Genomic DNA, 57,671 nt, shown 5'->3' with positions numbered 1-57,671 from the left:
ATGAAATAACGAATGGCTCGACCATCATCGTAACTCGCCTCGTAGATGGACAGTGGCAGCTTTTCTGTTTCGATTCTAAACAGCATGCGTAACAAATCACGCGCTTGCGTCTCTGTTTGCGCTACCCACTTCTCACCTGTTCCAGTCACATGGATAGTCTGAGACGGGGTGGTTGTCGCTTGGGTATTCTTTGTTACCAATCGTTTGCCACTGAAGGCATCCAATGCACTACCTGTATGTTGTTGTGTTATGATTCCATTTTTCAGGACATAAGCGAGCTTTGCTTCTACCTGATCGCTTTGATTACGAATGGGCAATAAATAAACGAGTTCCAATGGCCGGCTTTCTTGCCACTTTCGTACAGCTTGTTCGGAGGAGATGACGCGCTGCGGAGATGGGAGTGAAGAGGGACTTACTTTTTCGTATAATCTGCCATCAAACGTAGAAAACCAAACGATTCTTCCCGCTGCATCAAAACTGACGAGACAATCATAGTCGTCATCGAGCACCACATTATTCAGGACTCGTACCAGTCGAACCGTCAATAGGTCCTTATTTTTATAAACCTCTCTCGTTTGATAGGTGTTACCTGTTCCCTGCAAACCAGCGACAAAAGCCAGCGCACGTGTTTTAGCCTGCTGCTCAGTCGGGTAGGCAGGCTTTGTTGCTGCTTTTGGAGTCAGATTCAGTCTGAGCAACTCCCCTGTCTGTCCGTCAAAAATTGCATCATCCATGGACGATTCAGCCTCAGCAGCAGACTGTGCAAACGTGACTACCACCCCGCTAACACCGGGTCCATCCACATCCCCACCGTAAACGACATAGCGCGAAGACAGCTCCGGTAAAAGCTTGACTAGCTTTTGGACACCTTTCGTCACATGCATCGGCACTGCCACAACCGATTGAGCCTGCGCTACATTCACAGGACTCGTTGCGACTGCTCCTGATAAGGGGCCGGCAAAAACTGTGGCGGCAGCTAATGTACCCGACAAAAACCACGAGACCGTTCTTTTTACTTTGAACACCGAACCCACTCCCCCTTATTTCCTCCTCCATTGAGACGCAACAGCCACCAGTAAGTTACCGAATAGACAAGCCTTTCTCGAAAAAAAGAAGGTATGCACTTTTGTCTGCATACCTTCTCCCCTACTATCCTTATGCTCCCACATTCAGCTTCTCCAGCTTTTGCTTGATCAGCTCGACTACACTGGCGCGTTTCAAATCAACAAATGCACGGGTATTTGCATCCGGAACCACAATGATCCCCAGTTGGTGATGATTGCCCGCATAGACCGCACACTGTACGAACTTCAGCTCGCCTTCACGCGTGAGTACTTCCATTTTGCAAAAGGCAGGATTGGCTTGTAGTGCTGGATATAAATCTTCTTTTTCCCGCACTGAAATGCCATTTACTTTCACGATAATCTCACCGGGCGTGATGCCGATCTCCTCTGCTCTCGTACCCGGAATGACACCCATTACTTTTACACCACGCGAAGACTGAATGAAATAAGGCGAACGCTTTCTTTCTTGATACTGACTCCAGAAAAACAACGCCTCATGACCGAATAGCGCAAAAATCGCAGCCAGCAAGACCAACGGATAAAACCATACAGTCAGAGCGCACAAACCCAACAACCCGATCGCATACAGCGTCAAATTTTTCGCAACCTGCGTTGCTTTTCTATAAGGTGTCATCGTTTGCGTCATATCGGAGAATCCGGTCACCGTCGGCAAAAGCATCAGTCCAAATGAAGCCGCTTCCGGCGAAAAGAACGGCCACCCTGGATACAACGCACCACTGATAGCACCTGGCTCCATCTGTACGAACAGCACGGCTGGTGTCAGCCAAAAAGAATGAAGCAAATAGGCACCGACGATCCGACCACGCTGCCCTTCCACAAACAGCGGAGAAGCGTCCCGCCCGCCATTCCAGCGTACGAGCATCGCTTCAATCAGATGCATGACCGCAACTAACGCAAGCAACGGCAAAGGTTTCGCCTGACGAATCATTTCCCAGACATAGCTCAATCCAGGAACATCCGTAACCGGTGGAATGACCTGTGTGATCGCGTGTAAAATCGCCAAAATCCCTGCAGCATATGCGAAACAGAGAAACCGTAAACGAATCAGCGCCAAGATGAGCGCCAATCCCCATAGTATCCACAAATCCTGTGCTTGCACGACCACGCCGAGACCTGCACTAAGAAGAGAGATAAGCAAGCCTCCCACCAAGCCCATTCCTACAGTCCGTATCGTCGAGAGCAAGGGGGACTGAATGCGTGCAGCAAAAAGCTGTCTTTCCAGATTCATCTGTCTGCGATAATGCAAATAAATAAATACCAGAAAGAGATAGAAGACAGGATTGATAAAAAATGCGGCAAAGCCATATGCAATGGTAAGCATATCTGCCTGTATCGCCAATTGCCTCACCTCAACTAAAAGAAAGAAAAACCACGGCATTTGATTTGCCGTGGTTATCATTTCTACGGATAGAAGGTAATTACCTGCTTCCATTTTCTTGATTATTCATTACTTGCCCGTGACGACATCCAGAGCTTTTTGCAATTGCAGGTCATTCTCTGGCTTCGTCATCGTTTTACGGAGACTTTCTTCCAGCGAAGAGCGTGTCTTCGCGTCTACTTTGCCAGTTACCTCCAGTTTGTTGGAGGATTGGAACTGCTTGATTGCGTCCTCTGTCTTTTCATCAAAATAGCCATCTTCTCGTCCTGGGGACAGATTCAAGCCCTTTAAGATGAGCTGCAGGTTTTTCACGTCAGTGCCAGCCATATCGCGCTGCAATACTTTGTCTGCCGGCAACAGAGTCGCGTTGAAATAGTCTGGTTGCTTGACTGCAAAGTCTGGCGTAATGCCTTTTTTATGGACCCATTCACCCTTCGGCGTGACCCACTTGGCAATCGTCAGCTTCAATTGGCTCTTGTCGTTCATTTCCATTGTACTCTGAACGGTTCCTTTACCAAAGGTCTTCTCACCGACCAGCTTGTAGTTGCCGCTATCCCGCAGAGCACCTGCGAGAATCTCCGAAGCACTGGCGCTTCCGCCATTAATCAGTACCGAGATTGGGTAAGGCTTCGCAGCTTCTGTAGTCGAGAAATACTCTTCTTTTTGCTGTCCGCCATTTCCATACTCGATTTGCACGATCTTGCCTTTATTCGGTACGAGGATTTCTCCGATTTCTTTCACAGCCAGCAAATACCCGCCCGGATTGCCCCGAACGTCAATAACCAGACCACCAATCCCCTTCTGCTCGAGAGCAGCCAGCTGTTCTTTGAAGTGCTTAGCTGTGTCTGTCGAGAATTGGGTAAGGTTGATCACACCTACTTTAACACCGTTCTTCTCGATGATCTGACTGTTCACCGTCTCAATCGGAATATCGTCACGTACACACACGATAGTAAGAGGCTCTGGCACTCCGGCCCTCACTACTTTGAGAACCGCCTTCGTTCCTTTTGGACCACGAATCTTCGTCACTGCCTGATGCAGATCCAATCCTTCAAGGGATTCATCATTTACACTCAAAATTTGGTCGTTTGGCCGTAGCCCTGCACGCTCAGCTGGAGAGTTTTTGAATGGCGAAACAACCGTTACCCGACCATTTTGCATCGTTACCTCTGTCCCGATCCCTTGGAAAGTCGAGTGTAGGGTAGATGTGAACTCCTCAGCAGAACGAGGGTCCATGTAATCACTGTACGGATCTTCGAGCGACCCGACCATTCCGCCAATTGCACCCTCTACTAACTGCTCATTGGTGACATTTTGGATGTAATCTTTCTTGATTGCTGAAAACGCCTCGTACAGCTTCTGGAACTCTTTCGGATAATCTCCGCTCCCAGAAAACAGCGCCATGCTGGATGCTGTTAAAGCCCCACCTTGACTTGAACTAGCGCTAGCCGATGTCTTCATGATTGCCATCGTAACAAAACTGCTGGCTACCATCGAGATGAGTACAAGCGCGATTACGGTACGTCCTTTCCATCTCACTGTTACGTCACCATCCTTTGTGCTACCGGAAAAAGATATGCTGCTAGTGTATGCATGTTCCGTTAACAATATTTGTCTGGTCGCACGAGGGTCTACTTCAAGTACGGCATTGGGTTGACCTCAACATCGTTTTTATAGACGGTAAAATGCAAGTGATTCCCAGTTGAGCGACCGGTAGAGCCTACCTCCGCTATCTTTTGACCCCTCGATACGGACTGGCCAGCAGACACCTTGATTCCGCCCTCGCGAATATGACCGTACAGGGTGGTATATTCCGAGTTATGCTTGATCATTACAGTATTCCCGTAGCCGTTGGAATATCCGGCATAGATCACTATTCCGTCAGCCGCTGCCATGATTGGAGTTCCTTTTCGTGCTGCCATATCTAAACCATTATGCCCAGCAGATCTCCCTGTAAACGGGTCCTTTCGTACACCAAAACCAGAAGTGAAGCGAAACTGACCACTCGCTACTGGTAAAGCAAACTTTCCGCCCTTGTAGGCTGTACTGGAAGAACTCATTGCTCGTACCCGCTCGGCGTATTTAGCTGATTCCATTTTAGTGATCGTCAAAAGCTCCTGTCCATACTGAACAAAATCTTCTTGAAGGGCGGATTCTTTCTTTTCCAATTCAGCCTTGACCACCATACTTTGCTTGTACTGCCTGTCCAATTCGACTTTGAGCTCCTCAGCCTCATCGAACATCCCGGCGTACACAGTCAGCTGATGATCAATTTCTTTCTTTTTGGTCTCAATAGTTTCCTTATCACGAATGTTATCCTCTAAAATACGCGTGTCCTGCTCCAAAATAAGCTGCAAGGCCTGCATACGCGTCAAAAAGTCCCCAAAGTCAGAGGAACCGAGAAGTACATCCAAATAGGAGATCGTACCGCGTTCATACATGGAAGTCACGCGTGTTCTGAGCAAGGCATCCCTTTTCGCCACGCGGTCTTTTGCCTCATCCAGCTGATCCTGCGCGTGTGCTGCTTTTTCCTTGGTATCATCCATTTGCTGCTCAAGCTTGTCCAGCTTTCTCTGTGTATCGTTGCGACGCAAATCGATTTGCATCAATTGCGTTTCCAAGCCCTTTTTCTCTTTTTGCACGACATTGATCTGTTGTTCGGTCTTCTTCAATTGCTGCTGCTGGCTTTTCTTCTTCTTTTGGATTTCTTTTAGCTCTCGATTAATCTTGTCCAAAGAAGCCTTACTAGGCGCTGCCAAGCTCACATTCGTCGGGATCACAGTACCGACTACAAGCCCAGTGATTACGAGTGCTAGCAGGATTCTCTTTCTCATGATACTCCTCCCACGCTCTTCAAATTATTAAACTCGCAAGAAGCGACGTACGGACACCAAACTTCCCCAAATCCCGATGAATGCACCAATCGCCAGCAAAGCCAACGCAACTTGATACACGAGCGGGAATAGCGGCAACAGTTTAAACAGTTGGGAAGCTTCAAAGCTGGAGTGAATGGCATCCAGGAGGTAGTAATATCCAACCGTTAACATAATGGTCGGAATCAATGCTCCTGCCACACCCATCATGAGCCCTTCCACAAAGAATGGCCAACGGATAAACCAGTTCGTGGCACCAACCAGCTTCATGATTTCAATCTCTCTGCGACGTGCCACAATTGTCAGCTTAATCGTGTTGGCAATCAAGAACATCGCTGTAAAGCCAAGTCCAATAATAAAGGCAATCCCGACATTACGGACTGCTCCTGTCAAGGAAAACAGCTTTTCCACAGTGCCTTCCCCGTAGGTCAGGCTTTTGACATACTGAAGATTTTTAATTTGAGCGGCAACAGCAGCAGTGTCTTGCGGTTGCTTCGTTTTCACGACAAACGCATCCGGCAGAGGATTGCTTTCCTCCAATCCTTCAAACAAGTACGCTTTTTCACCAAGACTCTCTTTAAACTGCTTCAGCCCCTCGTCTTTCGGTATAAATGAAACGGACTCCACTTGCGGAAGCTTCTTGATGTTATTCTCAACCTGCGTGATGTTTTCTTTCGTCGCCAGCAAGTCCATAAAGACGCGAATTTCTACTTGTTTTTCTACGGTTTGCGCAAAGTAATTGACGTTCATCGCCAGGATGAGGAAAACGCCCAAAATAAAGAGAGTAATGGTCACGGCGCTAATAGAAGCGAACGACATCCAGCCGTTCCGCCCGAGGTTTTTGACCCCTTCACGGACATGGCGTCCCAGCGTTCTAATCTTCATAACCGTATTCCCCTCTCTGCTCATCACGGGCAATTTGGCCTGCTTCGATCGCAATCACCCGTTTTCTCATGGTGTTGACAATTTCTCTATTGTGGGTAGCCATGACGACTGTCGTGCCACGCTGATTGATTTCTTCAAACAGCTTCATGATTTCCCAAGAGGTCTCAGGGTCCAAGTTCCCCGTCGGCTCGTCCGCGATAATAATTCCCGGACTATTCACCAGTGCACGCGCCAAGGCAACACGTTGCTGCTCACCACCGGACAACTCGCTTGGCAGCATTTTTGCTTTATGCTTGAGCTTTACCAGTCCCAAAACATCCATCACGCGCGGCTTGATTTGTTTCGGGTTGCTCTCGATTACTTCCATCGCAAATGCGACGTTTTCGAAAACAGTCAACGTCGGCAGCAGCTTGAAGTCCTGGAACACGACACCGATACTGCGGCGGACCAATGGAATTTGTCGCTCTTTGATTCTGCTGACATTGAAGCCACCCAAAAAAATTTGTCCTTTCGTCGGCTTCTCTTCACGGTACATCAATTTGATAAACGTAGATTTACCCGCACCACTGGGGCCTACTACGTACACAAATTCACCTTTCTCAATCCGAATGTTGATACCTTTCAAAGCATTCGTTCCATTCGGGTATGTTTTCCACACATCGAACATTTCGATCAAGCCAATCACATCCTACTTCGTCAGATCCTTGTCTATGTATCTTGATCCTGAATTTTAAAGTAAAAATCGACAAAACCCCTCTACCCACTAGCAACCGCTGCCATACCTTGTTGAAAAACAGCGGGAATTCCCATCTTATCCATTATACCATCACGATTCACGGATGGTATCCACTAAATCTCTCATTTCTTGTCGAAACAGCTTCGATTGTTAACAACTGTCACGAATTAGGGAGAAAATAAGATTGCACATTCCCGCCTAGCATCATGGAAAACAGTTGGCTACAATGAGTGTGACAAGACGTCATCATGGAAAAGGAGCTGGTTATAACGTGGAAAATTTTGTTTACCATAACCCGACACAGCTGATTTTTGGACGGGGTCAATTGGCCCAGCTCGAGGAAAAAGCAAGACAGCTAGGTCCCACTGTTCTTTTGGTATATGGTGGTGGCAGTATAAAGCGAACCGGACTCTACGACAAAGTGATTTCCCTCCTCCAGTCTGCGGGCTGTAGCGTGCATGAGTTGGCAGGAGTCGAGCCAAATCCACGTCTGAGTACCGTGAACAAAGGAATTGAGCTATGCCGTCAAGAGGGCGTCAATTGGATACTCGCTGTTGGTGGTGGCAGTGTAATTGACGCGGCCAAAGCAGTCGCGATTGGTGTGCCTTATGAGGGAGATGTATGGGATTTTTATACCCGTAAAGCGGTCGCACAAGAGGCTCTGCCCCTCGGTACCGTCCTGACGCTTGCTGCTACTGGTTCGGAAATGAATCGGGGAAGTGTCGTCACGAACTGGGAGACACAAGAAAAGCATGGAGCTGGAACGACGTTTCCGGCGTTTTCGATTCTGGACCCAGAGCATACGTTTAGCGTACCTCGCGACCAAACGATCTACGGAATCAGCGACATTTTGTCCCATGTATTCGAGCAATATTTCACGCATACAACCGAAATCCCATTACAAACACGTTTTGCCGAGTCAATCATGAAGACCGTCATCGAAAATGCAGAACGCGTCCTTACCAATCCGGAAGACTACGATGCCCGCGCCAACATCCTGTACTGCGGAACAATGGCATTGAACGGCACTCTCCCGGTTGGCGTCACAACAGACTGGGCAACCCACTCCATTGAGCATGCTGTCAGTGCGGTTTACGACATCCCGCACGGCGGCGGTCTGGCGATCATCTTCCCGAAATGGATGCGCTATGTGTACCGTGAAAACGTCGCTCGCTTCGTGCGCTTCGCAACAGAGGTATGGAATGTCGATCCTTCCGGCAAGACAGATGATGAGATCGCCTTGGAAGGGATTGCCGCTACAGAAGCTTTCTTTGCGCGTATCGGTGCCCCTACTCGCTTGGCTGATTACGGTATCACCGACGAGCATTTGCAGCTCATGGCCGAAAAAGCTACTCCGTTTGGCCCGATCGGCCAATTCAAAACGTTGACGAGTGATGATGTGGCACAGATTCTTCGCATGTCTTTGTAAGCACAAACAAACGCCGCCTTCCAGAAATGGGAGTACGGCGTTTGTTACTTTCGTCAGTTTTGATTCAGCCATTTTTTCCGAATTAGATTTCCGCATAACAGCACCAACGGTACACCGATGCTATAGGTAAAATCATAGAATGGCCAGTACTTCGCAATGATGCCGCCATAGACGACAATATTGGGCGAGAAAATTGTAGACATTACCATGAGCAAAATGATGTACGGAAAGATTAGAACCTTGAAGTTGTCGATTCGAAAGACGTGACGAATCCCCAAATGAAAAAACAAGCAATACAGTGTAATTTTGACGCTCACCGCGATAAACCAGATCACCGCGATAATCGCCTCTAGCCGCTGAATGAAATCCCCGAGCTTCAGCTGTTTGATGAGGACGTAGGTCGGATAAAAATGCCGCGCAGTCTGATCTGCCCCCAAAACAAGGATGCACATCACCATGATGATAAACAGCACAATTCCCCCAAGCAATGTCCCCATAAAAAAAGATCTCATCCGTTTTTGGATGGGCGAGACAAACGGAAGAACCGCCATAAAAATGACGAGCTCTGAAAAAGGAAAGGCAATTGCCGCTGTAGATCCCTGCAAAATAGGCTTCCACCCGTTTTCAAATACAGGTTGAATTCTCGACATTTCCGCCTGTGGAAATAGAGTAATCATGAGTAAACCAAAAAAGAAAAAGAACCAGACAAAATAGATTTCTGCCGATTCTGCGACTGTTTGCAGCCCCAATCTCACACCAAACATAATCACAATGACAAACAATAGCTGTATCGCGAATCTTGGAGTCGAGATCAATAGATGCGTGCCAACAAAGTCGCCAATTTCCATCACATGCGCCCCTGCTGAAAACAAGGTATAGCTAATAAACGAGAGTGTAATGATCGTTCCCAACACTCTTCCAAGGGTTTGATCAATGAAGGTGAAAAAGCTTTGATCCCGATAAAGCTTCCCCACAGTTATGAGTAAGACAATATTGAGCAGTCCCACCACAAGCCCGACTAGGACGGATATCCACGCATCCTGTTTAGCGAGTGCAGCCGTCATGCCAGGCAGGACGAGAACGGAGTCCCCAATGGTAACAAGGGTGACGAGCATCAATAGTTGACGGGGACTGATCTTGTAGCTCTCTTGCATGCTTGCTCCCTGCTCTCTTTAAGCCTTCGATCCCTTTGTACAATTATTTCCTCCATGATTCGGCGCTAAACACATAGGCATTTCATGCTATGATAAAGAAATATATGTAAATTCTGAAATGGACTGGAGGACTGCAACCATGTACAGAGTAAAAAAGCAGGACGTGATTTATGCCATGTCTCCTGAGAATCGGCCGGTCTTGAAGGTGGAAGCAGGCAGTATCGTAACGTTTGAAACCTGCGATTGCTTCGAGGACCAAATCCAAACGGCTGACACCGTATTTCAGGAGCTTGATTGGAATCGGATCAACCCTGCTTCCGGCCCCATTTATATAGTAGGAACAGAACCAGGCGATATTTTGGTTGTTCATATTCAGAAAATTACGATTAAAAACCAAGGCGTAATGGTTACTGGACCTGAACTGGGTGTAATGGGATTCGACTTGCAAGAAAATGTGATCAAAATGATTCCGATACAAGATGGAAAAGCTGTGTTGTCAGACAAGCTTCAGGTTCCGATCAATCCCATGATTGGCGTAATTGGAACAGCTCCTGCCAACGAAGCCATTTCATGCGGTACGCCGGGCGATCACGGCGGCAATATGGACTGCAAGCAAATGCGTGAAGGTACGACATTGCTTTTACCCGTAAATGTTCCTGGCGCATTATTTGCCCTGGGTGACCTTCATGCTGCAATGGCTGACGGTGAAGTAGCTGTATGCGGTGTGGAAATTGCAGGAGAAGTAACCGTAAAGCTCGATGTGATAAAAGGCAAGCAGTGGCCGTTACCGATGGCAATCAACCAAGAGCACTTGATCACGATTGCGTCGGAAAAAGAGCTGGACAAGGCTGCGGATCGAGCAGTAATCAACATGGTGCAATTTCTACACGAAGAGCTGGGCGTAGAAAAGACCGAAGCCGCCTTCCTGCTCTCCGCTGCGGGGGATTTGCGTATTTGTCAGGTCGTCGATCCTTTAAAGACTGCCCGCATGGAGTTGCCTCTTGCGTACGCAACCGCAGTAGGCTTTGATTCGAAAATAGTCGGCAGATAAGGATAGAACGCAAAAAAACCCCCAAAGCTTGGGGTTTTTGCTTTTCATACATACACATTTTTATGCAGGTGAACCGACATCGATCAGGGATTCAATCATGACCTTTTGACTGTTTTTGTCCACCCAAGCATGTGTTTCCACCAGTTGCTTGCGGTACCAATCAATTTGGACTTCTACCTGATTACGAGCAGTCCCACCCAACACGTTGCGCGCATTGACAACTGTCTCAACAGCTAGAGCGTCATACACATCGGCCCCAATAGCCTCTGAGAAGCTCTGAAATTCTTCCAAGGTCAAATCGAGAAGATATTTTTGCTGCTCGATGCAGTACAAGACGGTTCTCCCTACGACTTCATGTGCCTGTCGGAACGGCATGTCTTTGCGAACCAAGTAATCTGCCAAGTCTGTCGCATTAGAAAAATCGTTGGTAACGGCTTGACGCATGCGATCTGTTTTGACTTGCATCGTCTTAATCATCGGCGTGAGCAAAGCCAGTGCACCATGAATGGTAGCGACCGTATCGAACATGCCTTCTTTATCTTCCTGCATGTCCTTGTTGTACGCCAGCGGCAAACCTTTCAATACGGTCAACAATCCAAACAGATTGCCGTAAACACGCCCTGTTTTTCCGCGCACCAGCTCTGCTACATCAGGATTTTTCTTTTGCGGCATGATACTGGACCCCGTGCAAAATGCATCGTCCAGCTCCACAAAGGAGAATTCCTGACTGCTCCAGATGACGAGCTCTTCGCACAGACGGGAAAGATGGGTCATGACCAAAGAAGCGTCTGCCAAAAATTCGACGATGAAGTCACGGTCACTCACTGCATCCATGCTGTTTTGATAGATACCGTCAAATTGCAGCAATTCCGCTACAAACGTGCGGTCGATCGGGAATGTCGTACCTGCGAGGGCACCTGCCCCAAGCGGCAGCACATTCACGCGCTTCCACGTCTCGGTCATCCGTTCGATATCGCGTTGCAGCATGGACACATACGCCATCAGGTGATAGCCGAACAATACGGGCTGCGCACGCTGCAAATGTGTATAACCTGGCATGACCGTATCGAGATGCTGGCTCGCTTGCTCAAGCAATGCCTCTTGCAAATACATCGCCAATTGGATAATCTCCATCAGCTTTTCTCTGAGGTACAGATGCATATCCAACGCAACCTGATCATTGCGGCTGCGGCCGGTGTGGAGTTTGCCTCCCACCGGACCGATCTCTTCGATCAGCATCTTTTCAATATTCATATGCACATCTTCGTGCGCAACGAGAAACTCAGCTTGCCCGCGCTCAATTTTCTCTTTTACTTTTTTCAAGCCAGCGATGATCTGTCTTACTTCCTCCATCGGCAGGATGCCGCACTTGCCCAACATGGCAACATGAGCCAGGCTTCCGACGATGTCCTGTCGCCACATTTTCTGGTCGAAAGAAATAGAAGCAGTATACTCTTCTACGAGTTGATTCGTCGGCTTCGTGAAGCGTCCTCCCCAGAGTTTCATTGCTTGATCGCATCCTTTTCATCCAAAATCTTAATGGCAGTGTTTTTATTCTCGTGCAGTACACCCTCGTTTACCTGTGCGTATACCTTTGTAGGCAGACCCCACAGCTTGATAAAACCGAGTGCTGCTTTGTGGTCGAATTGGTCACCTGCATTGTAAGTCGCCAGCTCATGGCTGTAGAGAGACGATGCAGAGGTGCGGCCTACAACGATCGCATGTCCTTTGTGCAGCTTCACGCGTACAACACCCGTTACGTGTTTTTGCGTTTCTTCAATGAATGCCTGGACAGCATTGCGAATTGGCGAATACCAGAGACCCTCGTAAATCACTTGCGCCAGTTTTTGCTCAACGATCGGTTTAAACTGAGCGACCTCACGAGGTTGCGTCAAGAATTCCAGCTCACGGTGAGCCAAAATCAAAGTAGTCGCAGCCGGTGTCTCGTAAACTTCGCGAGATTTGATGCCCACCAAACGGTTTTCCACATGGTCGATACGACCTACGCCATGGTTACCAGCGATTTTGTTCAGCTTAAGGATCAGCTCAGCCAGTGGAAGCTCTTCGCCGTTCAATGCAGTTGGCTTCCCTTGCACGAAAGTGATTTCGATTTCTTCTGCCTCGTCTGGAGCATCCATGATCGACTTCGTCAGATCGTATGCACCTTCTGGAGGAGCAGCCCATGGATCTTCCAGAACACCGCACTCGCAGCTTCTGCCCCACAGGTTTTGGTCAATGCTGTATGGATTGTCCAGATCGATTGGGATCGGGATATTGTTCTTTTTCGCATATTCAATCTCTTCGTCACGCGTCCAGCCCCATTCACGAACCGGCGCCACGATTTTGATATCCGGGTTCAGCGCTGTGAAGGAAACATCGAAACGCACCTGGTCGTTTCCTTTTCCTGTGCAACCGTGTGCGACAGCTACCGCGCCTTCTTTTTCCGCGATTTCAACCAGCACGCGCGAAATCAGGTAACGCGACAGTGCAGACACCAGCGGATACTTCCCTTCGTACATCGCGTTTGCCTTCAGAGCTGGCAATACGAATTCCTCTGCGAATGCTTCCTTTGCATCCACTACGATTGATTTCAATGCCCCTACCTGCAATGCTTTTTTCTGTACGAAATCGAGGTCTTTCCCTTCCCCTACATCCAATGCCACTGCAATGACATCGTAGTTATACGTATCTTGCAGCCATTTAATTGCTACCGATGTATCTAAACCGCCTGAGTAGGCCAACACAATTTTATCTTTTGCCATCATTCTCTCTCCCCGTTTCGAAGTTTCTCTTATGCGAGTAATTATACAAATGAACTAATAAAAATACAACTATTTTTCTTGTATATTTCTTGTGAATTCACAGACAAAAACAGGAATGCAAAGAAATTATGCATTTCTCGCATAAAGAGTATCTTGTTTTTATGCATACTCATCATCTGTTTATGCATAAACGTTGCGCGTTTGAAAGGGAAACTTATCCAAGATAGAGAATGAATGAAAGGAGGAATTACATAGGAGAAGTCTGTTGGAGGGATTTATGAAAACAATTTATTTGGTACGTCATTGTCAGGCTGCTGGCCAAGAACCCGAAGCCCTGCTCACGGAAAAGGGAGAAGTACAAGCTCGGGAGCTTGCCTCCTTCTTCGCAAGTTCCCACATTGATCGAATCATTTCGAGTCCGTATCATCGGGCAATTGCCAGCATCCAGCCACTTGCACAGGAACGCGGAATCGTAGTTGAAGAAGACACGCGTTTGGTCGAGCGCGTCCTTAGCGAAATACCACGTGAGGATTGGTTCGAGCGACTGCGCGATACGTTCGATGACTTGACTCTTGCATTCGAAGGGGGCGAATCCAGTCTTACTGCTATAAATCGGGCAAATTCGTTGCTCACTGAGATTTTGGCAGATACGCATAAAGAAATTGTGCTTGTTAGCCATGGATGCCTGCTGGCCTTGCTCATGAAATCAATTGATGACCGCTTTGGCTTTCACGATTGGGAGAAATTAAGCAATCCAGATGTATTCAAGCTTACCTGCCATTTAGAAACCAGAGAGCTCGTCCGCATATGGTCGTAAACGAATAAAAACAGTTACAAGGGGCAGTTCATCTCATTGCCTCCTGTAACTGTTTTTGTGGGATGGACTCTATTCCGATAATGCTCTGCAACTCTTCGTACGGCAGTCGCTGAACGATTCTGATAAAATGCTCCGCCAATATCGGATCAAATTGGGTACCGGAGCCCCGTCTGATTTCTTGAAGCGCTTCCTCCACAGGCAAACCTTTTCGATATGGCCTGTCCGCGACCATCGCATCGAAAGCATCTGAAATGGCTAAAATTCTCGCCATCAGCGGAATCTCATCCCCGGCTAAACCATCCGGATATCCCCTTCCGTCTATTCGCTCATGATGGGAGCGGATCGCAGGAAGCAATTCATTGAACATCCCTGCTTGCAAAATAATTTCGTAGCCAATGACCGTGTGCTGCTTGATCTTGTCGTACTCTTCCGGGGTCAGCTTTCCTTTTTTATTGAGAATTTCGTCTTCGATGCCGATTTTTCCAATGTCGTGCAGGATTCCCCCGATATAAACATCCTCCACTTTTCGTTCGGCCAAACCAATATCTCTCGCAATTTCTCTTCCCCAGTAAGCTACACGCTGAGAATGTCCACTTGTGTATCGATCTCGTGCGTCAATGGAAGCAGCCATCGTCGTTAAGAAGTTGTGATTGAATGATTTGACCTCTTCTACTTTTTGCTGAAGCCTTTGAAGATTGTCATAGTAATGATGAAAGACGTAGCTGATCGTAATAAACGCAATCATCATAGGAATTAGCGTTAACGGACCATATAACTCTACTAATCGTGAACCTACTCCGGCTAGAATTAAAAGCAACAAGTAAGTCGAGGTAAAGCCTTTTGCCATCATCTTTACGGTTCGCGCCCATGTCATTTGATGAAAATAGGAGATACCCAATCCACATAAAGTCAGGTTCACAAACCAATACACAACAGCCAAAAACAAATCGCTAATAATGGGAGAAACAGTTCCGAAGCCCTCGATCCAATCCTTCAAAAACGCTACTGTCCATATTGTCATTAACAATTGCCCAATGTTAATAATAGCTTTTAGCGGATTAAACCTTACCAGGAAAGCAATGATTAAAGATTCAATAACAGCAGCCCATACTCCGACCCAGACTCCGTACAACAAGATACCCGAAAAGATTACAGCATTGTTCACTGTTAAAATCGTATTAGATATACGCACGGGAGCAAAACAGGAAAAAATGGTCAGGAGGGTGTAGGTAGATAATACCCCCCAATGCTCACGAGCAGCCCATTCAGATGAAGATGTGTAAAAAATATAGATTGCTGCAATGACAAATCCAACCTGTACAACAATCCCTTTTATCCAAACCGCATAATCAGTTTTTTGTCGCATAACTTTTACCTTCGCGAAGTTGTAGTAATGAAATCGGTTTATTCATCAATCGCTGAACAAGTAAAAAGGCACCTAACATAATAAAAATATCGCCGATGCTAATAATCCGAGGAATGAAAGATGGCATGTAAATGACATCCGTCAAAAACGGAAAATTTGAACTTTCCGTCAATACACTATGCTTGAAATTCGTCCCGTTTATAACTGGCTCTAAATCATAAGGAAGCTTTGCTGCTTGAACTAAATCGATTGGCATTTTTCCATTGTTAGACCAAATTGCAATCGCATTCAGAAACCAGCCGATTAAAAAAATCCGCATATCTTCAAATTCTCGATTAAAAACGAGGAAGGCCAAAATAAACACATACGCGATCGATATGAAAATGCCACCGATCGTAGGGAAGAAGACTGCACAAGCCTGCAGCAATATAGTAACGATAAGAAGTTTCATTTGGTTGAATTTAGGTAATTCTTTGATTCTTCCCCCTCGCAGCAATGCTACGAGAAAAGATAGGGCAATTACATCCAATAGCATGTTGTTTCCTCCAAGCTTGAAGAAAAAACACCACTCAGCCAAGCGGTGTTTGTTTCTCCATTACGCTTATTTATCCAATATGGAAGTTTGCAGAAGTAGCTGCTACGATTGCTACCACCATCATAATTGCTGCGAACCATTTTTTCATTTTCTTTTCCCCCCTTCAGGCATAGTGGAGAAAGCTGGCTTCGCTACTGTCCGTGATGCAGAGGCCAAGCGACCAAGTACAGCCCCTGCTCCCCTTTCCTTTTCCATTACGGAAAAGGTTGGATTCGCTACTGGCTCCATACGGACCAAGCGACCAGATACAGTCCGTACTTCCTTGCTTCTTTCCTACCTTTATTTTACACATAAGTGACAAAATTCGGCAATCATAGATTCATAGTCTATTCGATTTAATTACAGCTAGTTCTATTTAACTAGAACTATGTTCACACCAGCGCCGCCAATATCGCCTTTTGTGCGTGCAATCTATTTTCAGCCTGATCAAAAATAACAGAGCGCGATCCGTCGATGACCCCGGTTGTCACTTCTTCCCCACGATGCGCTGGCAAGCAGTGCAAGAAGAGATAATCACGATTTGCCGCTGCTACCAATTTTTCGTTCACTTGATAGTCGGCAAATGCTTTCAATCGTATCTCATTTTCTTCTTCAAAACCCATACTAGTCCAAACGTCCGTGTATACAGCATCTGCCCCCATGACAGCCTCTGTCGGATCGGTGGTCACCATCATTTTTCCACCGCTTTGTTTCGCATATTCTGTAGCTTTTGCGACAATTGCTGCATCCATTTCGTAGCCTGCCGGAGTCGCCACTCTCACATCCAGGCCTAGCAGAGCTGCGCCCAGCACCAGTGAGTTCGCCACGTTGTTGCCATCTCCTACATAGGCGAGCTTGACTCCTTTCAGCTTGCCTTTATGCTCCCAGATCGTCAGCAGATCAGCCAACGCCTGGCAAGGATGGTACAGATCGGTCAAGCCATTGATAATAGGGATCGACGCGTGCTCAGCAAGCTCTTCTACATAGGAGTGGGAAAAGGTGCGAATCATGATGGCATCCACGTACCGAGAGAGAACTTTCGCTGTGTCGCTGATCGGCTCCCCGCGTCCGAGCTGTAGCTCTTTTCCACTCATGAACATCCCCAAGCCGCCCAACTGATGCATCCCTACTTCAAAGGAGACGCGCGTGCGGGTCGAAGCCTTGTCAAAGATCATCCCCAACGTCTTGCCTTGCAAAGGCTGGAATGGCTGTCCCAGCTTTTGCAATTGCTTGACGTGAGCAGACAGATGGAGCAGCTCCATCAATTCTTCCCCGTTGAATTCATCGACGCGCAAGAAATCTTTTCCTTTATGCTTTTGTAACGGCAAGTTTTGAAAGTGTTCCAATATCTTCACTGGCTGCATGCGAGCCACCTCTTTTCTTCATAATAGACTTCACATATAACTCGAACGTATCGACAGCGGAGAACAATGGCACACCTTGTTGCACCATACGGCTTCGCAGAGCAAATCCTGTCCGGCCCTGACGATTGCCTTTCGTCGCAGTAACGAGAGCGAAAGCCGCTTCTTCTTTTTGCAACAGCTCGATCCACGCCGCTTCATCTGCCACGATGTGCTTCACGCCAATTCCTTCGGCTTCAAGCCACTCGGCCGTTCCCGGAGTCGCCGCCAGTTTGGCACCGTCTGCTTGAATTTGTCCGATTGATTCTTTTACGCCGTCCTGCTTATCTCCATCTGCCAGAGAAATCATGACCAACTGACCTTTTTGCCAGTCGCCGTACAAATTGTCCTTGAAAGCAAAGGCTTTGCCTGCTGCCTCTTCGAAAGAATGCCCCAAGCCGAGGACTTCCCCCGTCGATTTCATCTCTGGACCTAGTACCGGGTCTACGCCGTTCAGCTTGATCGTGGAGAAAACCGGTGCCTTGACCACTGCAAAAGGAATCTCTGGCAAAAGCCCTGTACCGTAGCCCATCTCCGACAGCTTTTCACCCAATTGTGCGCGAACTGCCAGTTGAACCATCGGGATGCCAGTCACTTTGCTCGTAATCGGTACGGTCCGTGAAGCACGAGGATTGACCTCCAGTACATAAACCGTTTCGCCATCAATGACAAACTGGATATTGATTAACCCGACCGCTTCCATTTCCCTCGCGATTGCTTCTGTATAGCTGGCGATTTTGTGCTTGATGTCATCCGTCAGCTGAGGAGCCGGGAACAAGGCTACACTGTCGCCTGAGTGGATGCCCGCTCTCTCCACATGCTGGAAAATCCCTGGGATGATGACAGATTGTCCGTCGCATACCGCATCTACTTCTGCTTCCTTGCCTGGAACGTATTTATCCACGAGGAGTGGGAAAAACATGCTCATGTCCGGATGGTTCAACCAGTCGTGAATAGTAGCTTGCAGCTCCTCGATATTGTGGACGACTACCATGCCTTGCCCGCCGATGACGTACGAAGGTCGCATCAAAACAGGGAAGCCGATTTCCTCCGCAATCGCGGTCGCATCCTCCAAGGACGAGACTCCTTTACCAGGGATATGCGGAATGTCCAGCTTGCGCAGCATGGCGTAGAACAGCTCGCGATCCTCCGCGCGTTCGATGGCTGTAAGTGACGTCCCCATTACTTTCAGCCCCGCATGCTCCAGCTTGGCCGCCAGATTGATCGCGGTTTGACCCCCGAACTGAACCATGACGCCCTCAACGTGTTCGCGTTCTGCGATATGCAGCACGTCTTCTACGTGAAGCGGTTCAAAATAAAGATGGTCGGCAGTTTCATAATCAGTGCTGACCGTCTCTGGATTGTTGTTCACAACGACAGCCGCAATACCGCTTGCCTGAAGCGCTTTGGCTGCATGCACGGAGCAGTAGTCAAACTCGATACCCTGACCGATGCGAATGGGACCTGAGCCAAGTACCAATACTTTTCGGCCAGACAGTGGCTCGACCTCATCTATTCCTTGCCAATCCGAATAGTAGTAAGGGGTTTGGGCGTCGAATTCTGCTGCACAAGTGTCCACAATTTTATAAGTAGGCGTAATGCCCGATTCTTGACGAAGTGATTTGATTTCGGCAGGTGTTGCACCAACCAGTGAAGCGATGGTTTCATCGGCAAACCCGCGACGCTTTGCTTCCAACAACAGCTCTGGGGTCAGTGTTTTCCTGTCGTGGCAAGACAGCTCTACTTCCAAGTCCACGATTTTACGCAAGCTCCGCAAGAAAAACGGATCGACACCAGTCAGGCTGTGCAGCTCACTTTCTGTAAAGCCTTTGCGGATCGCCTCGGCAAAAACAAACAGTCTGATATCAGTTGCTTCCTGCAAGGAATGTGCAAGCTCCTCATGCGTCCAGGATGCCAGCTCTGGTCGAGTCAAATGTGTGCAGCCCTGTTCTAGAGAACGAACTGCCTTCAAAAGTCCTGCTTCCAGATTGCGGGCGATCGACATGACCTCGCCAGTCGCTTTCATTTGCGTTCCCAGCTTGCGGTCTGCCAGTGGGAATTTGTCAAACGGGAAGCGCGGGATTTTGACAACGATGTAGTCCAACGCTGGTTCAAAGCTAGCGTACGTATATCCCGTGATTGGATTGAGTACCTCATCCAGTCCGTAGCCCAATGCGAGCTTGGCGGCGATCCGCGCGATTGGATAGCCTGTTGCTTTGGACGCCAACGCACTTGAACGGCTTACCCGCGGATTTACTTCGATCAGCACATACCGATCAGAATTCGGATCAAGCGCAAATTGAATATTGCAACCGCCGACTACCCCAAGCGAACGAATTACTTTCGTTGATACGCTGCGCAGCATTTGGTACTGGCGATCTGTCAGCGTCTGAGATGGCGCGACGACAATACTGTCTCCCGTATGAATCCCTACCGGATCCAAATTTTCCATATTGCACACAATCATGCAGGTATCATTTGCGTCCCGCATGACCTCGTATTCAATCTCTTTCCAGCCTTTTACACTGCGCTCAATCAGTACCTGACCGATTGGGCTAGCCGCAATGCCACCGGCTGCAACCTTTCGCAAGGTCGCTTCATCTCCTGCGATCCCGCCACCTGCTCCTCCGAGTGTATAAGCAGGACGCACGATCACTGGATAGCCGATAGCGTTCGCAAACTCGATGGCTGCTTCTACAGATTCGACTGTATCGCTCTCAGGAACAGGCTCTCCGATTTGTTGCATCAATTGCTTGAACAGCTCACGGTCTTCCCCGTTTTGAATGGCAGCCAGCGGCGTACCCAACAGTTGGACGCTGTACGTTTCCAGCACGCCCGCTTCTGCCAGCGAAACAGCAAGATTAAGTCCCGTTTGGCCGCCTAGCGTAGGCAAGAGGCCATCGGGACGCTCTTTTGCGATAATAGCTGTCACGGATTCCACCGTGAGCGGCTCCAGATATACTTTGTCCGCTACTTGTTCGTCTGTCATAATCGTTGCCGGATTGTTATTCACCAGCACGACCTGCACGCCAGCTTCTTTTAGGGAAAGGCAAGCCTGTGCGCCTGCATAATCAAACTCCGCTGCCTGCCCGATGACGATCGGGCCAGAACCAATGACCAATACTTTATGAATGTGTGGCAATTTAGGCATATCTCTTCGCTCCTACTACGCGCATCGACTGCAAGAATTGGTGGAAAATGTGGGATGTATCACTCGGGCCCGGATGTGCTTCCGGATGGAACTGGACACTGAAAACAGGCAAACTGACGTGACGCAGTCCTTCGACTGAACCGTCATTGACATTGCGATAGGAAACCGTTAACTGACGTTTATCCAGAGATTCTTCCTTGACCACATACCCATGATTTTGTGAACTCATATATACTTTGCCAGTCATCAGATCCTTGACTGGATGATTGCTGCCGCGGTGACCGTATGCGAGCTTTTCTGTCTTGCCGCCATACATCAACGCCAATACTTGATGCCCCAAACAAATGCCCAATGTCGGGTACTGCTCCACGGCTTTGCGCCATTCGCTGCAATACGCAAGCAAGTGCTCCGGATCGCCAGGCCCATTCGAAAACAGTAAGCCGTCTGGTGCGAGAGCATTGATTTGGGCAAAACTCGTATCAAAGGGAACGACCGTGACACGGCAGCCCTGTTGGAGAAGGGCATCCAAAATCGATTGCTTCATGCCGAGGTCAATCAAGACGACATGCTCGCCTGTTCCCGGATAACGTTCCACTTGTTGTCTGGATACGTTGGCAACTAATGATTTCTTGGCGTGCTTGTAGCGCAGCGACACCACTTCCTCTACCTGCATAGGCTGATCGGAAATGACCCCGAATACCGTACCGTCTTGACGGACGCGCTTGGTAATCGTTCGCGTATCAATCCCCGCAAGGATCGGGAATCCAAATGCTTCTGCCGCTTGGGCCAACGTCATGTTTGATTCGTAATGGCTTGGTTCCGTGCATAGCTCGCTGACAATCATCCCTGTCAACGCTGGCTTGGCTGCCTCATAATCCTTTTCGTTGATCCCGTAGTTTCCGATCAAGGGATACGTGAAGGTAACGATTTGCCCTGCAAAAGAAGGGTCTGTCATCACCTCTTGGTATCCCGTCATTCCTGTATGAAAAACCACTTCTCCGAATCCGTTAATGGGGGCGCCATACAGCTTTCCTGTAAAAACCTCGCCGCTCTCCAGCGTTAAATATCCTGTTCCTAACGATTGATTCTCTCTATCCATCTATGAATCCACTCCTCTCCAATGGGCACCGGCCTGATCGCTCTTTACCGAAAATTTATGCAACCTTTTGTATTAATATACATTTGGGATTATAAAAATGCAACGAGTTTTTGACCACTTCCACTCGTTGCATCTTATGCTTTTTTTATCTAAACCTGCGACAGCGCCTCGCTTAATACAGTAATGGCTTGCTTTATTTCAGCATCTGTCGTCACAAACGAAGGCAAGAGTCTCACTACCTGCGGGCCAGCCATCAGCAGAATGACTCCTTTTTCCCGTGCATACGCGACCGGCTCACCAGCAGGAATCGTTAGCTCCACACCGAGAAGCAACCCTTTTCCCCGAACCGTAACCACTTTGTCTGGATGCTCTGCCTTGAGCTTCTCCAGCTCTTTGATCAATACGTCATGGATATGGGCTACCCGCTCCAAAATCTGCTCCTCTTCCATCGTCGCAAGCGTCGCGATTCCAGCGGTTGCTGCCAATGGATTCCCGCCAAAAGTAGTGCCATGCGTACCTGGAGCAAACGCTTCTGCTACTTCTTTGGTCGCGACTACCGCTCCAATCGGGAAACCACTTCCCAAGCCTTTTGCCAATGAAATCGCATCTGGCTTCACGTCATAGTGCTGGAAGGCAAACCATGTACCCGTGCGCCCAATCCCCGTCTGTATCTCATCTACCAGTAGCAGCAATCCGTGTGTATCGCACAATTCACGCAGCGCCTTCACCCACGCCTCTTCCGCTGGATGTACACCGCCTTCTCCCTGAACCAGCTCCAGCATGATCGCGCATGTCTTGTCTGTAATTGCTGACTTGACTGCATCAAGGTCGTTGTAAGGAACGGTGACAAATCCTTGCGGCAATGGCGCGAATCCGTCCTTCACCTTTTCCTGTCCGGTAGCCGTCAGGGTAGCCAATGTCCGTCCATGAAAAGACTGTTCAAAGCTGATGATTTCGTAACGATCGGTCCCTTTTACTTTTTGTGCATAGCGGCGGGCGAGCTTGATCAAGCCTTCATTCGCCTCCGCTCCACTGTTGCAGAAAAAAGCCTGATCCAGTCCAGACAGACGGCTCAGCTTTTCCGCCAAAATCTCTTGCTGAGGAACATGCACCAAATTCGAGCAATGCCACAACGTATCGAGCTGCTCGTGCAGCTTTGCCGTTACTTTTGGCGGAACATGCCCTAACGAGGTCACAGCAATTCCTGAGGTAAAATCGAGATATTGCTTGCCTTGATCATCCCACACCTGGTTTCCTTGTCCTTTTACCAAACTGATTGGCCATCTCGCATAGTTATTCATGAGATGTACAGGCGCTGTTGTTGTATGCATATTCATTTCCCTCCTCACCTAAACGTAATTGACATTCATACGGACTGTTGTCCCAACTGCCTGCCCCGCACAAACACCGAGCAGATCATCAGCGGTTCCCCGGCAGATGACAACCTGCTCCACGCCCTGTCCGAGAGCGTCGAGAGCTGCCTGAACCTTCGGAATCATTCCGCCAGTAATAATCTCTGCCCGAATCATTTCCTGTATCTCTTCTGCACTTGTTGCTGGCACTACTGCCTTGGTTCCGTCTGGCTGTGGCTGCATAATGCCCGGAACGTCTGTCACCATGATCAGCTTTTCGGCGCTGAGTGCTGCTGCAATCGCTCCTGCGGCTACATCAGCATTGACATTAAATGTCTCTGTGCCATCTTCACTAACGGAAAGGGGAGCAATCACCGGGACGTAGCCCTGCCCAAGAATCGCTTTCGGAATGGTCGTATCAGCCTTTTTGATTTCTCCTACCCATCCGAGTGGCTTGGGTGTTTTTGTTGCTAAAAGAGTCTGACCATCGATGCCACTAACTCCCCAAGCCTTGGCTCCTGCCTGTGTCAGCCTTTTTACCAGCGCCTTGTTGATACTGCCGCACAAGACCATCTCTACAACACGCAGCGTGTCCTCGCAGGTAACACGAAGCCCATCGACAAATTGCGGAGTGATCTGAACTCGATCGAGCATACTGTTAATGGCAGGTCCGCCCCCATGGACGATGACGATCTCTTGTCCCTGTGCCTGCAGTCCGGCAATCGCCTGAAAGAAGGAGTCAGGCAGCTGATCCATGGTGCTTCCGCCACATTTGATCACGACAATTCCTTGCATCTGCTCTCCTCCTCTACGGGTATACAGGTACGAGTGGCAAACCCGTTTTTTCAGGCAAATCAAACATGACATTCATGTTTTGTACGGCTTGACCGGCTGCGCCCTTCATCATATTATCGATTACCGACAGCAAGATGACACGCTTCGTGCGCTGATCAACATGGATGGCGATATCGCAATAATTGGAGCCATAAACTTCTTTCGTATGTGGATGACTGCCTGCAGGACGTACGCGCACAAATGGCTTATCCGCATAAGCAGCTTCGTATAGCTCCTGAATTTGCGCTTGTGTGACATCAGTGGTAAGTTGTCCGTAAGCTGTGACTAAAATCCCTCGGGTCATCGGCACCAGATGCGGCGTAAATTGAACAAGCGTCTCTTCCCCGCTCTGTTTTTGCAGCTCCTGTTCAATCTCTGGTGTATGCTGATGACTCGCCACTTTATAAGCATGAATGCTTTCATTAATCTCGCTGTAATGAACACCGAGCGATACTCCACGTCCAGCGCCGGACACACCTGATTTGGCATCGACGATCCAACTATCTGACTGTACCCAACCTGTCTTCACCAGCGGTAGCAAGGCGAGGAGCGTAGCAGTGGGATAGCACCCTGGATTTGCTATGAGACTGGCCCCCGCCACTTGCTCTTGATTCCACTCAGTTAAACCGTAAACCGCTGCTTCTACCCATTGGGAAGGGGCCGGCTCATGTTTGTACCACGTTTTGTAGACCGCACCATTTTCCAGACGAAAATCCCCCGATAAATCAATGACCTTTACACCTTTTTCGACCAACTTCGGAGATAGCCCGCTACTTACTCCCGCAGGCGTAGCGAGGAAGATCAAATCGTTCACACCGCTCATGCTGTCTGCATCAATTGGTGACAATGTGGGCAACCCGAGTCCTGCTGCATGTGGAAACGATTTTTCCAAGCCTTCTCCTTCTGATGAACTTGAATATAAATTGGCAATCTCAACATGCGGATGCCCAGCCAAAAGACGGATCAACTCCGCGCCACCATAACCCGTTGCTCCAACAATCCCGACCCGAACCATGCTCTCTCCCCTTTATTCCATACTGTATTTTTATACATGAATAATAATAAAAATCCATTTAGAATACAACAAAAAAACTTTTTTACGTCCAAAGAAAAAAGCACCCGATTGCTCGAGCGCTGGTTTCTTGCCCTGTTTACTTTTTGTCCGCTAACCATGCAGCGATGTTTTCTGCATCTTTTCCGGTGACGAGACCCGGAGGCATTGATCCTTTTCCTTTTTCCAAAATGCCCATGATCTCGTCCTTGTTCAACTGGCTGCCGATCTTTTGCAAGTTCGGTCCAACTGCCCCTTCCAACGTCTGTCCGTGGCAGCCTGAACAGGTATTTTTGTACATGGTTTCTGCAGTTGCTGCATCATAGCCGCCAGATGGTGCCGTGGTTGACGGAGTTTCTGTAGCCGGAGCCTCTGTTGCTGGTTGGTTGGCTGGCGGCTGTGTTTGCTGATTTCCGCCACAGGCACTTAGCGAGAATGCGAGTACAGCCGCTGTCAAAACGAGTGGAATACGTTTCAAGGCTGTTCCCTCCTTTATTCGGATTTCTTCGCTAAGTATGCCTCCGACTACCACTTCTCATTCTTGCTACAACCATTTAGGACAGAGGAAATTCCAACGGGCTCCATTCACGTAACTCCAACGTCCGTGCACCTTCCACGACAACTGGATCAGCCTCAGCCAATTGACGAGCTTCTTCCAGAGAATCCGCTTTGTAAATAACCAATCCGCCAAGCTTATCTGTGAAGGGTCCTGCCATGAGCACTTTTCCCTGCTTGTACAAATCATTGATATACGTAAGATGCGCAGGTCTTACTTGAGCATTCAGCTCTTGATTCACGATTGGCAAAAATGCGGCATACAACATGACGGTTTCTCTCCTTTTTCATGACCTTATTCTTTCATGAAGTATAACATAATTATGAATACAGACTTTAGTCTGGTAGGATTTTTCCTTTCTACAGCGAACGATTCAAAGGTAGCAAGTAGCAACAGAGAGGCGGATAGGTATGGACACGCAGATACAGTTATATACATCTCTCTTCCACAACAATCCTGACGCTGTTTTCATGTTCGATATGCAGGGCAGATTCACAGGCGTAAACGCTGCTGGTGAAGCATTGGTAGGATACACCTCTCAAGAATTGCTGCGCATGCAAATTTGGGAAATTCTCGCTTCTACTGAAGGTCTCGACAGTAAGAAACAACAAATCCTCTCTGCAGGAATCAGAAAAAATAAGTATTACCAATTGCTTCATAAAAACGGGCAGGTTGTGGATATTATCGCTTCCAGCTTTCCCATTTTTCAAAACGGCGAAATCATCAGTCGCTATTCCATTGCCAAAAACATCACGCAGCAAAAGAAAATGGAAGAGGCTCTTCACCAAATGCAAGAGAACTTTCGGTTAATATCCGAAAACATTATGGATTTGATTTTTATCGTAAATGTGGATGGAATTATTACCTACGCTTCCCCTTCTGTTCAGGCGGTTAGTGGCCTCACGATTGATCAAGTGATCAACCAGCATTTTTCGATCTTGGTTCATCCTGAGCAAGTAGCCAACGCCAAGAACGATTTTGCTCAAATGATGAAGCAGAAGATCACACTCGACGCCGAGTACCATTACCTGCACCCAGACGGTAGAATGTTGCTGTTCGATGTGAAAGGAACACCTGATATTTGTTCGAACGGTCGTATTCTCAGCACGGTTTTTGTCGCACGTGATATTACAGAACGTCGGCAATCAGAAGAATTGCTTCGTTACTCTGACAAGCTGTCCGTTCTAGGTGAGCTTGCCGCGGGGATCGCCCATGAAATTCGCAATCCACTTACGGCCTTGAAAGGATTTATTCAACTCATGGAAGGGGACAAGTTTGCCAATCAGCAATACTTGCAAATTATGCGATCCGAAATCGATCGGATCACTACGATTACCAGTGAGCTTTTGATAATGGCGAAGCCGCAAGCGTTGCGATTTGCTCCCAACGGCCTTTTGCCATTGCTTTCGTCTGTCATTAAACTTTTGGAACCGCAAGCACTTCTTAAAAATGTGTCCATTCTCACTGATTTTCCTCAAGTCACGTCCCTCATATTGTGTGAGGAATATCAAATCAAGCAAGTCTTCATAAACATCATAAAAAACGGCATGGAAGCCATGCCGTCAGGTGGAAATCTCACAATCAAGGTTGTAGAGCGCTCTTCCGATGTAATCATCCGAATCAGCGATCAAGGACAAGGCATCCCTGCCGAGCTGCTTCCCCGATTAGGAGAGCTTTTTTATAGTACAAAAGAAACAGGAACTGGCCTGGGGTTAATGGTAAGCTCAAAAATCATTCGCGATCACGGCGGTACAATCGACATCGCCAGTGATGTCGGCAAAGGAACCACCGTATCGATTTCCATACCAAAAGCCTTGAAGCCTATTGTTTCGTTTAACGATTAATCTGCGCGCGCAAATAGGCATCGATAAACGAATCAATATCACCATCCATGACTGCTTGAACGTTTCCTACCTCCATATTGGTCCGGTGGTCTTTTACCAGACTGTATGGGTGGAAAACATAGGAACGAATTTGGCTGCCCCATGCAATATCTTTTTGTTCCCCTTGAATAGCGGCCAACGTTTTCTCTTGTTCTTCCCGTTTTTTCTCAAACAGTCGTGCCGTCAGCATCTTCATCGCGCGCTCCCGATTTTTAATCTGGGAGCGTTCTGTTTGACACGTCACCACAATTCCAGAAGGCAAGTGAGTAATCCGTACAGCGGAGTCAGTCGTGTTGATATGCTGACCACCCGCACCACTGGAACGATACGTATCGATTTTCAGGTCTTCTGTACGTATGTCTACCGCATTATCGTCTTCGATCTCCGGCAGGACGTTGCAAGACACAAACGATGTGTGACGACGTCCAGAGGCATCAAACGGAGATATCCGCACAAGACGATGAACCCCTTTTTCTGATTTGAGGTAGCCATACGCATTGTAACCCTTAATGAGGAGAGTAACACTTTTTACACCGGCTTCATCGCCAGGCAAATAATCCAATGTCTCAACCTTGAAGCCTTTGGCATCCCCCCAACGTGTATACATACGCAGAAGCATGGACGCCCAGTCCTGGGACTCTGTACCACCCGCGCCCGGATGCAGCTCCAGAATGGCGTTGTTTTTGTCGTATTCATCACTCAAAAGCAATTCCAGCTCAAAGCTCTCAAATGACTTCCGCAGCTCCTGCGTACTGTCATACAGATCTTGAATGAGGGACGAATCCCCTTCCTCGATGACGAGCTCCAGCATCACTTGGAGATCCTCGTACTGAGAATCCAGCTTGCTCATCGTCTCTACGAGGCTTTTGATTGCATTCAGTTCACTGATCGTCTTCTGCGCGGCATCATTGTCATCCCAAAAATCGGGTGCCAGCATGCGCTCTTCCAGTTCACCGATTCGTTCCTGTTTTACTGGGAGGTCAAAGAGACCCCCTGATATCCGCTAAACGCTTAGCCATGCTAGACATCTCTTGTTTGATGTCCGCAATATCGATTAATGCCATGTTGCGAATCACCTTCTCTTTACGTAAGCTATGTTTTATTGTAACGTAATTTGCCAGATGCGCAAATACGGCAGCTTGTCGCATTTAGAAAAGGGACTTCGCCGCTACACTTTATCACGTTGCCACCGGTGGTGATGGCGAGGATCTCAGGTCTCGGATTTCATGTGGTTGTTTATTTTCCGCCTGTGGTGCAGTAACCAGATGGAGATGGGTACGCCGAGCTTCGCTTGCTCTCAGCTGGTAAGCTTGCTTGATGACAGCTTGTCGCTTCCAGTTGTGCGTTTTCCGATATTTTTTGGCTAGCGGACTTTCACGCGTTCGATCCACCATGCCATTCGGCGGTGCGATCAAAGCCTCATTCCAATTCGGCTCCGGAATTTCCTCCATCAGTCGCTTGTCCTCAAAGACCGGGTCTTGCGCTGAGATGACTCTCGGTAATTCGATTCCCTCCTCCTTTTCAATGAGCTGTACTTTTTTATTTTCTTTTCCTGTCTTTAGGACTGCTTTTAAAGTAACGGAAATGCGCTCCATAATATTCTTCGTTTGTATCCCCATCACGTTCACTGACGTTCTCATTTGTTCATTCCCCCGTCTTCGTGAATTTTTGGTAAAAGTGTTGTACTTACGATTCTATTTATTTTTCAGATAATTACCACTTGAATCGTTCGATCACATTTACCAGTGTTAGACAAATAGATCGTTTATATTAGACGAGGAAGAATAGATGAGGACGAATACTGTCAAGGCATTAGGAATGGGCAAGAAAAAAACATTCCCCTCGTACCGAATTTGCCGATACGAGAAGAATGTTCTGTCATTGCTATTGTTTCTTATTTTGGCGTTTGCGTTCTTGCTCCTGAGCGCGACGCTGTGCACGGTTCTTTGGATCAGCATCACCGGAGGTCTCTGGATCTGGACGATCAGATGGTCCGGAAGTTTGCAAGTTGTCCGGGTCGATTCCTTGACCGCGAATGACATCCTGACACTCCAGGTTTTGGCTGACTTCAGCCTTCATGATATACATAGCGACTTCTTCCTGAACAGCAGCCAGCATACCTTGATACATTTCGTATCCTTCGAACTGGTACTCACGAAGCGGGTCGTTCTGTGCGTAGGCGCGCAGGTGAATCCCTTGACGCAACTGATCCATCGCATCGATGTGATCCATCCACTTGCTGTCGACAGCACGCAGAATGACGACTTTTTCAAACTCGCGAATCGATTCGCCGATTTCTTCTTCACGCTGTTTGTACTGCTTATCGACTTCTGCCTTCAACAACTCGAGAATTTCTTCTGCTTCCATGCCTTTCAGCATTTTAGCCGTAATCGTTTCTTCATGGAGGAACCCATTATTGGCAGCATCGGCCATTGCTTGCAGATCCCAATCCTCTGGTACCTCTTCTTTTGGACAATGCAGAGACACTGCACGCTCCACCACTGCATAGATCATATTCAAAGCAACATCGCTGAGATTTTCCTGTTCCAGGATGTCTTTACGCTGTTTGTAGACAACCAGACGCTGCTGATTCATCACATCGTCGTACTGGAGAACGCCTTTACGTGCATCGAAGTTCGATCCCTCTACACGCTTCTGCGCGGATTCTACCGCACGAGTAACCAGGCGGCTCTCGATCGGCATATCCTCTTCCATCCCCAAACGATCCATCATATTCATGATATTGTCCGCACCGAAACGACGCATCAGCTCATCTTGCATCGAGAGGAAGAACTGGGATGAACCCGGGTCCCCCTGACGACCGGCACGACCGCGCAGCTGATTGTCAATCCGACGGCTCTCGTGGCGTTCTGTACCGATAATATGAAGACCGCCCAGCTCCGCAACACCTTCGCCAAGCTGAATGTCCGTACCGCGACCCGCCATGTTTGTCGCAATGGTAACCGCTCCGTACACACCTGCACGTGCAACGATTTCCGCCTCGCGTTCATGCTGCTTCGCGTTCAATACGTTATGCGGTACGCCTTTTTGCTTCAGCATTTGAGACAAACGCTCCGAGTTTTCGATGGAAATGGTACCTACCAGGATCGGTTGGCCCTTTTTGTGGCGCTCGACAATGTCGTTTACAACCGCACGATATTTGGCTGCCTCTGTTTTGAAAACAAGGTCAGGTGAATCGATACGCTGTACAGGCTTATTCGTTGGAATCACCACAACATCAAGACCGTAAATCTTTTTGAACTCTTCTTCTTCCGTCTTCGCTGTACCTGTCATACCCGCCAGCTTCTCGTACATACGGAAGTAGTTTTGCAAAGTAATGGTCGCCAGTGTCATGCTCTCGCTTTGGACACGCAGACCTTCTTTGGCTTCAATCGCTTGATGCAAGCCATCGCTGTAACGACGTCCAACCATTAGACGTCCGGTGAACTCGTCAACGATCACCACTTCGCCTTCCTGCACCACATAATCGACATCGCGCTTGAACAGCACTTGTGCTTTCAATGCCGCCGTAATGTGGTGGTTCAAAGTGATATGTGCCGTATCGTACAGGTTGTCAATGTTGAATGCCTGTTCGACTTTGCTCACACCTTCATCTGTGAGGTTGACGATTTTCAGCTTCTCATCGATGGTGAAATCTTTTTCTTCTTCCAATCGTTTCACAAAATGCGAGCAGATGTAGTACAGCTCTGTCGATTTGTTAGCAGAACCGGAGATGATCAACGGCGTACGTGCTTCGTCAATCAAAATGCTGTCCACCTCGTCGATGATAGCGAAGAAGAGCGGACGTTGCACCATTTGTTCCTTGTACAGAACCATATTGTCACGCAGGTAATCGAAACCAAACTCATTGTTCGTACCATACGTAATATCACACGCGTATGCTTCGCGTTTTTCTTCCGGGCTCAGTCCATTCTTGTTCAAACCAACTGTCAGTCCGAGGAAGTTATACAGCCTACCCATGATAGTCGAGTCACGCTCAGCCAAGTATTCGTTCACGGTAACGACGTGGACGCCTTTTCCCATCAAGGCGTTCAGGTATGTCGCCAGTGTCGCAACCAGCGTTTTACCTTCACCCGTCTTCATCTCGGAGATACGGCCTTCCTGAAGAACCATACCACCAATCATCTGGACGTCGAAGTGACGCATACCCAGTACACGGATCGATGCTTCACGTACAACGGCAAACGCTTCATTCAAAATTTTGTCCAGTTCTTCTCCATTTGCCAAGCGAGCCTTAAACTCAGCTGTTTTCTCCCGCAATTGGTCATCCGAGAGTGCCTTAATCGTTGGTTCCAGCGCGTTGATACTTTCTACACGCTTAAACATCTTCTTTACTTCACGTTCATTGCTATCGCCAAATATCTTTTTAACGAGTCCTAACATGAGGACACCCCTTCCATATGCTGCCAAACAAAAATGCACAAGCCGGCATGAGTCCAGATAATAAAAAAAAATACCGATTCTACGAAAATAATACTTTCTAAAAAGATATTTTATCAAATAGAGCATCCTCTACACAAGTAAAGGGAGTTGCCAATAGCAACTCCCTAGTCTTATACGAATGAGAATGTGTAAAGTTTCGTTATTTTGGTTCAATTAATCCGTAACGCCCATCATTTCGGCGATACACCACACTGACGTCATTGGTGTCACTGTTTTGGAAAACGAAGAAGCTGTGTCCCAGCATATCCATCTGCATGACCGCTTCCTGTGCATCCATCGGCTTCAGATCGAAGCGTTTGGTTCGAACGATATCGATGTCAATGTCGATATCCTCTTCATCCACATCCGGGATCATGACTGCTACTGGTTGACTCTCGCGCTGTGCGATTCTTCCTGTCGAATCCACTCGCAGCTTCCGCATCAGCTTCGTCTTGTGTTTGCGAATCTGACGTTCCAGCTTTTCTACTACCAGATCGATAGCAGCATACATATCTTCGTGCGTTTCCTCCGCTCGGATAATGACCCCACTAAGTGGGATAGTTACCTCGATCGTGCCTTCTCCGCGATGTACATGCATGGTGACTTGTACTTCTGTAGGCTGTGGAGTTTCAAAATACTTTTCCAGACGGCCGACTTTCTTTTCGACATATTCTCTAAGCGCAGCGGTGACTTGAATGTTTTCTCCACGAATGTTAAATTTCATGGTTCCAACCTCCTTCCGTCTATACATACGTATTCGGCACTTCTGTAAATAATCCTTCCACTCAGCTTAAAAAAATCTTTGCAAATCTTTTACAAACCATCAATATCCGACATTATTTTACCAATACTTACTAGATTCCCTATGCTATAATAGGAGAGGTAGTCATCCTATCTTATATCGCGGTCGTACATCGCACTGGAGGAATCCTCATGGCCGAGGTAAAACCTTCCCATTCACTTATCGGAACAACGCTCGCTCAAGACGTCTACAACGAGTACGGCCTGCTTTTATTACCCGCTGGTGCAATCCTTCATCTAAGTGATATACGACTCTTAGAGGCTCACCAGGTGGAAGCCGTACACGTCACTACTGACTCGGAAGCACCCGAAATGCCTTTTCCTCTCCTTCATTGGAGTGAGGCAGAGGCTGCAAAGGCTTATATGGTAGCCGTACAAAAAACCGAGTATTTATTTAACCAGCTCGCAAATGGGGATACCCCCCGACTGCAACAATTTAGCGACGCTGTTCATCCTATGCTCGATCAAGTTCTTCATCACATGAGATTTCTGCGCTTCATTTATTTGAATGAAGGAATAGAAAGTTATACGTATCGCCACTCCCTGCATGTAGGTATCGTGGCAGCCTTAATCGGAAAAATCATAGGATTGCCACAACGTGATGTTCATTTTTTGGGCCTTGCAGGTCTTCTCCATGACATCGGCAAAATGAAAATTCCCGATGAGGTGCTGTCCAAGCCAGAGCGTTTGACAGACGAAGAGTATACGATTATGAAAAAGCATACCGTATACGGCTACGAGCTCCTGCGCAAGATGGACGATGCCGACAATTTGCTGGCACAATGCGCTCTGATGCACCACGAACGTTGGGATGGAAGTGGATATCCCCTTGGACGAAAAAAAGATGGCATCCCTTTAGAATGCCAAATCATCAGTGTCGCAGACGTATTTGATGCAATATGCGCAGATCGCGTGTATCGGAAGGGAACCTCTCCCTTTGAAGCCGCGAATGTTCTGTGGGAGTTAGCTTGTTCAGGCCAATTAAATCCGATGATTGTATCTCGTTTTATCCATTACATTATCTTACTTTACGTCGGCTCCCATGCGCTTTTGAACAATGGCGACCACGTCGAAATCATTATGATTCATACTGATGAGCCTATGCGCCCTCTCGTTCGTAGAGGTAATGATTTTATAGACCTGAGATTGCAGCGTTCCCTAAGCATTCAAAGAATGATCAGTTAAACACGTGGAAAAAACGAATCCCCCTGTCCTATCAAGGAAACAGGGGGATTTTGCTATTGTTTCGTTTATAACTTCACGACGTTCGCCGCTTGTGGACCTCGGTCCCCTTCTACAATGTCGAATTCTACAGCCTGTCCCTCATCTAACGAACGAAACCCATCCGACTGAATCGCCGAAAAATGGACGAATACGTCATCACCGTCTTCTCGTTCAATAAAGCCAAAGCCTTTTTCTGCATTAAACCATTTTACTTTGCCTTGCATGAAACAGCACAACCCTTTCTTTTGTGAAAATAAAATCACGTTTAGCTTTCCCTGATTCAGGCGATTCATTCCACACGCTCATTACCGTGTGGAGTATTTTTTCTCAAGTCCTCTCACGACTACACGGGACAAGAACAACGTAAGTACCAGGTAAACCGCCGCTTCCGTTAAATACGGGGGGTAGCGCTCAAATGTACTTTTCGCCACGTTCATGGCTGCGTAGTTCAATTCCGGTGTCGCAATCACTGCCAGAAGGGACGAATCTTTCAAGAGAGCAATAAACTCATTTCCGATCGCAGGCAGCATTCGTGTAAACGCTTGCGGAAGTATAATTTGGCGCATCGCAAGGCCCTTGTTCATGCCAAGTGATCGTGCCGCTTCCATTTGCCCCGGATCAATGGATTGGATGCCAGCCCGAAAGATTTCCGCCATATAGGCAGCCGCATTGAGCGATAGCGCGACGAAGCCTGAATAAATTGCTTCCGGGCTGCTCGCTCCCGGATACAGAATACCCCAAATCGACGGAATCACCGCAAAATGAATCAGCAAAATTTGGACCAACATCGGTGTTCCCCGAAACAGCTCTACGTAAATCGAACAGGTCCAACGCAAGATTCGCTTGGAGGACATTTTGCCCAAGCTGATGAACAACCCCAAAAATGTTCCGCAAACCGTAGCCACTGCCGTTAGTAAAATCGTATTAATAATGCCTCGGATAAACAGCTCTCGATAGTCGTAGATGACACTCCAGTCCAATGGCTAATCCTCCCTTCTTATGTCAGCAAGCCAAGTTGCGAACAAACGCCGGCTACGTCGTAAGGACGCACCCGGCCATTTTACTGCCTACTTATTGCCAAAGTACTGGGTGTAAATTTCCTGCAGCTTTCCATTTTCTTTTATCTTTTTCAATCCATCGTTGATTTTGTTCATCGCATCGGTATTGCCCTTTTTCACGATAATTCCGTAAAATTCTTTTTCAAAGGTATCATCTTTAATGAGCTTAAACTTCTTATCTTTTACTTTATTCACGTAGTAGGACAAAACGCCATTGTCACCAATCACTGCATCGACCCGCCCATTAAAGAAGTCATCGACGGAGGATGGCATGTCGTCATAGCCTTTCAAGCCTTCGTACGTATCTCCAAACGCTTTTTTGACCACTTCTTCACCCGTGGTCGCAGCTTGAACCCCGATCTTCTTGCCTTTCAAATCCGCAAGCTTCGTCACTGGAGAATCTTCCGCTACCAGAATGAGTTGATTCGCTTCAAAGTATGAGTCCGAAAAATCGTATTTCTCCTTGCGCTTCTCCGTGATCGTAATAGACGAGATTCCAATATCAACCGTCCCTTTGTCCAGTCCATCAAAAAGCGGGTCCCACCCGGTGTTTTTCCACTCGATCTTGAATCCGCCAGCTTCCGCGATCGCGTTCATCACATCGATGTCGTGGCCACTAATCTTGTCTGCCTCAAGCATTTGGAACGGTGGATATGCCGCATCTGTACCGACTACGTACACCTTGTCACCCGAACCGCCACTGCCAGACGTTTGCTGACCACCCGATCCACAGCCTGCGAGGAGTACCCCCACACCGACGACCAACGCGAGCGATTTGAACCAATTTGTCCCGATACGCATTTCGAAATCCCCCTTGTGTCTCTCTATCTGCCCATTTTGTCCCCAGCGATGTCCACATGAAAATCACGGATTTTTTGCGTTCTCCACAGAGTTATCCACATTATCCACATGACCTTGTGCACAAGCTGGGTATAACTATTTTCCTGTATATTCTGCCACTTTAGTACGAAAGTAAGGGGAACGAATGGGGAGTATAAGTAGGTATAGCAGCAAAAAAACAGGATTCATATATACGGGATATAGTTCTACCCTGCATATAAAAATCCTGCTTTTATCTGAAAATAATGAATTATTCTTTTTCCCCCAAAATCACGATCTCTACCCGGCGGTTCTTCGCGCGGTTCTCCGCGTTGGAGTTGTCCACAAGCGGTTTGTATTCGCCCAAGCCTGCCACTGTAAAACGAGACGCTGGCAAGGAGTGCGCATCAACCATTTCACGCATGACTGAAATAGCGCGCGCCGAGGACAGCTCCCAGTTCGATTGGTAAGAACTGCGAGATATCGGCACATCATCCGTATAACCCTCGATTCGCACCTTGTGCTCAAAGCGCTTCAAAACCCCTGCTACCGTCCCAACGACTTGCTTCCCTTGGGGCTGTAAGTCTGCCGAACCACTCGTAAACAAAATCGTTTCCGGCAAACGGATACGCAAACCTTCTTCGCTCTCCTCGTAGTCGAGATTCAGCTCAGCCAAAGCGGAGGATAGCTGGTTGCGCACCGTCTCCATATCGCGCTCACTCGAGTCAGACATGCCCATTGGCGGCTTCGGCATGTTTACGGTGTCTTCGGAGCCTTCTTTTTCTTTTTCGCCTTTGAGCTCCTTCTGGCGGGCCTCCAATTGGTAGACCTCTCGCTGCAGCTCCAGCTTTTGCAGGTTGAGCAGGTCGAGACTCTCATGCACCTGCTCCAAGCTCGCTTTTTCCTTTTGGACCTCTTCCTTTTGTGACTGAATGCTCTTCGTCTGCATCGCCGCGATAATAATCACGATCACGAACAACAGCGTAATCAGGTCACTGTAACTGAGCAGCCAGCTTTTTTCTAGTTCCTTTTCGTCGTATAACCGTTCGTCATGCATAGCGGTCCTGCCTTTCAATCGTGCCCTTCATGCTGCCTGCCTCTTTAATCAGCACCAGCTTTTGGTCACCTGGCAAGAATGAGTTCAGCTTTTCAAACAATAAGCGTGGTGTCTCCATGCGCTGGAGACCAACACAACCCTCGATAAAAAGACGCTTTTCAAACATTTCCCGGTCGTACAGATCCATCAGGCGGTAGTAGCATGGCAACGCGAACAAGTTCGCCAAGAGCGCGCCATACAGCGTCGCTACGACCGCTGCGCTCAGACTGTGTCCGGTCAAGGCCATGTCTTCAAGCGACTTCAGTACGCCCGTCATCCCCAAGAGCGTACCGACCAGCCCCATCCCCGGCGCAAGCAAGCTGATGAGGCGGAAGAAACCTGCTGACTGTTGGTAGCGATACTGCTCACCCTTGAGCTCGTTCTCCAGGATCAAGCGCAGTTCTTCTTCTGGAACACCCTCGATCGCCAGCAGGCATCCTCGTTGGACAAACGAATCGGTTTCCTGTTGCAGCTCCTTTTCGAGCGCGATATAGCCCTGTTCCTTCTGGACGAGCGCGTAGTAGTAGAAGCGCTTGATCGTTTCTTCGACGTTGCTTTGACGACCGTGGATGAGCAAGCGCCAGATTTTTTTCAAGTCGAGATGCTTGCGTTTGACTGCGTATGACATGACTACGGAGAGCGCGACTAGCTCAATGGCGGTTACGTTGAGGAGGTCCGATAGGGTTCCGTTTAGGTAGACCGCGTGTATGAAGATGAGGAGGACGGCTCCGATTAAGACGAGTGAGCGGCGTTTTGTGGACAAAAGTGATTCACCTTCCTGGTTTTCTTCCTTTGTAACTGTTAGCAGTGAAATAGGTTTTCTTTTGGTATATCGGCTGTTTTGAATTTTAATATTATAGCAAAGGTTTTCCAATCCGATAATAGTAATGAAATAGTCCCTATAGAAAGGAGAGATATAAACTATGGACATCAATTCAATCATGAGTGGGCAATTAAGCCAACTCCAGCACACCGTAAGCCTTAGTATCATGAACATGGCTCAAGCATCACAAGCAGCTGGAGCTACCGTAATGTTGGATGATTTTTCAAAAGCCCAAGCCACAGTACAGGCTTCTCATCCTACATTAGGAAAGCAAATAGATATTAGTGTATAGTACGATCAAAGGCCTGTAAAAACTGAAGTTCAGTTTTTACAGGCCTTTGAACCTTTAGTTCCTCTTATCGAAGTAAGCCCCATATGGATTTATATTTCCGTAAGATCCATATTTTGCTCCTACCATAATACTCTTTTGGATGTTCTTCGATTGTCTATCCAAATTATCATACTTTTTCTCTAGCAAAGGAAAAACTTGCAGATCGATCTCATACACTTTTTGGAGATAACGTTCCTTATCCTCATTTGTTACAATGGCACCCTGATTTTGCAACTTGGAAATCTGTTTAATAATATCCTCTCTTTGATCAATCAAGCCTGTCCATCCTTCAATATCATCATCGTCTGCAAATATTTTGTTACGAAGTTCTTTCGATGCTGAAAGCAATTGCTCCAATAGAGATGAGACTTCCGTCCATTCCTTCATATCATCTCTCATCCCTTATTCTTGTTCAAAGCAATTGCTTGCTTCCATGTGTCACGAAATTGTGTAAAGAAGTCCTCTACTTCATCAAAAATTTCAGCATCTTTTTTCATATTGGCTTCAATAGTCCTATGCAACATATATTCATACATAGCAGCCATTTGCTCACCAACCGGATAGGAAAGATTGAGAGTGCTAGAGAGTTCTCCCAAAATAGCTTGGACTTTCATTGCATTCTCATGCGTCTTATCCAGTTTTTTTTCTTGAAGCGCTACCTTCGCCAAACGAAGGAATTTAATACCGCCGTTGTATAACATTAAGGTTAGTTCTTCAGGCGGAGCTGTTGTAACTTGATTCGTTTGATATGCTTGCGCTGCATTAATACTCATATCATTACCGCCCCTTTACTGTCATCTGTCATCCACCAAGTTGCTGTGCGAGCCACGCACTTTGAGAGTTCATTTTGTTCATCGCATTTTCAAGTGCAGTAAACTTTCTCCAGTAGCGATCCTCTATTTTATCCATGCGTCTTTCCCATTGCTTAATTTGATCTTTTAAATTCTTCATGTCTTTTCCCATTGTAAAATATTCGGATTCATCTGTCATGCCAACTGAACCGGCTTTTTTCGTGATCTTCGTTGTAATTTCGCCTAATGTACTATATAGTCTCTGAGCGATTCCACTTTCCTCAAACTTGGTTTTAGGATCGGTCGAAGAGCTGGTTTTCGTGAAGAGATCCATTACATCTGTACCGTTTTCACGGATTGCTTTACGCAATTTTGTTTCGTCTATATACAATTTTCCCTTGTCCAGATAGTTAGTTGCAGAACCTTCAGCACCTGGACGGGTAGTAGAAATCCCCACTTCTGTTAGCAAGTCAAACTTTTTATTTACATCCGAAACAGGGTTAAAGATAGCCCCACGCATTTGATTAAGCGTTTCTGTAATCATGGGGTCACGACGAAGCAAACCACTTTTCGCTTTTTCTTCCCATTTCTCAATTACTTTCTCATCCATTGCCGCTTTTTCTTCATCAGAAAGTGGATGATAGTCTTTATAACGAGCTTGCGATATTTTTTTGTTAAGCTTATCAATTAGTGTATTGTAATCTTCAACAAACTTCGTAATGGATTTAAATATTGCATCCTCATCAGGATTAGAAGTAATGGTGTAATTCTGTCCAGGTGCTGTGCTTTGCTTAAAATTGAATTCCATCCCGTCATATGTAAAAATGTTGCTTGGGATGCTAAGTTCAGTCCCATTTATGGTTGCTTTTCCTGGTATGTCTGCTACTCCACTTTTGCCTTGGTAGTTCACCAAACCAATTGTGTTCGTTCCGCCATTTGTAGTGTCCACGGTTAACTTCATATTTGTCTCGCCAGTCTTTGTAGCAGTAAACACCAATTTTTTGTCGGTAGGATTGAAACTCGCGACAACTCCAGTGTCTTTGGAAACACTATTAATCTTACTAATAATGCTATTCATAGAATCGGTTGATGCCACTTGAATCGTCTTTTCTACACCTGAGTCACCAGCAATTTTAAGCTCAAATTTATTTCCTAATGAGGCCTCAGGATTACTTACTCCAGTAGCATCAAATGTTTTTGCATGAGGTTTCCCAGCTATTGCTAGTTGAACATTTTCGACGACATAAGATGGCAAGCTAGGATTTCCTTTTTGCTTTGCTGTCACAATGGCATCGTTAGTAGAACTGACAGTCTTTTTCAAGTACGTAGATTGCATCCGCATATCGCGCATCGTCGTGTCACGAAACGTAGCAAGCAACAAATTCATATCACGATAGTCATCGCGCTTCCATTCATCCAATTGTTTTTTTCGTAATAAATTGTCTAAGGGCTTTCGTTCAGCTTTCATCAGGTCTTTAACCATTGTTTCCGTATCCATACCACTGGCCATACCTGAAATACGATTAATTGCCACTTTTACTCACCTCTATCTTTTTTCGTCAACCAATATTCCTACCATTTCATACATTTTGGCTACAACGTCCAACATTTTCTTTGAAGGTATTTCTCTGACAACCTCATTGGACTGGTCATTGACCACCTGTACGTAATACTCACCCAGCTTTTCATGCAATTTGAACTTTAGATGTGTCGTGCTTCCCTTCAAAAAATCATTGAGAGAATCTACTTCTTTCTCCAGTTCCTTTTTTGAGTACTTCTTTTCATTCCCGTACGTATCTGCCGAATCAGCTGTTTTATTGTCCTTTGTACTCTGTTCCCCTGCATTTTTCAACTCTAAACCAACTGCACCTCTTCCAGGATCATTTATCCCTTTTATATCCATTCCCTTTCTCCCCCCAGCGGAATATCTTTACTATTGATATCGGCATACGTGTAGGAAAGGTTTACTGGTTCGATAACAAAAAAATCAGCCCTATATCAATAGGGCTAATTTCTCATCGTTTGAAAAAGTTCTTAATTGCCGTAATTACTTGATCTTGAACTTCGGTTTGAATATTTGGCCATATAGGAAGGCTCAGCACTTCTGCAGCAGCTTGCTCAGACTCAGAGTAAGACTCATGAATCTCGCTAAAAATCGGAAGTTTATGCACTGGTGTAGGGTAATAGACCATTGTGCTAATTCCTTGCTCCTCTAAGTAAGTCTTTAGCAATTCTCTTTGATCATCGGAAACCCGAATCGTATATTGATGAAAAACATGAGTGCATTGAGGACTCTCTTCCGGCGTTACAATTCCGGGCAAGTCCTTTAATGCAGCTGTATAATACGAAGCTGCCTGCCTTCTTTTTCCGTTCCACTCCTTTATGTACGGCAATTTTACCCGAAGGATTGCCGCTTGCATTTCATCGAGTCGCGAGTTATAACCCACCAGTTCGTTGTAATATTTCTTTTTCGAGCCGTGAGATCGAAGCATTTTCGCGACTTCAGCCACTTTGTCATCATTTGTAGTGAGCAATCCTCCGTCACCATAGGCTCCGAGATTTTTGGAAGGAAAGAAAGAGAAGCACCCAACATCGCCTACAGTCCCTAGCATGGAATCCCCAAATGTACCTCCAAATGCTTGGGCCACATCCTCTATGATTTTCAAATCATACTTTTTAGCTAAGCTCATAAGTGCATCCATTTGCACAGCTTGTCCAAACAAATGAACTGGTATGATTGCTTTCGTTTTATTTGTTATTTTTTCTTCCAAACCGTCTACTTTAATATTGAAAGTGACAGGATCGATATCTGCAAAAACTGTGCTAGCACCGACATGTTGAATCGCTTCTGCCGTTGCATAAAACGTGAAGGGTGTCGTTATCACTTCATCCCCTTCCCCAATCCCTAGTGCCCTCAATCCTATAACCAATGCATCTGTACCAGAATTAAGTGTAATCGCATGCTTAACACCTAAAAAATCTGCTAGTTCAGACTCCAATGCTTTTACTTGTGGTCCCATAATGAACTGCCCTGATTGCAGAACATCTTCAAATGCTGTGAACAACTTTTCACGAAGGAATTGTATTTCTTGCTGTAAGTCAAGAATAGGAATTTTGCTCATTGTCCCACTTCCGCTTCTTCATGATAGATATCCATTTCTCCACTTTCCGCTTTTCGATAGGTCCGATTGCAGCTAGCACACTTTGCGGTCTCCGAATCAGCAGTAACCGCCAAAGCTTCACCACACTGGCATACCCAGCCAATAATTCTTGCAGGTACTCCTGCCACTAAAGCATAATCAGGTACATTTTTTGTAACAACCGCACCAGCTGCTACGAACGCCCATTTCCCAATCGTTACGCCACATACAATAGTTGCATTGGCTCCAATAGAAGCTCCGTACTTGATTGTTGTTTCATAATAATCGTCGCTCGTGTTGCGTGGAAAAGCCGAACGCGGTGTTTTGACGTTTGTAAAAACCATGCTTGGACCACAAAACACATAGTCCTCCAAAATCACCCCTTCATATAATGAAACGTTATTCTGGATTTTAACATGATTTCCTACTCGTGTATGATTCGCAACAAAGACATTTTGTCCAAGATTACATCCTTCACCAATTTCTGCTTTACCCATAACATGAGAGAAATGCCAAATCCGTGTTCCTTTTCCGACCTTGGCCCCTTCATCGACGTATGCTGACTCATGCTTGAAGAACTCGTCGCTCAATGCTATTCTCCTCCTTTTCAAGGAGTCTGGATGCTTGCTCCAAAATACGAACAACTTCCATTCCATTCTTTCCATCTGATAGAGGTAGTGCTCGGCTTTGTATGCAAGCAAGAAAATGTTCACATTCGTTTTTTAGCGGATTTTCCGTACCACCCTGGTAAACGATTTCCTCTCCGGTAGACCAGTTTTGTAAATCGCTTCCTACACCCTTTTTGTATAAGGTAACGATCTGTTTATCTTCTTCATATACCAGAAACCCTTCCGTTCCGGTAATAACCATTGATCTCTTCTGTATTGGCCAGAGCCAGGATGTACGTAAATGTGCTTGGATACCATTTGCAAAGTTCAAATGAAGATGCGTATCGTCTTCGACAGTCGGTTGAACGATGCTTTGGCCGTTTACTTGTATAGAAACAGGCTCTTTCCCAATTAAATACAAGAGAACAGCAATGTCATGGACACCGAAGCTCCACAGCACATTTTCCACGGAACGAACTCTTCCAAGCTTCATGCGCTCTTGATGAATGGAGCAAACTTTGCCGATTACATTTTGGTCTAGAAGCTCTTTCATTTTCTGAATAGCCGGTTGATACAGCAAAAGATGTCCGACCATTAGAATTCGATCTGTATTTTTGGCGACCTCAACCAGTGATTTAGCCTCTTTCATAGAAAGTGTCATAGGCTTTTCTACCAGTACATCTTTGCCAGCGAGCATCGCCTGTACCGCTAATGTATAATGAGTAGGCGCAGGAGTTGCAATCACAACCCCATTGGCTTCAACTGCAAGTCCTTCCTCAAGTGAAGAGAATATTGATACATCAGGATATTCCTTTATCAACTCTACATGTGAACTAACATTAGTTTCTACTACACCAGCAAGCGCACCTAGTTCGTAAAATGTTTTCACATGATTAATCCCCCAATGCCCTGCCCCTACAACTATAACTTTTTGCATTTCCTTACACTTCCCAACTTTTTTATAACCGGAAATAGTGGTTTTTATGTTCAATGGCCTGCATTGCATTTCGCGTATCAAACAACACTTCCGCATATTCTCCAATCAGCTTGTAATCATAATCGGAGTGATCCGTAGTTAAAACCACAATATCAGCAGAGCGTAGATTTTCTTCTGATACTTCTATTCCTTCGTAATCCGTACCTTTGTAACTAAAATGCGGAATTTTAGGGTCACTAAACACAACATGAGCACCTTTTTGCTTAAGTATCTCAATGATTTTTATTACTGGAGACTCCCTGTAATCATCAATATCTTTTTTATATGCGATCCCTAGCAAATATACTGTTGAACCATTAATCGGCTTGCAAAATTGGTTCAATATGCCGCCGATTCTTTCCACAACAAATTCTGGCATGCTATTGTTAATTTCCCCTGCGACTTCGATAAGCCGGGTGTGATAGTTGAATTCTCTTGCTTTCCATGTCAGGTACCAAGGATCTACCGGGATGCAGTGTCCTCCGAGACCTGGACCTGGATAGAAGGGCATAAAACCATAGGGTTTTGTGCTAGCCGCATCAATTACTTCCCAAATGTCTATGCCCATTCGATTGCATAGAATTGCCATCTCGTTTACTAGAGCAATGTTGATATTACGGAACGTATTCTCCAGAATTTTTTCCATCTCCGCTACTGCAGGGCTGGATACCTGGTGAACCTTCCCCTCTAAAACTTGTTCATAGAGCATGGCGGCAACTTGCGTGCAATCCTTTGTAATGCCTCCGACTACTTTTGGAGTATTTTTCGTATTATATACGCGGTTTCCTGGATCTACCCTTTCAGGTGAGTACGCCAAGTAAAAATCTACACCGCATTTTAAACCAGTTTCTTCGAGGATTGGTAAGACGATTTCCTCTGTCGTTCCTGGATATGTGGTGCTTTCCAGTACAACGAGCATTCCAGGGTGCATGTGCGCAGCTACTGCCTCAGCAGAAGCTTTAACATATGTAATGTCAGGCTGTTGGTATGAATCTAACGGAGTAGGCACGCAAATCGAAATGACATCCAGATCGCGAATGAAAGAGTAATCTGTCGTTGCGGTTATCATGCCTGTCTGGACCAATTCTCTTAATTCGTTTTCTACAACATCCCCAATATAATTGATGCCTTGATTGACCATATCTACTCTTTTTTGCTGAATGTCGAAACCAAATACGCGGTAACCTGCTTTCGCTTTTTCAACAGCCAACGGGAGACCTACATAGCCGAGACCAATGACGCCTAAAGATGCTTTTCGCAATTTTATTTTGTCTATTAAAATATCTGTTAAGTTATCTGTTAAAATCTCTGTGAAAGGAGACATACTCTATCACCCTTGTCGATCAAATTAGATTAACATTAAGTTCCTTTTAATATTCTCGCAGGGTTTCCCGCAACTACCGTTCTCGTTGCCACATCATCCAATACATTACTTCCCATACCAACTAAACAGTAGTCTTCCAATGTAAGATCACCTTTAATTTGGCTTCCCATTCCCAAATAGCAACTTCTCCCGACCGTGACCTCTCCAGCAATGCTTACATTTCCTGCAATAATTGTAAAATCGCCAATTTCCACTCCATGATTAACAGTGACGTGTGGAGAAACAATCACACAACAATTTAGGTGAGCACCTGGCCCAATAACAGAATACGGCATAATGAGGCAGCCTTTATCAATTCTTGCTAGTCGAGATACTACAGCACTTGGATGAATAATCGTTTCCAACTGGAATTGACCGATTCCAATTTTTGTAAATATCTCTTCCCTCTTGTAATAATTGTTCGGACTACCTAAAGCAAACACAAAAACTGAGTCTCTGAATTTGTTAGCTTCCGCTATCGGTCCTAAAATAGGAATCTCAAGTATACTCTTATTCCACTTTTCCTTGTCATCATCTAAGAAGCCTTGGCAAATGTATTCTTGTTTCCCAGAGAGGAAGTTAATAAGGTTAATTGTTTCTAACACTTCTATTCCAAGAGGACCTGCTCCGATAATAATAATTTTCTTCACCTAAGCACCTCTCGTAATGTGTGAGAAATATATGTGATCTCTTCTTCCGTTAATAAAGGATGTAATGGTAGGGCCAAGCCTTTTTCATAGAACAATTTAGCATTTGGAAACTGATTCAAGCCGAAGTGATATTTATCCTTATAGTAAGACATCATATGAATTGCTTGAGCGCCTAAATTGGCTTCAATTCCTTTTTCCGCTAGACATTTTATCACTTTTGCTCGCTCATGCTTAGAGTTTAGAACTATCATGAAAGTCTGCCAAGAGTGGCCATCTATCATTTCTGGTAGGCTAATATCCTCTACACTTTCAAGCTCTCTTTTATAAACTTTCACAAGCTGCTTTCTTCTCTCAAGGTTATACTGAAATCTTTGTAACTGAAGATTTCCCAAAACAGCTTGAAATTCTGTCAATCTATAATTGAATCCAGGGACTATAAAATCAATTGATCCATCTTCAAGCCTTTGGATTCCATGATTTCTAAGTATGTTTATTTTTTGATGAAGAGATTCACTTTTCGCAACGATAGCTCCACCTTCGCCCGTTGTGATAGACTTTCGTGGATGCCAAGAAAAGCATCCGATATCCCCTAAGCACCCTACGTGTTTGCCATTGCTAATTGTACCTAAAGCACATGCTGCGTCTTCAATAACATACAAATCATGCTCTTTAGCAATATTCATGATGATTTCCATATCTGCGGGTGCACCAAATTCATGAACTACTATAATTGCTTTTAATTTTTCTGGACCAGTCCAAGTCTTTATTGTGTCCTTTAACTGTTTGGGATCTATGTTAAAACTTCCACTTGTAACATCTACGAGAACTGGTCTTGCTCCCTGTAATTCGACAACATTTACGGTAGCTGGAAAAGTAAAGGATGGGGCAATAATAGCATCGCCTTGTCCCAATTCTAATGCAGCTAAGGCAAGATGCAACGCAGCAGTTCCACTGGAAACAACAGACACATAATTAGCCTGCATGTATGTCGCTAAATTTTGTTCGAATTCCTGGACTCGTCGCCCTTGGATAAGCATTCCAGATTGTAATACCTCAGTCATTGCATGAATTTCATCTGAACTAATATAGGGTTGTGTTAACCTTATCATCAGTAATTCCCCTTATAATAGTCTGCTGTGTATTGAATCCCTTCCTCTAGATCCACCTTTGCTTCGAAATCTAGCAGTTCTTTTGCTTTGTTTACTTTAGGTACACGAAGCTCGATATCTGCATGTTCTTGTTTTACAAATTGAATAGTTGATTTTGAATTCAAAACTCGAATAATCGTGTTTGCCAAACCATAAATCGTTGTAACTGCTCTTTCATTTCCAATATTAAACGACTCTCCTTTCGCTTTAGGAGAAGTCATGCATCTTAATATTCCTTCTACCATATCGTCTACATAGCACCATGCCCTAATTTGTGTCCCATCTCCGTGAATATACAATGTTTCATCTCTTAGAGCTCTGACAATAAAGTTGCGAATAGCCCCTTCGCCCACTTGTCCAGGTCCATAAATATTAAAAGGCCGGACCGTTACTGTTGGAAGGCCCTGTTCTTTATAATACGAATATGCCAAGTGCTCTTCCGCTAATTTACTAACTGCATATGTCCATCGTGCTTCGCCCACAGCTCCTAAAACAGTAGAACTTGTTTCTTCTGAGCGAAATGCAATTTGACCAAATACTTCACTTGTACTAAAACAAACGACACGCTTGCAAGTTAATAAAGTAGCCGCTGCTTCCAACACATTTGCTGATCCGATCATATTTACTTTCATTGTTGTGATTGGGCTTTTGATAACAGTATCAATTCCTGCAACTCCAGCAGCATGAATTACATACGTTGAGCCCTGTATGGATTGTTTCAATGCATCCAAATCCAGAACGTCACCCTTAATGACAGTAAGATTTGGATGATTATAAAAATCCTTTGATTCTAGCGCATTCCTAGCAAAATTATCGTAAACAATCACCTGGTTATTTTGAATCAGATTGCCGATTAACGTCGATCCTATGAATCCAGCCCCACCGGTTACAAAAATCGTTTCTCCTTGAATGTCATGAGAATACATGGTGTCCCCTCTTATCCTTCATTTAGATATAAATCTATTAACTCAGCACTCACCTTATTTAAATCATGATAAGTCTCTACATACTTTCTGCCACTCATTCCAAGTTCTTTTCGTAGTTCAAAGTCTTTCAACAGCATTTCTATTTTTTCAGTAATCGTTTCTGGATTGGCTGAGACAATCGGAAGTTCCTTAGGATAAAACTCTTTCATGAAATCAGCAATATAACAAATCACCGGTTTCCCCATAGCCATGGCCTCCAATGACAATAAACCATGACTTCCACCAAGTATTTGGTCCAGAATAATATCGGCATCCTGATAAATTTTCTTCGCTTCTTCGTGAGAGGTATTTTGAATCAATGTAAAATTAAAATCATACTTACTCTTTAAATTCTCAATTGCTTGCATGATGTATTTCGTACCCTTATATTCAGGTGAAGTCGGTGCATGCACAATTGTTGGCTTATTTTTTCTCGGTTCATATTCTTCTGCTGGTCGATAAACTGTTGTATCAATCGCTTGGCGAATAAAAGATACTTTCTTATAGTACCCTTTTACATATTCATACAGTTCCGCATCGGCAACAATGCAATGATCTATATGCTGTCCAAGATAAGATAGCAGTCTCTTTATTTGCTCTTCATCTTGGTCTTTTACTTTTATGAACGGATTCAACTTTGTTGCGATTGATTTCATACGTACATCTGATCCCCAATGATGCATGAACACTTTCTTCCCAGCCTGCTTTAATAGCAGCAAGTCTGAAAGATTAGGCAGCATCGAGGTTCCAAAGTGAAAATGAAAAACGTTGAAGTGTTGTACAGATTTTTCAAGGATTTCTAAAGTGCTTTTTTGTATTTCTTCGGTATCGTTAATCTTAGATAAATCCATCGTATAGTCACATTGATAACCAAGATAGCTCGGAGAAAAGTTCAAAGACCGTGCATACACGTTATTATTTTTCAGACCCGTTACCAAATGATTCATTTGATTTGCAATTTCCATTGTTCCATGCAACACAGATAAAGATGCCATACTGCCACTATTAACAAAGTCATGTTTTTCTGCATCTACCTCAATGGAGTGAATGATGCCTTCTTTTTGAACCCTTACATTTAATAGATTGGTTTTATATTTCAAAAATGGACTCATAACTGGGTAAACACTCGTGGCTTCACTAATATATTTTATAGCTACCTTCATATTGTTTGTTTCGATTGCTTGTTTATATAAATACATAAGTATAAAAAACTGTTCTTCTTCATTTTCAAGTGTCTTATAGATTAGACGAATTCGGTCCATCTGATAGTAAAATTGAATGCAGTTCAATCCATGTTCAATGTAGCCACTAAAAAGTTGGTCCTTATCAGGTCCTACTTCAGTATCGTCCTCTAGTGCCACAATAAGCAAAACATATGAAACGCATATATATATTCGATTCCCTTGATAATCGTCTTGTCTTAATTTGACTTCCGACAGCAATTTTCTAAGGGGAATTTTGCTTTCTGCATTTAGGTCAATCAACTCTTTAATGACTTTTCTTACTGTTGTACTCTTTAATTTTTTTAACTCTTGCCAAAAAGTCGTGCTATTTTGCATTAACGGTTCGAATACCTCTGCATAGAACAAAGGAATTTCGTTCATATCGTATTTGGCTAAAAATGCTTTAGCTTCTACCCACGCTTTATCTGTACTAGCTGCACGAACATTGTTAAATTGGTAATATCGCCCTTCACCTTCCTTGAAAGCGAGTGACAATTGAATTTGTTCCTCTTTATCTACGGTTTTGCGGTGTGTTTCTAAATCTGTAATAAATCTATTCTTAAACTCTTCTGGTAAAGAGTCATAGTATTCACGTAAACGAGTAAATTGTCTTCCATCTAGAAGTACTTTTGTATACAACCTGATTTTGGCTTCGTTATCAATAACTTTTTGTAGATGCTCTTCAGCTTTCACATAATCTTTCTGATTGTAGTGATAATGAGCGATTTTAAACAAAATCTCATACTTGGAATTATCATCCAATTTGTATAACTCAATTAATCCATTGTCTTCGAATCCATCTTCAGTAAATTTTTTATGGAGCTGCAAAAACTTAGTACGAGATTCGTAAGCCGCTTCTTCATCACGGAGCTTTTCGTGACAATATCCCAAATAATATTGAAGATCAATATAATTCTCGTTAATATTCAATCCTTCATAACATACCTCTCTTGCCTCTTCATACTTACCTAAAAGACAAGCCATTCTAACAAATTCATTAAATACATAAATGTATTTTGCTTGTGTATCAGTATCTTTTTCTTTTAATAAGGAATAAGCAACCTTCCCTTGATCATATGCCTTCTGTAAATCGTCATGCATGGAATACGTTCTACACAGTTGGAAGTGATAGTAGATGTTTTGTGGATCTTTCTTTAATTCATTAATAAGCAGGGTGCTTGTTCTTTGAAACTTTTTTTCCATCAATTCTGCATCTTCACTGTTATAACCGTAATGGTTTAAAAATACATCCGTGATAGATAAAATCGGCCCTTGAAATTGTGGTTGATTATGCACAGAACCTTGGTAACAGAAACCATTATTTCGAAACAGACGTTCTGATTTATTCACTATAAAAATACTATAGTCAGAAGAAATGAAATTTTTAACTTTAATTACAATGGTATTAAATTGAAGGAGTTCGGGTCGATCAAGCAATAAGCTCAGCTTCTCGGGATCTTGCAATTCTTCATCTGCATCAATGATGAATAGCCATTCCCCCGTTGCATAAGAGATAGAGATATTACGCATTTCAGAAAAGTTTCCGTTCCAAGCATGAAAGTAAACTTTTTGCGTATAACGCTGGGCAATTTCAACCGTTTTGTCAGTTGAACCTGTATCAACAACTACTAGTTCCACATCTGATCGGGCCATCAAAGGCTGCAAGCTGACTAAACATCTATCCAGGTTTTTTTCTTCGTCTTTTACGATCATGCAAATGCTGAGCTTAATTTTCTTATCCATCGTTAATCGTCCCACTCCAGAGGTCTAATAATGGTTGTAGTTCGTAATGTAATAGATCAGCAACATAGAGGTAATCGTTACTTTCCATCTGCTCAAGTACTTGAGTTAGTTTTTCATTTAGCTCTTCAATTGAAATAGCTGGATAGGTGGAGCTAATGTGAGGTAATGCTTCCAACAATGTATTTACATCCTCCAAGAAGAATAACAGTCGTTCATTACCTTCTTGATTTTCACCTTTTCTAAACATGTCGGCAATGGTCAAACATCTGTCTTTCAGATTGTTTATCAGTTCTTTTGAAGTACGTGCAAGCAAATAAATATTTTCCATTTTTCCTCCTAAAAGGTAGTAAAAGCCAACATCACGTTGGCTTTTACTATAAATATTCAAGACGTAAAATTAACGGAGAAGTTGCAGTACGCCTTGTGGTTGTTGGTTAGCTTGAGCCAGCATCGCTTGAGCAGCTTGCGTCAGAATGTTGTTCTTCGTGAAGCCCATCATTTCTTTCGCCATGTCTACATCGCGGATACGGGATTCAGCAGCGCTCAAGTTCTCAGAAGCTGCACCCAAGTTATTGATTGTGTGCTCCAAACGGTTTTGGAATGCACCCAATTTTGCACGTTGAGTCGATACATCTTCGATAGCTTTGTTAATAGCAGAGATGGATGCTTCAGCAGCGGAAGTCGTTTTTACAGAGATACCATCAATGTTCAATGCTTTAGCTCTCATGTCTTCAATGCTAACACGCATAGTTTGAGAAGAGTTAGCACCAATTTGGTAAGTCAAAGAAGAATCAGAAATGTCATTTACAGCAGCACGGGAAGTAACAGTTGCTTCCTTACCAATGCTCAAGGTAGACAAAGTCGCCAAGGAGAGTTTTACACCCAAAGTGGCTCCACCAATTGCAAACGAAGTAGCAGCAGCACCATTAATAATGGTAGATGCAGTTTTTCCTCTTTGATCAGTCCATTCAATTTTGAAGGAAGAAGTACCTTGTTTCTCGGAAATACGAATATTGTAAGAAGAGTCAGCTACTGTCGAAGCGCCACCAGCAGCTTTAACACTTTTGAAGACATCAGATGTTTTTTCATTAATTACAACGGTGCTAGCCTCAGTGTTAATACCGCTCTTAGCACCGTTCAACAGTTTTTGCGTGTTGAACTCAGTTGTGTTAGCAATACGATCAACTTCTTCGATCAATTGGTCGATCTCTTTTTGCAGTTCTGCACGGTCAGAGTCTGTGTTAGTATCGTTGGAAGATTGAACAGCCAGTTCACGCATACGTTGCAGAATGCTGTGAGTTTCAGTCAGCGCACCCTCAGCTGTTTGGATCAGGGAGATACCATCTTGGGAGTTCTTTTGAGCCATGTCCAAACCGCGGATTTGACCACGCATTTTTTCAGAGATTGCGAGACCCGCAGCATCGTCACCAGCACGGTTGATACGCAGACCGGAAGACAGTTTCTCCAAAGATTTAGCAGAGTTTGCTGTGTTTGCAGACAGAGCACGGTGAGTGTTCATTGCAGAAATGTTGTGATTAATACGCATGTGTTTTTCCTCCTTGATAATTAAGGCCACGTCCATGTGGCTCTTTTAATTAGGGATACCACCCAATCGCGCGCTTGTGTGATTTCCCTCTCACTATATATATCGGCTAAGCATGAGCAGCAGTTTAGCATTTTTATTACTAGAAATAAAAAAATCTGACGAAATTTGTAGGTTCGCCAGATTTATGAGTTAGCTTTTCTCTTCTATCCACTTTTTCATCGTCTCCCAGTCTACTTTGGACTGGGAGGCAAGCTCATTTTCTTCTTTGATTCCTATATATATCTCTTTGCGGTGAACACTGATTTCCCTTGGGGCACTAATTCCTAAACGTATCGCATCCCCATCTACTGATACTACTTTCACTTCGATTTGATCCCCGATCATAATCGACTCGCCCATTTTCCGAGACAATACCAACATCAATAATCACCTGCCCCTTTAACCGGTTTATCCTGCTATGTAAACAGGGGATGACGCAATGAGTATTTCTCTTCATTTAGAATAACCTGTTTGGCCATCCGATTATTACGGTTAATTACAATAGGTGCCTTCAGATTGATGGTTACCTGTCCTTTTTCCCGAAGCGTAATAATGTTGAAGACAGCAACGGATATCTCCTCTTCGTCCAAACGCAAAGCCGCTTTTGCATAATCTGGCAGATCAAATTGATAATCTGGTACAAAAACAAATGGATCTGCTAGCCAAAAGCCTATAGACTCATCTTCTGTCGACTGCATTTGAAAAAATGGTACATTTGCATCCTCTTTGCTAATTTGAAAAAATTGCATCTCGGGGAAACCCGGTAGCCCATCTTCAAAAAAAAACTTACCAACGGAGATATCTTGGATTCCTGACATTTACATGTCTCCTTTATTTATATCCTTTGATCCACGTGTAAGCCGGCAACTTCAATTTGCAAGCTATTCCAACGGAGTATATACGGTTCCACTTTGCCAGGCGTGTAGTTATGAATAGGCTTCTTAATCTCCGGATCCATTGTGGCTCCACGTTCCTGTACTTGAATATCAAGTGGTTGCAAGTCATATCGCATCTCGATTCCATCCCCAACCAAAGAACCTGCAGCTATGATCTCCGAATCTCTCGGCATTGATTCCTGTTCAGAAATTGCCACAACAGCATCCGTTTTATTTTCTATGGCTCTTAATTGGTCGCCTTCTTGACTAATGTTCGCAATCGCTTCCATAGCCATACGATATCCGTAGTCTGCATTATCTCGCGTTCGTCTGAGCGGTCCGCGCATATCGATATTTTCACGAGCTTCACTTGAATCTATCGTCAGTGAGCCCTTCGCTTGACGTATTTCGATAATCGCTGCCTCTTGGCGCAAATTAAGTTCTGCTTGTGGCTGTTGAATATCCTGCACTGGTCGATTAATATTCAACCCTAACTGAGCATACGTCTGTTGCATCTGAATCTGAGGAATACGCATCATCCATACGCTCCTTTCCCCAAAATACTATCGCAGAAAATCAAGCAAGGTAGGTTGGATGATTCTCGAACCAGCTCCCAGAGCTGCACGATGGACATTTTCTTGAGTTTTCAAGTTTGTAATCACTTCAGCAACATCAGCGTCTTCGTTGGTACTCATCAGCCCGCTCACATTGACTTCCTCGGTTGCCAAACGAGCGTGCACCAATTCAATCCGGTTTACTCGAGCTCCCAATGCCGCTCTTTCCGCCATTAAATTATCCATTTGAAAATCCATTTTTTCTAGCATATCATTCGCCGGAGCTCCTGTTGACAAGTTTGAAACAACAGCATCCAGAAGCTTGAATACGTTATCTCCATCGGCATCTTTCTTATTGAATATTGTCTGACCATTCACATTGATTGGAACGTAAACTTGTTTACTAACTTCCAACCGAATCTCCGATGTGTTTTGATTTACGAAATCTCCACCCTGATAAGGTGCAGTCAGAGTATCTGTTCCCGCAAATATGTAACGCCCACCAACCGTTGCGTTCGCAATGCTTCCAAGTTGGTTCTTCAACTGTTTAATCTCTTCTCCCATGGCGATCAACGAATCATCCGCCAAGCTAGCATCCCCGGACTGTACCAGAAGCTCCCGAACACGTTGCAATACATCGGTCGCTTGATCCATCGAATCATCTGACAGTTCCAGCCATGATTGGGCTTCTGTTGCGTTGCGTTGGTATTGATTATTCTCCATAAGCGACGAGCGATAGAGCATCCCCCTCGCTGCCACCACTGGATCGTCAGATGGCTTGGCGATTTTACGTCCAGAAGAAAGCTGCTCTTGATATTTATCCATGATGCCCATGGAGTTATTTAGATTTCTCATCATGTTATTATTGAGCATATTTTGCGTGACACGAATTGCCATATTCCTCACCTCTTCTTTTACCTACAGTAATTTTACAGTCCTACCCGTCCCATTCCGTTAATGATCTTGTCTAATACCTCATCACAGCTCGTCATTGCACGTGCAGCAGCACTATAGGCATGCTGGTATTTTACTAGATCAGACATTTCTTCATCGATCGACACACCTGAAACCGATTGTCTCTGAGTATCAACTTGCCCTAACAACAATTCTGAATTCTTTTCCATACGTTGAGCTTCTTGACTATCTACACCTAGTTGAGCGATTGCATAACGGTAAAAGTCATCTAATGTAGTAGTTTCCGGCTGAGTAGCTGAGCCAATGGAAAGAGAAAGGGACTTGTATTTAATACCTGCAATAGCCAATGCATTGGAACCATCACCTTGGAATGAAGTTCCCGCTGACGCTCCTGTCGTTTCGACTGATGCCGCAGCAAGCGAATTTAGACTTGCCATAATGGCTGGATTTACTTGTAATTTAGCAGAGCTCGTAGGATACGTTTTTGTATTTGGATCTGCTTTTACAGCGTCAGCATCTACAAAAAACGGCAAATCTGCAAGAGGCCCACCAGGATTTGTTTTTCTGTTTTCAATATCATTTAGGTTCATACCCTTGCGATGCAAATCGTTTATTTCTTTTGTCATATTCACCGCAAGAATATTTAACCGGTCAAGCATATTTGCAACTGGTCCACTTATTTTTGATTGACCAGTGATAGGATCGACTACCGGTAGCCCGCGTGCTTCCATCGTACCCAACAGTCCGCCAGATTGCGGTACAAAAGCTTCGCCACCAAGTGTCACATCAAATAGGTTTGTCGTTGGATTCCTCACTACCCCCATAGCAACAGCTTGTGAACCATTGACTAGTTCCCTTCCATCAACAGTTACATTAATCATCCCGCTTCCAGCATCAGTAACTCTTACATTAACCAGCTTACCTAACTTGTCTAACAACAAATCACGTTGATCGTACAAATCATTAGGCTGGTAACCATGCGGCACCAAGTCTCCAATTTGTTTATTCAAATTAGCTATTTGATTTGATATTGAGTTAATATCTATGACTTTTGTAGAGACCACATTATCCAAATCTGTCTGCAAATCAGTCAGAGAAGTAGTAAGTGCCGTAAATGTCTCTGCAACCGCAACAGCCCTTTGTCTTACTACTGCACGTGCAGACAGGCTCTCTGGCTCTTTGGATAAATCTTGCCAGGACTTCCACAATTCATCCATAACCTTTTGCAAGCCCGTATCTGAAGGTTCATTCATGATTCCTTCAATTTTACCCAAAGCATCTCTTTGAGCTTCCCAATAACCAAAATCCTTATTTTGGTTACGGAATTGCAGGTCCAGATAGTTTTCTCTCATTCGTTGGATACCAACGACATTCACACCTGTCCCTAATAATCCCGCTTCGATATTTGTTTGTAATCCTACATAAGGCAAGCCCGTCGTAGCCTGCATATTCACGCGCTGGCGACTGTACCCTTCCGTATTCGCATTGGAGATATTGTGTCCCGTTGTATTTAGCGCGGACTGTTGAGCGAACAAGCCGCGTTTGCTGACTTCAATTCCATGAAAAGTAGAGCGCATTTCGACACCTCTTTACGCTTTTTTGTTAAAAAAAGTTCGATTAGCCTGACGATACGTATCCGAGGTCGGCCTTCCGTAAATGTAGTCGTCCTCGGGCGTATCTGTGATCAGGTCGAGCGTCATGTTTACAAAAGAAAGGGATTGCTCCAGTAACTGCTGATTCAGGTCGTTAGCATCGCGCAGTTCGGTCACAATCCGGCTTAGCTCATTACGACAGGAGGTGAGTCGCATCTTCTCTTCCGCACTGGTCGTCAACTTGATCAATTCAGCCAGTGTGCCTTCTTGCAGCGCAAAGCCCTTCTGTGCTGTCAGTTCTTTTACGACTTGCTGGCGGGCTGCTTCAGCTTCTGTGACGCCCTTGATCAGTTTTTGCTCCTGGCGTGTAATGGCTACCAGTTCATCCACATTCCCTTTTACCAGCACTTCTTTCTTGTGCATGGCTAAGGTGTACAAGGCTTTGTGCAACTGGATCAAGTTGTCGAGCAGATCGTAGAGTCTATTCATTCCTTGCTTCTCCTCATCTTCCATCGAAAACTATTTAAAGAGGCTGTTCAAAAAACCTCTTTAGATCTGCGGTTACAGCTTTTTCCAAAAGGACAGGAGCTTATCAGCGATCCGCTCACTTGAGACGTGATATTTTCCTTCCTCCACTTGCTTCTTCAACTGCTCCACTTTTTCCCGACGTTGTGGAGAGTTGACATCTTCTACTTGCTTTTGCATTTCCAGCGCTTCTGTGGAAATGTTCACTTCATCCTTGCCCATCGGGATTTTGCCGCTTTTGCCTACCTGGTTGTTGCCTGTCTTGTTGTAAGCATTGATCATCCCGACACGGTTAGGTTCATTAATCCGCATCTGATTACCATCCTCTCATACCAACGGTCTTTTCATAGAAAAAACCGATGACACCTCTTAGTAGTATCATCGGCAATTTCATGATGTACGATTAGTTTTTTTGCATAAAACTATTCGTCACTATTCTGCTTTCTTCGATAAGCCGCTTGGGCTAGTTGGGCTCGTTGGAATTCCTCCAACCTCTGTTCTACCTCGGTTTCTTGCGTGATTTCGTGCTTCAAGCCTTTTAGACAAGATTCGCATATGTTGCCTGCCCGAATCAAAAAACCGCAGCGTTCACATGGATAGCCAAGGTTGGGATTGCCAGCAACCGAAATGCGCCCTTCTTTGATGAACTTCGTGATTTGCTTCACGCTCACGCCGGTGGCTTCGCTTACCTGGTGAATATTCGATCCGCGATTTTCGCGCTTACGCAAAAACTGGGCGCATGTCTCATATTCTTGTTCCACTTCTTTATAACATTTGGGGCAAATGTCACGGACTGCTTGTACAAATACAGCATCACACCGCGAGCAGTTTGCCAACTTGCCCATAGACATATCGGACAACCCCTTTTCCGTTCAGAAAGTTCATACGGTTCCATATCCGTTGTATGCCTACATCATAGCTTAATTTTTCCAAACTGGCTATCGGTATATTGTCAAGGAATATATTTCACAGCTTGGCCCCAAATGT

Annotated in this window: 57 protein-coding genes (2 of these 57 only partly in view); 6 read left to right on the top strand and 51 right to left on the bottom strand. The window is 45.4% G+C overall.

What is annotated here, in order from left to right; genetic code table 11:
• The 6 genes from EL268_RS02320 to ftsE all read right to left on the bottom strand — a co-directional run.
• A protein-coding gene (locus EL268_RS02320; RefSeq protein WP_232030226.1) for a hypothetical protein crosses the window boundary here: on the bottom strand, positions 1-1,025 show its 5' portion. Its footprint begins 670 nt before the window's first position; 1,025 of the gene's 1,695 nt are visible here — the first part of the coding sequence; the start codon lies at positions 1,023-1,025; its stop codon lies beyond the left edge, outside the window.
• A 130-nt stretch (positions 1,026-1,155) separates the two neighbouring features.
• Positions 1,156-2,517: a PDZ domain-containing protein gene (locus EL268_RS02315; protein ID WP_106656799.1), complete on the bottom strand. Its 1,362-nt coding sequence runs from the start codon at positions 2,515-2,517 to the stop codon at positions 1,156-1,158.
• A gap of 15 nt (positions 2,518-2,532) precedes the next feature.
• On the bottom strand, positions 2,533-4,002 hold the full coding sequence (locus EL268_RS02310) for a S41 family peptidase (RefSeq protein ID WP_106656800.1): 1,470 nt from the start codon (positions 4,000-4,002) through the stop codon (positions 2,533-2,535).
• Between the two features lie 92 nt (positions 4,003-4,094).
• Positions 4,095-5,297 carry a murein hydrolase activator EnvC family protein gene (locus tag EL268_RS02305; protein WP_106656801.1) on the bottom strand — a complete coding sequence of 401 codons (1,203 nt, stop codon included), beginning with the start codon at positions 5,295-5,297 and terminating at the stop codon, positions 4,095-4,097.
• Positions 5,298-5,324: 27 nt separating this feature from the next.
• Positions 5,325-6,221: a permease-like cell division protein FtsX gene (gene ftsX / locus EL268_RS02300; RefSeq protein WP_048034987.1), complete on the bottom strand. Its 897-nt coding sequence runs from the start codon at positions 6,219-6,221 to the stop codon at positions 5,325-5,327.
• Positions 6,211-6,897 (bottom strand): cell division ATP-binding protein FtsE, encoded by a 687-nt coding sequence (gene ftsE / locus EL268_RS02295; protein ID WP_069850788.1) that lies wholly within the window; start codon positions 6,895-6,897, stop codon positions 6,211-6,213. Before ftsE ends, ftsX begins: the two co-directional genes overlap by 11 nt.
• 331 nt (positions 6,898-7,228) lie before the next feature.
• Here ftsE and EL268_RS02290 point away from each other — a divergent pair, with 331 nt between their 5' ends.
• Positions 7,229-8,386 (top strand): iron-containing alcohol dehydrogenase, encoded by a 1,158-nt coding sequence (locus tag EL268_RS02290; RefSeq protein ID WP_106656802.1) that lies wholly within the window; start codon positions 7,229-7,231, stop codon positions 8,384-8,386.
• Positions 8,387-8,439: 53 nt separating this feature from the next.
• On the opposite strand, the gene EL268_RS02285 is transcribed toward EL268_RS02290, so the two are convergent.
• The gene (locus EL268_RS02285) at positions 8,440-9,540 is read right to left on the bottom strand and encodes a GerAB/ArcD/ProY family transporter (RefSeq protein WP_106656803.1); all 1,101 of its coding nucleotides are present in this window, start codon (positions 9,538-9,540) and stop codon (positions 8,440-8,442) included.
• 139 nt (positions 9,541-9,679) lie between these two features.
• Here EL268_RS02285 and EL268_RS02280 point away from each other — a divergent pair, with 139 nt between their 5' ends.
• Positions 9,680-10,591 carry an acetamidase/formamidase family protein gene (locus EL268_RS02280; protein WP_106656804.1) on the top strand — a complete coding sequence of 304 codons (912 nt, stop codon included), beginning with the start codon at positions 9,680-9,682 and terminating at the stop codon, positions 10,589-10,591.
• Between the two features lie 60 nt (positions 10,592-10,651).
• On the opposite strand, the gene argH is transcribed toward EL268_RS02280, so the two are convergent.
• Positions 10,652-12,097 carry an argininosuccinate lyase gene (gene argH, locus EL268_RS02275; RefSeq protein ID WP_106656805.1) on the bottom strand — a complete coding sequence of 482 codons (1,446 nt, stop codon included), beginning with the start codon at positions 12,095-12,097 and terminating at the stop codon, positions 10,652-10,654.
• Positions 12,094-13,353 carry an argininosuccinate synthase gene (locus EL268_RS02270; protein ID WP_106656806.1) on the bottom strand — a complete coding sequence of 420 codons (1,260 nt, stop codon included), beginning with the start codon at positions 13,351-13,353 and terminating at the stop codon, positions 12,094-12,096. Before EL268_RS02270 ends, argH begins: the two co-directional genes overlap by 4 nt.
• A 277-nt stretch (positions 13,354-13,630) precedes the next feature.
• Here EL268_RS02270 and EL268_RS02265 point away from each other — a divergent pair, with 277 nt between their 5' ends.
• Positions 13,631-14,170: a histidine phosphatase family protein gene (locus tag EL268_RS02265; protein WP_106656807.1), complete on the top strand. Its 540-nt coding sequence runs from the start codon at positions 13,631-13,633 to the stop codon at positions 14,168-14,170.
• Between the two features lie 28 nt (positions 14,171-14,198).
• Here EL268_RS02265 and EL268_RS02260 read toward each other — a convergent pair whose 3' ends face one another.
• The 10 genes from EL268_RS02260 to EL268_RS02215 form a co-directional block, all read right to left on the bottom strand.
• Entirely contained in the window at positions 14,199-15,536 is a 1,338-nt protein-coding gene (locus tag EL268_RS02260) for an HD-GYP domain-containing protein (RefSeq protein WP_106656808.1), read from the bottom strand.
• Positions 15,520-16,071, bottom strand: a complete 552-nt coding sequence (locus tag EL268_RS02255) for a DUF5317 domain-containing protein (protein WP_106656809.1) — start codon at positions 16,069-16,071, stop codon at positions 15,520-15,522. Before EL268_RS02255 ends, EL268_RS02260 begins: the two co-directional genes overlap by 17 nt.
• Before the next feature lie 431 nt (positions 16,072-16,502).
• A complete protein-coding gene (argF, locus tag EL268_RS02250) occupies positions 16,503-17,474 on the bottom strand; it encodes an ornithine carbamoyltransferase (RefSeq protein ID WP_106656810.1) in 972 nt (323 codons plus the stop codon).
• The gene (carB, locus tag EL268_RS02245) at positions 17,419-20,661 is read right to left on the bottom strand and encodes a carbamoyl-phosphate synthase (glutamine-hydrolyzing) large subunit (RefSeq protein ID WP_106656811.1); all 3,243 of its coding nucleotides are present in this window, start codon (positions 20,659-20,661) and stop codon (positions 17,419-17,421) included. The genes argF and carB overlap by 56 nt, the downstream gene beginning before the upstream one ends.
• Positions 20,654-21,760, bottom strand: coding sequence for a carbamoyl phosphate synthase small subunit (locus tag EL268_RS02240; protein ID WP_088909679.1), 1,107 nt, complete (start codon positions 21,758-21,760; stop codon positions 20,654-20,656). The genes carB and EL268_RS02240 overlap by 8 nt, the downstream gene beginning before the upstream one ends.
• Before the next feature lie 149 nt (positions 21,761-21,909).
• Positions 21,910-23,091, bottom strand: a complete 1,182-nt coding sequence (locus EL268_RS02235) for an aspartate aminotransferase family protein (protein ID WP_106656812.1) — start codon at positions 23,089-23,091, stop codon at positions 21,910-21,912.
• Between the two features lie 18 nt (positions 23,092-23,109).
• Positions 23,110-23,907 carry an acetylglutamate kinase gene (gene argB, locus EL268_RS02230; RefSeq protein ID WP_106656813.1) on the bottom strand — a complete coding sequence of 266 codons (798 nt, stop codon included), beginning with the start codon at positions 23,905-23,907 and terminating at the stop codon, positions 23,110-23,112.
• 13 nt (positions 23,908-23,920) lie between these two features.
• On the bottom strand, positions 23,921-24,961 hold the full coding sequence (gene argC / locus EL268_RS02225; protein ID WP_106656814.1) for an N-acetyl-gamma-glutamyl-phosphate reductase: 1,041 nt from the start codon (positions 24,959-24,961) through the stop codon (positions 23,921-23,923).
• A gap of 136 nt (positions 24,962-25,097) precedes the next feature.
• The gene (gene cccB / locus EL268_RS02220; RefSeq protein ID WP_106656815.1) at positions 25,098-25,475 is read right to left on the bottom strand and encodes a cytochrome c551; all 378 of its coding nucleotides are present in this window, start codon (positions 25,473-25,475) and stop codon (positions 25,098-25,100) included.
• A 76-nt stretch (positions 25,476-25,551) separates the two neighbouring features.
• Positions 25,552-25,821 (bottom strand): YciI family protein, encoded by a 270-nt coding sequence (locus EL268_RS02215; RefSeq protein ID WP_106656816.1) that lies wholly within the window; start codon positions 25,819-25,821, stop codon positions 25,552-25,554.
• Positions 25,822-25,963: 142 nt separating this feature from the next.
• Between EL268_RS02215 and EL268_RS02210 the strand changes: the two genes are divergently transcribed.
• A complete protein-coding gene (locus EL268_RS02210) occupies positions 25,964-27,397 on the top strand; it encodes a PAS domain-containing sensor histidine kinase (RefSeq protein ID WP_106656817.1) in 1,434 nt (477 codons plus the stop codon).
• Here EL268_RS02210 and prfB read toward each other — a convergent pair.
• From prfB to hpf, 4 genes are all read right to left on the bottom strand, one after another.
• Positions 27,387-28,500, bottom strand: a protein-coding gene (gene prfB, locus EL268_RS02205) for a peptide chain release factor 2 (RefSeq protein WP_106656818.1) whose coding sequence is annotated in 2 segments (ribosomal slippage) — positions 27,387-28,418 and positions 28,420-28,500 — 1,113 coding nt in all. Because the reading frame shifts where the segments join, the coding sequence is not laid out codon by codon here. The genes EL268_RS02210 and prfB overlap by 11 nt on opposite strands.
• A gap of 114 nt (positions 28,501-28,614) precedes the next feature.
• Complete coding sequence (locus EL268_RS02200) at positions 28,615-29,076, bottom strand: hypothetical protein (RefSeq protein WP_106656819.1); 462 nt, start codon at positions 29,074-29,076, stop codon at positions 28,615-28,617.
• Between the two features lie 244 nt (positions 29,077-29,320).
• On the bottom strand, positions 29,321-31,840 hold the full coding sequence (gene secA / locus EL268_RS02195) for a preprotein translocase subunit SecA (protein ID WP_106656820.1): 2,520 nt from the start codon (positions 31,838-31,840) through the stop codon (positions 29,321-29,323).
• 199 nt (positions 31,841-32,039) lie between these two features.
• Positions 32,040-32,603 (bottom strand): ribosome hibernation-promoting factor, HPF/YfiA family, encoded by a 564-nt coding sequence (gene hpf, locus EL268_RS02190; RefSeq protein WP_106656821.1) that lies wholly within the window; start codon positions 32,601-32,603, stop codon positions 32,040-32,042.
• Between the two features lie 209 nt (positions 32,604-32,812).
• On the opposite strand from hpf, the gene EL268_RS02185 reads away from it, so the two are divergent.
• On the top strand, positions 32,813-33,865 hold the full coding sequence (locus tag EL268_RS02185) for an HD-GYP domain-containing protein (RefSeq protein ID WP_106656822.1): 1,053 nt from the start codon (positions 32,813-32,815) through the stop codon (positions 33,863-33,865).
• 65 nt (positions 33,866-33,930) lie between these two features.
• On the opposite strand, the gene EL268_RS02180 is transcribed toward EL268_RS02185, so the two are convergent.
• The 5 genes from EL268_RS02180 to EL268_RS02160 form a co-directional block, all read right to left on the bottom strand.
• A complete protein-coding gene (locus EL268_RS02180) occupies positions 33,931-34,128 on the bottom strand; it encodes a cold shock domain-containing protein (protein ID WP_047070322.1) in 198 nt (65 codons plus the stop codon).
• A gap of 81 nt (positions 34,129-34,209) precedes the next feature.
• Complete coding sequence (locus EL268_RS02175; protein ID WP_047069746.1) at positions 34,210-34,884, bottom strand: amino acid ABC transporter permease; 675 nt, start codon at positions 34,882-34,884, stop codon at positions 34,210-34,212.
• A gap of 87 nt (positions 34,885-34,971) precedes the next feature.
• Positions 34,972-35,763, bottom strand: a complete 792-nt coding sequence (locus EL268_RS02170; protein WP_106656823.1) for a basic amino acid ABC transporter substrate-binding protein — start codon at positions 35,761-35,763, stop codon at positions 34,972-34,974.
• A gap of 289 nt (positions 35,764-36,052) precedes the next feature.
• Positions 36,053-36,838: an OmpA family protein gene (locus tag EL268_RS02165; protein WP_106656824.1), complete on the bottom strand. Its 786-nt coding sequence runs from the start codon at positions 36,836-36,838 to the stop codon at positions 36,053-36,055.
• Positions 36,831-37,640, bottom strand: a complete 810-nt coding sequence (locus tag EL268_RS02160; protein ID WP_106656825.1) for a motility protein A — start codon at positions 37,638-37,640, stop codon at positions 36,831-36,833. The genes EL268_RS02165 and EL268_RS02160 overlap by 8 nt, the downstream gene beginning before the upstream one ends.
• Before the next feature lie 160 nt (positions 37,641-37,800).
• On the opposite strand from EL268_RS02160, the gene EL268_RS02155 reads away from it, so the two are divergent.
• Positions 37,801-37,992 carry a polyribonucleotide nucleotidyltransferase gene (locus EL268_RS02155; protein ID WP_106656826.1) on the top strand — a complete coding sequence of 64 codons (192 nt, stop codon included), beginning with the start codon at positions 37,801-37,803 and terminating at the stop codon, positions 37,990-37,992.
• 54 nt (positions 37,993-38,046) lie between these two features.
• Here the strand turns inward: EL268_RS02155 and EL268_RS02150 are convergent, their stop codons facing one another.
• From EL268_RS02150 to EL268_RS02040, 23 genes are all read right to left on the bottom strand, one after another.
• The gene (locus tag EL268_RS02150; RefSeq protein WP_106656004.1) at positions 38,047-38,418 is read right to left on the bottom strand and encodes a flagellar protein FliT; all 372 of its coding nucleotides are present in this window, start codon (positions 38,416-38,418) and stop codon (positions 38,047-38,049) included.
• Between the two features lie 8 nt (positions 38,419-38,426).
• The gene (fliS, locus tag EL268_RS02145; RefSeq protein WP_106656005.1) at positions 38,427-38,804 is read right to left on the bottom strand and encodes a flagellar export chaperone FliS; all 378 of its coding nucleotides are present in this window, start codon (positions 38,802-38,804) and stop codon (positions 38,427-38,429) included.
• Between the two features lie 28 nt (positions 38,805-38,832).
• Positions 38,833-40,356, bottom strand: a complete 1,524-nt coding sequence (gene fliD, locus EL268_RS02140; RefSeq protein WP_106656006.1) for a flagellar filament capping protein FliD — start codon at positions 40,354-40,356, stop codon at positions 38,833-38,835.
• 12 nt (positions 40,357-40,368) lie between these two features.
• Entirely contained in the window at positions 40,369-40,725 is a 357-nt protein-coding gene (flaG, locus tag EL268_RS02135) for a flagellar protein FlaG (RefSeq protein WP_106656007.1), read from the bottom strand.
• A 112-nt stretch (positions 40,726-40,837) separates the two neighbouring features.
• Positions 40,838-41,944, bottom strand: coding sequence for a DegT/DnrJ/EryC1/StrS family aminotransferase (locus tag EL268_RS02130; protein WP_106656008.1), 1,107 nt, complete (start codon positions 41,942-41,944; stop codon positions 40,838-40,840).
• Positions 41,941-42,552: an acyltransferase gene (locus tag EL268_RS02125; RefSeq protein WP_232030224.1), complete on the bottom strand. Its 612-nt coding sequence runs from the start codon at positions 42,550-42,552 to the stop codon at positions 41,941-41,943. Before EL268_RS02125 ends, EL268_RS02130 begins: the two co-directional genes overlap by 4 nt.
• Positions 42,527-43,507 (bottom strand): Gfo/Idh/MocA family protein, encoded by a 981-nt coding sequence (locus EL268_RS02120; RefSeq protein ID WP_106656010.1) that lies wholly within the window; start codon positions 43,505-43,507, stop codon positions 42,527-42,529. The genes EL268_RS02125 and EL268_RS02120 overlap by 26 nt, the downstream gene beginning before the upstream one ends.
• A gap of 22 nt (positions 43,508-43,529) precedes the next feature.
• On the bottom strand, positions 43,530-44,870 hold the full coding sequence (locus EL268_RS02115) for a nucleotide sugar dehydrogenase (RefSeq protein ID WP_106656011.1): 1,341 nt from the start codon (positions 44,868-44,870) through the stop codon (positions 43,530-43,532).
• Positions 44,871-44,905: 35 nt separating this feature from the next.
• The gene (locus EL268_RS02110) at positions 44,906-45,559 is read right to left on the bottom strand and encodes a NeuD/PglB/VioB family sugar acetyltransferase (protein WP_106656012.1); all 654 of its coding nucleotides are present in this window, start codon (positions 45,557-45,559) and stop codon (positions 44,906-44,908) included.
• On the bottom strand, positions 45,556-46,668 hold the full coding sequence (locus EL268_RS02105) for a DegT/DnrJ/EryC1/StrS family aminotransferase (RefSeq protein WP_106656013.1): 1,113 nt from the start codon (positions 46,666-46,668) through the stop codon (positions 45,556-45,558). The genes EL268_RS02110 and EL268_RS02105 overlap by 4 nt, the downstream gene beginning before the upstream one ends.
• Complete coding sequence (locus tag EL268_RS02100) at positions 46,668-47,633, bottom strand: NAD-dependent epimerase/dehydratase family protein (RefSeq protein ID WP_106656014.1); 966 nt, start codon at positions 47,631-47,633, stop codon at positions 46,668-46,670. Before EL268_RS02100 ends, EL268_RS02105 begins: the two co-directional genes overlap by 1 nt.
• An 11-nt stretch (positions 47,634-47,644) precedes the next feature.
• Positions 47,645-50,638, bottom strand: coding sequence for a glycosyltransferase (locus tag EL268_RS02095; RefSeq protein ID WP_106656015.1), 2,994 nt, complete (start codon positions 50,636-50,638; stop codon positions 47,645-47,647).
• Positions 50,631-50,966: a DUF8042 domain-containing protein gene (locus tag EL268_RS02090; RefSeq protein ID WP_106656016.1), complete on the bottom strand. Its 336-nt coding sequence runs from the start codon at positions 50,964-50,966 to the stop codon at positions 50,631-50,633. The genes EL268_RS02095 and EL268_RS02090 overlap by 8 nt, the downstream gene beginning before the upstream one ends.
• 69 nt (positions 50,967-51,035) lie before the next feature.
• Entirely contained in the window at positions 51,036-52,184 is a 1,149-nt protein-coding gene (locus EL268_RS02085; protein WP_106656017.1) for a flagellin N-terminal helical domain-containing protein, read from the bottom strand.
• Positions 52,185-52,373: 189 nt separating this feature from the next.
• On the bottom strand, positions 52,374-52,604 hold the full coding sequence (csrA, locus tag EL268_RS02080) for a carbon storage regulator CsrA (protein ID WP_106656018.1): 231 nt from the start codon (positions 52,602-52,604) through the stop codon (positions 52,374-52,376).
• Between the two features lie 35 nt (positions 52,605-52,639).
• Entirely contained in the window at positions 52,640-53,041 is a 402-nt protein-coding gene (locus EL268_RS02075; RefSeq protein WP_106656019.1) for a flagellar assembly protein FliW, read from the bottom strand.
• Between the two features lie 17 nt (positions 53,042-53,058).
• Complete coding sequence (locus tag EL268_RS02070; protein WP_232030222.1) at positions 53,059-53,637, bottom strand: DUF6470 family protein; 579 nt, start codon at positions 53,635-53,637, stop codon at positions 53,059-53,061.
• A gap of 24 nt (positions 53,638-53,661) precedes the next feature.
• Positions 53,662-54,549: a flagellar hook-associated protein FlgL gene (flgL, locus tag EL268_RS02065; protein ID WP_106656020.1), complete on the bottom strand. Its 888-nt coding sequence runs from the start codon at positions 54,547-54,549 to the stop codon at positions 53,662-53,664.
• A gap of 32 nt (positions 54,550-54,581) precedes the next feature.
• Complete coding sequence (flgK, locus tag EL268_RS02060; protein ID WP_106656021.1) at positions 54,582-56,144, bottom strand: flagellar hook-associated protein FlgK; 1,563 nt, start codon at positions 56,142-56,144, stop codon at positions 54,582-54,584.
• Positions 56,145-56,156: 12 nt separating this feature from the next.
• Positions 56,157-56,648 carry a flagellar protein FlgN gene (locus EL268_RS02055; RefSeq protein WP_106656055.1) on the bottom strand — a complete coding sequence of 164 codons (492 nt, stop codon included), beginning with the start codon at positions 56,646-56,648 and terminating at the stop codon, positions 56,157-56,159.
• 72 nt (positions 56,649-56,720) lie between these two features.
• Positions 56,721-56,996, bottom strand: coding sequence for a flagellar biosynthesis anti-sigma factor FlgM (gene flgM, locus EL268_RS02050; protein ID WP_016742371.1), 276 nt, complete (start codon positions 56,994-56,996; stop codon positions 56,721-56,723).
• Positions 56,997-57,106: 110 nt separating this feature from the next.
• Positions 57,107-57,535 carry a TIGR03826 family flagellar region protein gene (locus tag EL268_RS02045; protein ID WP_106656022.1) on the bottom strand — a complete coding sequence of 143 codons (429 nt, stop codon included), beginning with the start codon at positions 57,533-57,535 and terminating at the stop codon, positions 57,107-57,109.
• Between the two features lie 87 nt (positions 57,536-57,622).
• On the bottom strand, positions 57,623-57,671 hold the 3' end of the coding sequence (locus tag EL268_RS02040) for a ComF family protein (protein ID WP_106656023.1). 731 nt of this gene lie beyond the right edge of the window; only the last 49 of its 780 coding nucleotides appear in the window; its start codon lies beyond the right edge, outside the window; the stop codon is at positions 57,623-57,625.

Source organism: Brevibacillus brevis, assembly GCF_900637055.1.
GTDB classification, from domain to species: domain Bacteria; phylum Bacillota; class Bacilli; order Brevibacillales; family Brevibacillaceae; genus Brevibacillus; species Brevibacillus brevis.
Note: the sequence above shows the minus strand (reverse complement) of the source record. Positions and strands in the feature narration are given on the sequence as shown.

Excerpts from the sequence above, each read along its gene's own strand:
- EL268_RS02150 (WP_106656004.1), bottom strand. The coding sequence starts at position 38,418 with ATGAAGGAATGGACGGAAGTCTCATCTCTATTGGAGCAATTGCTTTCA.
- secA (WP_106656820.1), bottom strand. The coding sequence starts at position 31,840 with ATGTTAGGACTCGTTAAAAAGATATTTGGCGATAGCAATGAACGTGAA.
- EL268_RS02075 (WP_106656019.1), bottom strand. The coding sequence starts at position 53,041 with ATGTCAGGAATCCAAGATATCTCCGTTGGTAAGTTTTTTTTTGAAGAT.
- argB (WP_106656813.1), bottom strand. The coding sequence starts at position 23,907 with ATGCAAGGAATTGTCGTGATCAAATGTGGCGGAAGCACCATGGATCAG.
- EL268_RS02215 (WP_106656816.1), bottom strand. The coding sequence starts at position 25,821 with ATGTTGTATGCCGCATTTTTGCCAATCGTGAATCAAGAGCTGAATGCT.
- EL268_RS02210 (WP_106656817.1), top strand. The coding sequence starts at position 25,964 with ATGGACACGCAGATACAGTTATATACATCTCTCTTCCACAACAATCCT.
- EL268_RS02045 (WP_106656022.1), bottom strand. The coding sequence starts at position 57,535 with ATGTCTATGGGCAAGTTGGCAAACTGCTCGCGGTGTGATGCTGTATTT.
- EL268_RS02270 (WP_106656806.1), bottom strand. The coding sequence starts at position 13,353 with ATGGCAAAAGATAAAATTGTGTTGGCCTACTCAGGCGGTTTAGATACA.
- EL268_RS02130 (WP_106656008.1), bottom strand. The coding sequence starts at position 41,944 with ATGAGCAAAATTCCTATTCTTGACTTACAGCAAGAAATACAATTCCTT.
- csrA (WP_106656018.1), bottom strand. The coding sequence starts at position 52,604 with ATGTTGGTATTGTCTCGGAAAATGGGCGAGTCGATTATGATCGGGGAT.
- EL268_RS02305 (WP_106656801.1), bottom strand. The coding sequence starts at position 5,297 with ATGAGAAAGAGAATCCTGCTAGCACTCGTAATCACTGGGCTTGTAGTC.
- EL268_RS02155 (WP_106656826.1), top strand. The coding sequence starts at position 37,801 with ATGGACATCAATTCAATCATGAGTGGGCAATTAAGCCAACTCCAGCAC.
- EL268_RS02180 (WP_047070322.1), bottom strand. The coding sequence starts at position 34,128 with ATGCAAGGCAAAGTAAAATGGTTTAATGCAGAAAAAGGCTTTGGCTTT.
- EL268_RS02165 (WP_106656824.1), bottom strand. The coding sequence starts at position 36,838 with ATGCATGACGAACGGTTATACGACGAAAAGGAACTAGAAAAAAGCTGG.
- EL268_RS02090 (WP_106656016.1), bottom strand. The coding sequence starts at position 50,966 with ATGGAAAATATTTATTTGCTTGCACGTACTTCAAAAGAACTGATAAAC.
- hpf (WP_106656821.1), bottom strand. The coding sequence starts at position 32,603 with ATGAAATTTAACATTCGTGGAGAAAACATTCAAGTCACCGCTGCGCTT.
- flgM (WP_016742371.1), bottom strand. The coding sequence starts at position 56,996 with ATGCGGATTAATGAACCTAACCGTGTCGGGATGATCAATGCTTACAAC.
- EL268_RS02315 (WP_106656799.1), bottom strand. The coding sequence starts at position 2,517 with ATGGAAGCAGGTAATTACCTTCTATCCGTAGAAATGATAACCACGGCA.
- EL268_RS02255 (WP_106656809.1), bottom strand. The coding sequence starts at position 16,071 with ATGCTATTGGATGTAATTGCCCTATCTTTTCTCGTAGCATTGCTGCGA.
- argF (WP_106656810.1), bottom strand. The coding sequence starts at position 17,474 with ATGCAGCCAGTGAAGATATTGGAACACTTTCAAAACTTGCCGTTACAA.
- EL268_RS02170 (WP_106656823.1), bottom strand. The coding sequence starts at position 35,763 with ATGCGTATCGGGACAAATTGGTTCAAATCGCTCGCGTTGGTCGTCGGT.
- flaG (WP_106656007.1), bottom strand. The coding sequence starts at position 40,725 with ATGGATATAAAAGGGATAAATGATCCTGGAAGAGGTGCAGTTGGTTTA.
- EL268_RS02100 (WP_106656014.1), bottom strand. The coding sequence starts at position 47,633 with ATGTATTCTCATGACATTCAAGGAGAAACGATTTTTGTAACCGGTGGG.
- EL268_RS02115 (WP_106656011.1), bottom strand. The coding sequence starts at position 44,870 with ATGTCTCCTTTCACAGAGATTTTAACAGATAACTTAACAGATATTTTA.
- EL268_RS02240 (WP_088909679.1), bottom strand. The coding sequence starts at position 21,760 with ATGGATAGAGAGAATCAATCGTTAGGAACAGGATATTTAACGCTGGAG.
- flgK (WP_106656021.1), bottom strand. The coding sequence starts at position 56,144 with ATGCGCTCTACTTTTCATGGAATTGAAGTCAGCAAACGCGGCTTGTTC.
- carB (WP_106656811.1), bottom strand. The coding sequence starts at position 20,661 with ATGCCTAAATTGCCACACATTCATAAAGTATTGGTCATTGGTTCTGGC.
- EL268_RS02120 (WP_106656010.1), bottom strand. The coding sequence starts at position 43,507 with ATGCAAAAAGTTATAGTTGTAGGGGCAGGGCATTGGGGGATTAATCAT.
- EL268_RS02055 (WP_106656055.1), bottom strand. The coding sequence starts at position 56,648 with ATGAATAGACTCTACGATCTGCTCGACAACTTGATCCAGTTGCACAAA.
- argC (WP_106656814.1), bottom strand. The coding sequence starts at position 24,961 with ATGGTTCGGGTCGGGATTGTTGGAGCAACGGGTTATGGTGGCGCGGAG.
- fliS (WP_106656005.1), bottom strand. The coding sequence starts at position 38,804 with ATGAGTATTAATGCAGCGCAAGCATATCAAACGAATCAAGTTACAACA.
- EL268_RS02260 (WP_106656808.1), bottom strand. The coding sequence starts at position 15,536 with ATGCGACAAAAAACTGATTATGCGGTTTGGATAAAAGGGATTGTTGTA.
- EL268_RS02185 (WP_106656822.1), top strand. The coding sequence starts at position 32,813 with ATGGCCGAGGTAAAACCTTCCCATTCACTTATCGGAACAACGCTCGCT.
- EL268_RS02200 (WP_106656819.1), bottom strand. The coding sequence starts at position 29,076 with ATGAGAACGTCAGTGAACGTGATGGGGATACAAACGAAGAATATTATG.
- EL268_RS02095 (WP_106656015.1), bottom strand. The coding sequence starts at position 50,638 with ATGGATAAGAAAATTAAGCTCAGCATTTGCATGATCGTAAAAGACGAA.
- EL268_RS02285 (WP_106656803.1), bottom strand. The coding sequence starts at position 9,540 with ATGCAAGAGAGCTACAAGATCAGTCCCCGTCAACTATTGATGCTCGTC.
- EL268_RS02265 (WP_106656807.1), top strand. The coding sequence starts at position 13,631 with ATGAAAACAATTTATTTGGTACGTCATTGTCAGGCTGCTGGCCAAGAA.
- EL268_RS02235 (WP_106656812.1), bottom strand. The coding sequence starts at position 23,091 with ATGCATACAACAACAGCGCCTGTACATCTCATGAATAACTATGCGAGA.
- EL268_RS02070 (WP_232030222.1), bottom strand. The coding sequence starts at position 53,637 with ATGATGCGTATTCCTCAGATTCAGATGCAACAGACGTATGCTCAGTTA.
- argH (WP_106656805.1), bottom strand. The coding sequence starts at position 12,097 with ATGAAACTCTGGGGAGGACGCTTCACGAAGCCGACGAATCAACTCGTA.
- flgL (WP_106656020.1), bottom strand. The coding sequence starts at position 54,549 with ATGGCAATTCGTGTCACGCAAAATATGCTCAATAATAACATGATGAGA.
- EL268_RS02105 (WP_106656013.1), bottom strand. The coding sequence starts at position 46,668 with ATGATAAGGTTAACACAACCCTATATTAGTTCAGATGAAATTCATGCA.
- EL268_RS02280 (WP_106656804.1), top strand. The coding sequence starts at position 9,680 with ATGTACAGAGTAAAAAAGCAGGACGTGATTTATGCCATGTCTCCTGAG.
- EL268_RS02085 (WP_106656017.1), bottom strand. The coding sequence starts at position 52,184 with ATGCGTATTAATCACAACATTTCTGCAATGAACACTCACCGTGCTCTG.
- ftsX (WP_048034987.1), bottom strand. The coding sequence starts at position 6,221 with ATGAAGATTAGAACGCTGGGACGCCATGTCCGTGAAGGGGTCAAAAAC.